The organism is Levilactobacillus spicheri DSM 15429, assembly GCF_001435095.1.
GTDB lineage: Bacteria > Bacillota > Bacilli > Lactobacillales > Lactobacillaceae > Levilactobacillus > Levilactobacillus spicheri.
The window spans coordinates 1-57,671 of sequence record NZ_AZFC01000013.1; the positions used below are offsets into that span (position 1 = coordinate 1).

The window sequence follows — 57,671 nt, forward strand, 5'->3', positions numbered from 1 at the left end:
AACATAGTAAAACCCCCTGAGTTTGGATTTACTCCAACTCAGGGGGTTCACTTTAAGATGATTCCCGGTTGCTGCTTTTTTTAGAACGTTGATGGCACCCGACAGGTCCTTGATGACCGATTCAATCTTGGCAAGCAGTGATTTGAGAGGGGGTTCGAGCAAGCAACTAAGCGTTATTTTCGGGTTACCGGGACCAACCAGGCTGTTCGGTAGGGATGGTGTCAGTTGCGTGCCCTCCGCCATTCCCACCGGGCAGGACGGGCGGCCCCAATCGTGAAAATCTGCTAAAATTTGACGTCAAAGGTTGGCAACCGGACAAAATTTCGGGTATGGTAAGGGCAACGAACTAAGATCAAGGGGGACAAGCAGATGGCAAAGAAGTGGCAGAAGTGGGCAGGTATCACGGCGGCCTTGGCCGCCACCAGTTTGGCAGGTGTGTTGGGAGGTACGGCAATCGTCTACCAGGTAGGCATGAAGTCGTTTGCCCGGGGGCGGCGTAAGTCGCGGCGGCGCTCCATCGCCGAGAACACGGCGGCGGATAACGCCTGGTACCTGATGCAGCAGCCCCGTGAATGGCGCATCACCAGCGAAGACGGCCTGGCGTTACGCGCATCCTTTTTGGCCCACGAAGCGCCTGGCAATAAGGTTGCCATCCTGGCCCACGGCTTGGGGCACTCGCGCGAGCAGATGATTCCCTACGCCCGGGTCTTTGAGAGCTGGGGCTACAGCGTCCTAATGCCGGACGCCCGGGCCCACGGCGAAAGTGAGGGCACCACCATCGGGTACGGCTGGCTGGACCGCCACGACTACCAACAGTGGATCCAGCGAGTGATCGATCTGCGGGGGGCCGACGTGCAGATCGTCCTGATGGGCATCTCGATGGGGGCCGCGACGGTCCTGGCCACGGCCGGCGAGGACCTGCCAGCCAATGTCAAGGCGGTCGTCGCGGACTCCGGCTACGCCTCCATCCTGGGCGAGGCGCAGTTCCGGCTGCACCATAAGTACCACGTACCGGCGCACCCGACCATGTCGCTGGCGAACCAGTACTCACGCTTTGACGCCGGCTACCGGTTGGCCGATGGCGACATCGCCGAGCAGTTGCGGCACACGCAGCTGCCGGTCTTTCTGATCCAGGGCGCTAACGACCAAACGGTGCCCGTCGAAAACCTGGACGTGCTCTACCAGGCGGCCGCGGGGCCGAAGCGCAAGTACCGCCACCCCAGCGCGGCCCACATCGCCACCCGGGCGGCCGACCCCGCCAAGTACGATCAGCTCGTGGCGGACTTCCTGCAACCTTACGTGCACTAAGGCTGCAGTGGTCCCGGCCCATTCGTCGTGATTGAATGCTGACTTGAAGACGATTCAAATAAGAAGGAAATTCGGCTGACTTTCGCGAAATTCCTTCTTATTTTTGGCCCTTTTTCGACAGCAACGGTGCCGGTTGAGGGGACCGGCCGACCCCCTCAGGAGCTAAGACGAAAAAAGATGATTGCCGAAAAAGGATTGACAGGCTTTCAAAAATCGGTAAACTGGTAAATGGTAATAGTTATCATTTACAAATTTGGATGAAAAGAGATGAATCTTGTGCGGCAAAAAAGTTGGTTGACGGGATGCCTGCTGGTGATCGGGGTCGTGGCCCTGATGCTGAGCGGGTGCACGGCAACGACCTCCTCCCAATCGAAAACCACGACCACCGCGCACATCCGGGTGGTGGCCAGCCTCGACTTTTACGGGGAAGCGGCGCAGAAGATTCTGGGGTCGGCGGGCACGGTCACCACGGTGATCAACAGTCCCAGTATCGATCCCGAAAGTTTCGAACCCGACATTGCGACGGCCAAACGGGTCGCCAAGGCCAACGTCGTGATTCAAAACGGTCTGGGCTACGATAGCTGGATGGACCGGCTGGTGGCGGCGAACGCCACGTCGCAGATTCACACGGTGACCCTCGGCCAGTTACTCGGCCGCAAGATGGGGGATAACCCCCACCTCTGGAGCGACCCGGACCTGATGATCACCATGACCCGGCAGCTGGTCAAGCAATTTAGCCAGCTCGACCCGACCCACGCGGCGGATTTTCAGCGGCGGGGGGCAGCCTATGAGCGGCAGCTGGCGATACTCCCCCGGCTGGTGCGGCAGATCAAGCAGCACGCGCACGGCCAGGCGGTGGCGGTCAGCGAGCCGGTCTTTAGCCTGGCCCTCCAGAAGATGGGATACCGCGTGAGTGATTCCCACTTCGCCCAGGCCATCGAGGAAGACAGCGACCCGACGCCGGCGGACATCACCCAGCTGCAGAATCAGATCAAACACCACAAGATTGCCTTTTTTGTCGAGAACACCCAAAATTCCAGTACGAACGTCGCGACCATGGTCAAGTTGGCGCACCAATACCACGTACCCGTGGTGCGGGTGACCGAGACCATGCCGGTCCACCAGACCTATCGCGATTGGATGGCGGGGCAGTATCGTCAAGTTTTACGGATTCAACAGGAAGCGAGGACCTCTGAATGACCACGACGCAACCGATTCTACAATTAGACCACTTGGGGATGACCTTTCCGGGCCACCCCGTTTTTAACGACCTGACACTGACGGTGCACCAGGGAGACTTCTGGAGCATCGTCGGGGAGAACGGGGTCGGCAAGACCACCCTGATGCGCACGATTCTCCACCAGCTTCGGCCAACGACCGGGACGGTGCGGTACCTGCCGGGGGTCAACGCCGTCAAAATCGGCTACGTGCCGCAATTTCGCAACATCGACCCGGAGTATCCCCTGACGATCCGGGACTTTATCGGCCTGAACCTGACCGGCTGGAAGCTCCCGTGGCTGAGTCGCCGCGAGCGGCAACGGGTCACCCAGATCCTGCACGAGACGGGACTGGACCGGCTGGCGACCCGGCCCATCGGTCAGGCGTCCGGGGGCGAGAAGCAAAAGGCGTACCTGGCGCAGGCGTTGGTGGAACAGCCCAACCTGTTGATCCTCGACGAATCGACGGCCAGCCTCGACCCGGTCACCAAGACCGAGTTGCTGGACCTGGTGACGACGCTGAACCGCGACCTTCAGTTGACGGTCCTGTTCGTCACCCACGACATCCCGTTAGCCAGAAAGTACAGTCAGCATTACCTGATGTTGACGCCCCACGGGACCGAGCAAGGGGCCATTGCGGAACTGACTGACCAGAAGGTTTGGAGGGGTGAACGTGTTTAGTTACGAATTTATGCGCAACGCGTTTGCGGCCGGAACGATCATCGCCATCATCTGTGGCATCATGGGGGTCTTCGTGATTGCCCGCAACATGTCGTTTCTGACGCATACGTTATCCGAAATCGGCTTTTCCGGGGCGGCCTTCGGCATCTTTGCCGGCTGGTCTCCGTTGAGTGGGATGCTGCTCTTCACCGTGGTCAGCTCGGTCATCGTGGGTCAACTGAGTGTCCGTGCTGAACGGCGGGAGGCCGCGACCAGCGCCATTTCCGCGCTGTTTATCGGTCTGGGGATCCTGTTCCTGTCGTTGGCCAATAAGAATGCCAGCTACGCCACCAACATCCTGTTCGGTAGCGTCATCGGGATCAGCACCCATGACGTGTACCAGATGCTGGTGCTGTCGATCCTGGTCCTGCTGGTGGTCCTGGTGATCTACCGGTTCCTGAAGTTCGACTCGTTCGACCATACCGGGGCCCAGGTCAAGGGACTGTGGACCAACGCGCTGTCGGTGACCTTCCTGGTCCTGCTGGCCTTGAGCGTGAGTGTGGCGGCCCAGATCGTGGGGTCGTTACTGATCTTTATCCTGCTGACCCTGCCGGCGGCCACGGCGAAGTACTTCGCCCATTCCGTGGGGGGCATGATGGGGCTGGCGATTCTGCTGGCCCTGGCCGGGGTCTGGAGCGGCCTGGTGCTGAGCTACGTGACCAACTATCCGGTCTCGTTCTTCATTGCGGCCATCGAAGCGGTCTTTTACTTCCTGGCCCTGGGCTGGCAACATTTTCAGACGGCGGCCAAGTAGGCACTTTCCAGGACAGTTATTTCAAAAATCAGCAAAGCGAGTCTGGGACAAACGTCTCAGGCTCGCTTTTTGACTAGCTGGTGTCAAAACGGGAATTAGTGGCGGCGGCAGATGATCCAGGCGTCACAGGTCACGTTGATGCCAATCAAGAACAGCGCCAGGCCCCGGTTGGGAACGAGCAGCCAGATGGCCACCGAAAAAACGATGACGGCGCCGACGTTGACCCAACTAGCGGTCATCGGTGGCCGGTGAAAGACGGGCTCCAGCCACTGTCCCAGCATCAGGGCGCCGATGAAGCCGAGTGGCAACAGCAGCGACCAAACGGATGTGGCTAACAATGAACGATTCCTCCCCCAGAAATGTGATAGGTGCGGGTCCCAGTCTACCGGTCAAGCGACAAATTGACAACTCTATGAACGATATAAAAATAATGATAGTGCGGTTGACCACCCGCCCCCAAGTGTGTGAACGGGGCATTTGCTAGCGGATGACGGAAAGGGGGCCAGCTGACGATGCATCCGGAACCTCGCAGCTAGCCCGTCAATACCGGCATGGCGGCGTTTTCAACATGTGAGAAAATATACTTACAAAAAATAAGTAAAATGACGTGCACTTTTGTTTCGAGAGGACTATGATGACTCATGTAAATTAAATCGGCACCAAAAGTTGGCGCCTAAAACGGTGAGGAGTGCGATTAACATGACAAAGATGATTGCAGGACAAGCATTGGTCAAAGTTTTAGAAGCATGGGGCGTGGATCACGTATACGGGATTCCCGGAGGTTCCATTAACCATACCGTTGAGGGGCTGTATCTGGAAAAGGACGCGATCAAGTACATTCAGGTGCGCCACGAAGAAGTGGGCGCCTTGGCCGCCGCGGCTGACGCCAAGTATACCGGTAAGATCGGGGTCTCCTTTGGTTCCGCTGGCCCCGGGGCCACTCACCTGTTCAACGGGCTGTACGATGCCAAGATGGACCACGTCCCCGTCTTAGCCATCGTGGGGCAGGTGCCCCAGAGTGCGATGAACACCAACTACTTCCAAGAAATGGACGAGACCCCGATGTTTAGCGACGTCGCCGTCTACAACCGCACGGCCACCACGGCGGAGCAGCTGCCCTACGTGGTTAACCAGGCGATCAAGGAAGCCTACCGGCAAAAGGGCCCGGCCATCGTGATCATCCCCGAAGACCTGTCCACGACCGAGATCGACTACGAACCCGTGAAGACGCCGAACCTGGTCTCCAATAGCTACCAGCAGGTCATTGACCCCGCCGCGATTCAGGCCACGTTGGCCCTCCTGAAGGCCGCCAAGCACCCGCTGGTCTACGCCGGCCGGGGACTCTTAGGGGCCCGCGCCGAACTGGTTAAATTCAGCGAACAGTTCAACCTGCCCGTGATGAACACGGTGCCGGCGACTGGCGTGATCCCGACCGACCATCCGAACGCCATCGGAACGTTCGGCCGGTTGGGGTCGAAGTCCGGTTTCGAGGCCTTACAGCATACCGACTTGATCCTGTTCCTGGGGTCCGAGTTCCCGTTTGCGAAGTTCTGGCCGAAGAACGTCAAGATCATCCAGGTCAACGACAACGCCTTCGATATCGGCAAGATGGTGCCCGTCGACTACGCGGTCTTGGGGGATGCCAAGGCGTACCTGCAGGCGATGATTGCGACCGGCGAGACCTTGCCGGAGACGGATTGGCTGCGGGCCAACCGGGAAAACAAGGCCAACTGGGACGCCTGGTTGGGACAAGTGGCCCAAGACGATCGTGACGGTCTCGCACCCGAAACGGTGATGCGCAAGGTCGCTTCTATGGTCGGCCCGCAGGATATCTACGGGGTCGACACCGGGAACGTGTCCGAGTGGGCCGTCCGGGGCTTGCCGATGAACCAGCAGCAACGCTTCGCCTTATCCGGGCTGTTCGCCACGATGGGCTACGGCCTGCCAGCTGGGCTGGCCGGGGCGTTGGACGCTGCTCAGGGGGCCCAAGCCTGGTCCTTCTCCGGTGACGGTGGGTTCGCGATGGTCGCACCAGACCTGATCACCGAGGCGCGGTACCAGTTGCCGGTCATTAACGTGGTCTTCACCAACAACCGGTTCGGCTTCATCTACAACGAACAGGTTACGTCCGGCCAACACCTCTACGGGGTCGACCTGACGGAGGCCAACTGGGCAAAGGTCGCCGAGGGCCTCGGCGGCATCGGCTTCACGGTCCGCAACAAGGTCGACGTGGAGAACGCCTTTAACCACATCCAGGACCTGCAGGCCAAGGGCAACACCAAGCCAATCGTGGTCAACGCCGTCATCAAGGACGACGACCCGATCGAAACGGCCTTCATGCCACTGGATCCCCAGCTCTACGGCCAAGACGCGGTCGACGCCTACGCCAAGAAGAACCACCTCGACACCCGGCAACAACCGTCCTTGGGCGAGCTGTTGCGGGCCAAGGGTGACAACCTGTAATTAAATGAATGTTTTAGGGAATCGTCAACGGTTAGTGGTTGACGATTCTTTTTTTGGTCCCACGAAGATGGCAACTTAGCAGGGGATTGGCGCACCGTTCTGGCGGCTAAATTTTCCCGAGGTGGGCACGATTCTGAAGCTTCACAAAAAGCATGAATCTCCAGAACTCGACCTGCGTGTAAGCCAGCTGAGAAACGCTGACTAACACGCATTTCACCACGGGAAAAACGCCAACGCCACGGTGCTGGATAGGGGGGAGCCATGACGCTTGGGACCACACGTCCTGCTCTTAAAGTTAACGGAAACTAGCAATTGCTTCCGCTCAGTTGGGGCGTGATAATGGCGGTCGTCCTGCCGGTTCGTCTTAACTGCCGCCGTAGTAGAAAGGTGTCGACACCTGTTCCTCGGGTTGAGTACGGAAACATAAGTTGACAGAGCATAGGTCACCGCCACCATCATTTTTTGGTCAACTCGCACGATGCGTAAGTCCCTATTTGATTCAAGGAAACAGGTCGATTAGCATCTTAATCACTCGGTTGAACCATCGATACTGGTCATCACGGTCGCCAGCTCAGACAATGTACGCCGAGAGGGAGGTCAGAAGCGGGCTCAGTAGCCTCTTTTCTGTTGGCCGGGGGGCTTCCCGGCCTACAGAAAGGCCGAGCTTCAAGACTTAGGGGGCCTTCCTAAGGCTTGAAGTCGTGCCGGCTACGTTCCAGCCCGCTTCTGACCGACCGGAAGGCACTGACCACGACCAGCTTGCTCGCCGGCGTGGAGCGACAATTATCACCTGTAGGTCTAAGAGGCGTTATCGTTTCCATTTCAGTTGATCCTTGCTAAAATGCAAGTGGCTGACCGGCGGGATGAGACGGGGTGGCGGCCGCGGAAGCAGCGAGCCAGCACTCGTAAATTGAGAGCGGTACCATGGCCAAACGTTCGGCTCAGAAACGCGACCCAGAAGCTTAATTTTCCGGGTTAATTTTTGAATTCTAACGGAAATCCCACGATAAACCCGAACATTTATGCTAAAATAAAGCAGACAATTAGTGCTAAAGAAAGTATATTGAGGTGAACAGGTTGAAAGTCAGAAGAAGTGACCGGTTGGTCGATATGACCCGCTACTTAATGGAACGCCCGCACCAGTTAGTGTCCCTGACATTTTTTGCTGCTCGTTATGAATCGGCGAAGTCTTCCATCAGTGAAGACTTGACGATTCTCAAGCGGACCTTCCAGGCCCGAGGAACCGGTTTACTGGAAACGGTCCCCGGTGCTGCCGGCGGGGCGCGGTTCATTCCCTACATTTTAAGGGAAGAGGCCGAACAATTTGTTGATGAAATGATTGGTGACCTGTCCGCAGCCGACCGGTATCTTCCCGGTGGCTACGTCTACATGTCCGATATCTTAGGCCGGCCCTCCGCATTGCGGCAGATTGGTCGGATCCTAGCCACGCAGTACCTGAACCAGACGGTCGACGTGGTGGTGACGATTGCGGCCAAGGGGATTCCGTTGGCGCAAAGCGTGGCCAACTACCTGAACGTGCCGTTCGTGATCGCCCGCCACGATTCCCAGATCACCGAAGGGTCCACGGTCAGCGTGAACTACATCTCCGGCTCGACCAAGCGGATCGAACGGATGGCGCTGTCTAAGCGCAGCGTCAAGCCCGGATCGCGGGTCCTGATCGTCGACGATTACATGAAGGGCGGCGGGACCGTGGGTGGTCTGCGCTCACTGGTCGACGAATTCGATTCTCAACTGGCCGGCGTGGCCGTGTTTGCGGAAGGCGATTTCGGCGGTCAACGGACCGTTAGCAAGTACACCTCCCTCTTAAAGGTGCACACGCAAGACGAACAGATTCACATCACGCCAGGGAACTACCTGACGCAAATTTTTGGGGAAGACAATAATTTAAAGTAGGAGACTGGTTGTTATGAGTACTAGAAATACCATCATCCTGGCTGCCGGCAAGGGAACCCGGATGAAGTCGAAGCTGTACAAGGTGTTGCATCGCGTCTGTGGGAAGGCCATGGTCGACCACGTGCTGACCCAGGTCGAAAAGACCCACATGGACAAGGTCGTGACGGTCGTGGGCTACGGTGCCGACGAGGTCAAGGCCACGCTGGGGACCCGGACGCAGTACGTCTTACAGGCCAAGCAGCTGGGGACCGGTCACGCCGTTTTGCAGACCGAACCGCTGTTGAAGGACGAACAGGGGACCACGTTGATTGTGAGTGGGGACACCCCGTTGTTCCGGGCCGAAACGTTCGAAGACCTCTTCGCCTATCACGAAGCGAAGCACGCGGCGGCGACGATTTTGACCTCGATGGCGCCCGACCCGACCGGCTACGGCCGCATCGTGCGGAACAACATCGGCATTGTCGAGAAGATCGTGGAACAAAAGGATGCCAGCTCCGAAGAACAGGAAATTCATGAAATCAACACCGGGGTCTACGTCTTCGATAACCAGAAGCTGTTCAAGGCGCTGCACGAGATCTCCAACGACAACGCACAGGGCGAATACTACCTGACCGACGTCATCGAAATCTTGAAGCACCAGGGCGACATCGTCGGGGCGTACCGGATGAAGGACTTCGACGAATCCATGGGCGTGAACGACCGGGTGGCCTTATCCGTGGCGACCCGCGTGATGCGCGACCGGATCAACAAGCAGCACATGCGTGATGGGGTGACCCTGATCGACCCAGAGACGACCTACATCGACGCCGACGTCCAAATCGGGGCCGACACCATCATCGAACCGGGCGTGCTCCTGAAGGGCCACACGGTCATCGGGGAGAACTGCTACATCGGGTCCCACTCCGAACTGCGCAACGCCACGTTGGCCGACCACGTGACCGTCACGTCCTCCTTATTGGAAGACTCCGACATGGCCAGTGGCAGCAACATCGGGCCGAACAGTCATTTACGGCCTGAATCCCACATCGGTCCCAAGGTCCACTTGGGGAACTTCGTGGAAGTGAAGAAAGCCACGATTGGTGAGGGCACCAAGGTGGGGCACCTGACTTACGTGGGGAACGCTAAGCTCGGCAAGCACATCAACGTGGGTTGCGGGGTCGTCTTCGTCAACTACGACGGCAAGAACAAGCACGAGACGGTGGTCGGCGACGACGCCTTCATCGGCTCGAACTCAAACCTGATCGCCCCGTTAGACGTGGCGGACCACAGCTTCATCGCGGCGGGCTCCACGATTACCGACGCGGTCAATCAGTACGACATGGCGATTGCCCGGCAGCGCCAGACCAACAAGCCGAACTACTATCAAAAGCTGCCGTACCGCGGAGAATAATGCCGTGCAGGCCTTGTGTTTCCTAATCGGATAACATAAACTTATGGTAGTAATTCTGGCTGCAACTTGCTATTGGAGGAAATTATGACTACGCAATATTTTGACCCTAAATTAAAGATTTTTGCGTTAAATTCGAACAAACCCCTGGCTCAAAAGATCGCCGACGAGGTGGGTGTCGAATTAGGGAAGACGTCGGTGGACCGGTTTAGCGACGGCGAAATTCGGATCAACATCGAACAAAGCGTCCGGGGCTGCCACGTGTACGTGATCCAGTCCACGTCGGCTCCGGTCAACGATAACTTGATGGAACTGCTGATCATGATCGATGCTTTACGACGCGCGAGTGCCGCCACCATCAACGTGGTCATTCCGTACTACGGGTATGCCCGCCAAGACCGGAAGGCGCGCTCCCGCGAACCGATTACGGCCAAATTAGTGGCCAACATGTTACAGACGGCCGGCGTGACGCGGGTCTTGGCCTTAGACCTGCACGCCGCTCAGATTCAAGGATTCTTCGACGTTCCGGTCGACCACTTGATGGGCGCCCCGCTGCTGGCGGACTACTTCTTGAGCAACGGCTTGGCCGAAGACGCCGTCGTGGTCTCACCCGACCACGGTGGGGTGACCCGGGCACGGGCCTTGGCCGAATTCCTGAAGGCGCCGATCGCGATTATCGACAAGCGGCGTCCGCGGGCGAACGTGGCCGAAATCATGAACATCATCGGGGACATCAAGGGCAAGCGGTGCATCATGATCGATGACATGATCGATACGGCCGGGACCATCACCCTGGGGTCCCAGGCCCTGATGGATGCGGGGGCGAAGGAAGTCTACGCCAGCTGTACCCATCCGGTGCTCTCCGGTCCCGCCATCGAACGGATCAAGAACTCGCCGATCAAGAAGCTGATTGTGACGGACTCGATTCAATTGACCGCCGACAAGCAGATCGACAAGATCGAACAGATTTCCGTGGGTCCGCTGATTGGCCAAGCCATCAAGCGCATCAACGAAAACCGGCCGGTCAGTCCCTTGTTCCACAACCGGTTCCACAGTCAAGAACAATAACCAAGACGGGGTTCACCCGAGACCGAGGCGGCGTTTGCGTCGCTTCGGTCTTTTTGGGTATAATGAGACCATTGAAAACGACGGTACACGAAGGGAGTCAATGATTCATGCAAAAGAACTGGCAACGCTGGGGGACCGGCGTGATCGCGGCCGGGGTTCTGGTGGCCTTGGTCCTGCACGTCCTGGGACAGCCCCTGATGGTGAGCGGTAACTTGCTGTTCATGATTGGGCTGGCTTTACTGGTAGTCGGCGCCATCCTGGTCTTGGCCCGTGGCCACTTGTTTACCGGGTGGCGGCACCGGCGGCGTAAGGGGATGGACCCCTTGCCCGGCGAGAAGGTCGGCGTGCGACACGTGGCGTCGGTCAAGAACTCACCGATTCGCGTCACGCCCGGCGCCCGGTTCAGCCTGCTGGCCGGCGGGGGCCTGATCGTCGTGGGCATCATTTTGACCCTGTTTTAGAGGACACTCAGTCTGGCTGCCAACCGGTGGTCAGGCTTTTTTTCACCGACGACCTTCACGATATCTTAAGAACTGCCGGAAGCGGTGCCCGGTCAACGGTTTAGCCGGTGTGGCGGGTCGCGAGTGGTCTTTGCGGGGAGCGGGAACCGTGGTAGACTCGGACGTATCAGGGGATTATCGGAGGAGGTTATACGGATGAGAATCGTCAGGTTGGGGATGGTCGTGGCGCTTCTGGTGACCGGTGTGGGGCTCACAGTCTCTACGGCCGCGGCCGACCAGTACTCGGCACGGCGGGCGACGTCGGTCAAGGTCCTGTGGCGCCGGCCGCTCAAGCAGCAGCACCCTTACCGCTTACGCCGGGACGACCGGTATTCGCGGCACTTACGGGTCCGGTATGCCCGCCAGCGGCACTGGCAGGACAGAGTCTGGCTCGCGGACGCCCACCAGAAGGTCTATGACCGTTATTCGCACAAGACGGCGATCTATGACCATCTGCGCGACCGGCAGGGTAAGTCCGGCGGCTGGGTCTGGCGCGGGTACTTGGTGCCAGCGCCGGCCAATCGGTAGGGCACCGTGGGGATAAATCGAAAAGTAAAAAAGTGGCTGACCGGAATCGATTGGGATTTCGGTCAGCCACTTTTTAAATGAGCTTTCGTTTAAGATGTTTGCGATTTGACGAGATGAGGCCGTCAATCATCTGGTTGATGGGGCCTCTTTACGTGTTACGTCGGCTGGTGATTTGATACATTGAAATGACAGCTGATGTCAGCGCAACAGAGGCGATTTGCTGATTTTGGTGGGTACGACTCTGAAATTACGAGAGTCTGCGAACCTTAATCTGATTGGCACAAGTTTCAAAATGCTGGCTAACCGTTGTGACGCCGCGGGGAAGAGGACGATGTATCTTTACTACAATGGTGGTTAAGCTTAAATAATGGGAGATTCACCACCGTCCAGATTGCTGGAGCTCAGATGGGCCAAGACCGTGAAATTGTGGTTGGTCAGCGTCTTTCAGCTGACTTACCACAAGGCCGAGCTTCAAGACACGCGCTCTTTGCGTGGCTTGAAGTCGTGCCCACGGTCGTCACGGCCCAGCTGAGCGGAAGTAATCGGCAGCTACCACTAGAAATCAATGAGCCGCTACTTTAATGCGTATTTGCGAATGGCGGCGGCGACCCCGTCCTCGGCGTTGGTCAGGGTCACGGCGTTGGCCGCTTCCTTGACCTCGTCGATGGCGTTGCCCATCGCAACGCCCATGCCGGCGTATTCGATCATGGTCAGGTCGTTACCTTGGTCCCCCAACGTCATGATCTCGTCGGCGGTCAAGCCCAGCTCGTCAGCTAAGCCGCGTAAGGCGTTGCCCTTGCTGGCGTCCTTGTTCATGACCTCGATGAAGACCGGCGTACTCTGGACCACGTAGTACTTGTCCTTGAAGCTCTGGGGAATTAGCGGCTTGATCCGGTCGATTTCCTGGGCGTGGTCGACGAACATGGCCTTGGAGATGGTCAGGTCCCGGGGCATCTGGTTGACGGGCCGGTACCGGATCAGCATCTGGACCAGGTTACTCTCGTAGATGGTGTAGGCGCTGATGTTCTGGTTGGCCGTGTAGATGAAGTCCGGCGTTTCCACTTGGAAGTGGACGTCCAGCTTCCGGGACAGGGCTTCTAGGTCGATGTAGTCGTCGTAGCTCAGTGAGTGGTTGATCAGGACCTTGCCGGACACGGTCTGGGCGACCGAGCCGTTGTAGGTGATGGCGTACTGGTCATCCCCGCTGATGCCCAACTTCTTGATGTAGGGCATAACGCCCGTGAGCGGCCGGCCGCTGCACAGTACGACCTTGATGCCCTGGGCTTCGGCGGCCTGGACCGCGTCGATCGTGGCGGGGGCCAACTCGTTTTTCTCGTTAAGTAACGTTCCGTCGATGTCAATTGCAATTAGTTTAATCGTCATGAAGTTAATTCTCCTTTGGCTGGATCAGTTGGTTATTCTGGATGTAGCGACCGAAGTCGTTGTAAATGGGCTGGAATAGGTCGGGCGCGTCGTCACCGGGGTTCAACATCTCTTTGGGGAAGAAGAACCGTTGGTCGCCGGTGAACTTGCCCCGCAAGGCGTTGACCAGGTCGGAGACCGTCGACAGTTCCGCCAAGGACCCATCGGGCTGTTGGAGCTCGATCTGGGTCAGCGGGTGTTCCATCTTCGGGTCGTACGAGTCGTCGTAGGGCAGGTCGTAGCTGTTGTCGGTGGCGGTGTAGTAGTCGACGTTAAAGCCGACCGACTTGATCATGTCCCGCAGCGGCGCAATCAGGGGCTGGGTCTCCGGGGTGAAAACGGCGCTCTTGAGCGGTTTGCGGTCTAAGAACCGGTGGGCCAGGTCGGCCAGGATGTCGTCCGGGGACTGGCGCCAGTGGGTGAAGTAGGTGGTCAGGACCCCATCGTCGAGGTACAGGTAGTCCTGCAGGTCGAACTCGTGGTTGAAGAACGGCAGGAGCAGGTGGGGGATGAAGCTCTCATCACTCTGGCCGGTCTGGTAGAGCTCGTTGGCCCGGGCCAGCAAGTGGTCCAAGATGACCTCCATGGCCCGGGAGACCGGGTGGAAGTAGACCTGCTGGTACATCTGGAAACGACTCATGATGTAGTCCTCGACCGCGTGCATCCCGTTCATGGCGAAGGCGATGCCGCCCTGATACGGCCGCATGACCCGTAGAATCCGGGTCAGGTCGTAGGCCCCGTACTGGGTGCCGGTATAGTAGGCGTCGCGTAACAGGTAGTCCATCCGATCGGCGTCGATCTGGCTGGAGATCATCTGGACGACCTGCGGATTCGGGTAGGTCTTCTGGATGACGCTGGCGACCTCCTGCGGGAAGGTCGGGCTGACCTTGCGCAGGACCTGGTTGACCTCGGTCTGTGGCGAGGTCAGAATCTCGACGGTGATGGCTTCGTGGTCGGTGTGAAAGATGTGCTCGAAGGTGTGCGAGTAGGGCCCGTGGCCGATGTCGTGCAGCAGCGCGGCACACAGCGCGGTCAGACGCTCGTGGTCATCCCAGCCGCCATCGCCCGGCGTGCGGGTCGGGTAGTTGCGCTGAAAGTTGTCACAGATGCGCCGGGTGATCTCGTAGACGCCCAGGCAGTGGGCGAAGCGGGTGTGTTCGGCGCCGTGAAAGACCAATGAGGCGGTCCCCAGCTGCTTGATGCGGCGCAGCCGTTGAAATTCCTTGGTGTTGATCAGGTCCAAGATGACCTGATGTTGAACATAGATGTAATTGTGCACGGGGTCGCGTAGGACTTTCTCGCGCGGTAATCGAGCGGTAGCATAAGACAAAACGCGATTCCTCCTTTTAGTCGCTCAACCGGGGTTGGCGACGAATCATTTGTGCGGTGGCGTGGTCGAGGCGCGTCGCGAAGTCCGGCGTGGCCATGGCGCTGGTCAGGTGGTCGCGGCCCACCGTGAGGCCGGCTTGTTCGGCGGCGGTGATGAAGCGTTGCCGCGCGTCGTCCAGGCTGATGGCCTGGTGTAGTAGGGCCGCCGTGGTGGTCATGGTCGCCGGGTCCACCGCGGGGAAGCCCCACTGGTTGGCCTGACCGGCCAGGCCGGCGCGGTAGAAGTCCTGAATCAGCCGGCCGCGCGCGGGCTGGTCACCGTTGATGCCCAGGTACAGCATCGTGACCAGGGCGTGGGGACTGCGGCGTTGCGAGATGCCGGCGATCTTCTGCCCGGCCACGCTCAGGTCGTAGTCACCGGGACAGTACGAGTGGGTGACCTCGAAGTGGCGAATGGTCAGCTCCGGCCACGCGGCGCGCACCAGGGCCATCATCTGTTCGTAGGCGGCGTCGACGCTGATGGGCGGCGTGGTCAGAGGACTGAATAGCGAGACGTTGAGAATCCCGGGATCGGCCACGACGGCCAGCCCGCCGGAGTTGCGGAGGACCCAGTCGAAGCCGTGACCCTGGACCTGCCGCACGGCGGCGGCCAGGTCGGGCAGACGTTTGTCCTTAAGGCCCAGGATCACGGTCGGCTGCATGTCCCAGAAGTGGAGAATGGGACGCTGGAGATCCGCGACCAGGTCGAGCAGCGCGTTGGTGTACCCGAAGGCCAGGTTCTTCTGGTCGGCGGGAATCGACGTGGTGACGGTTTGAATGGTGGTCGTGGGGAGGTTAAACGGTAACATGACACCAGCCTTCTTTCACAAGTTTTCCTTACCCATCATTATACTAGAAAACGCTTGCGGCGTCAGGTCGGGGGGAAAAGCGATGCGCGGACCTAGTCAAGCGGCGGTAACGGGCGGGCAACCAGCCCCCACCGAGGGTTGACTTTTCGGGAAGACCGCTTTATGATAGAGCCATAAATGAGTGAGCGCTCACTTACATATAGGTAAAGGACGTGAGATAGATGGCACAACCAATGATCGATGTCCGCGACGTGGCCAAGCGGTTTGGCGACAACGTGGTCTTAAAGCAGATCAATTTACACTTACCAGCCGGGCGCGTGTTGGGGCTGATCGGACCATCCGGGGCGGGGAAGACCACCCTGGTTAAATCAATTTTAGGGATGGAAAAGGTGGATGCCGGCACCACGACGGTTCTGGGGACCCAGATGCCGAACCGGCAGATCATGCAGAAGATCGGCTACATGGCGCAGAGTGACGCCCTGTACGAGACGCTGACGGCGCGCGAGAACTTGCGGTTCTTCGGTGAACTGATGGGCGTCAAGGGACCGGCCCTTGCCAAGAGCATCACGCACGTGGCCCAGGTGGTCAACCTGACCGCGATGCTGGATCGCCGGGTCAGCGCCTACTCCGGGGGGATGAAGCGGCGGCTCTCCTTGGCCATCGCGCTGATCGCCGACCCGGACCTGTTGATCTTGGACGAGCCCACGGTTGGCATCGACCCCGAGCTGCGGCAACAGATCTGGGCGGAGCTGCGGACGCTGAAGCAGCACGGCAAGGCCATCCTGGTGACCACCCACGTGATGGACGAGGCCGAACGGTGTGACGAGCTGATGCTGATCCGCGAGGGTATCGCGCTGGCGCAGGGGACGCCGACCCAGTTGAAGCAAGAATATGCAGTGGACACGATTGAACAAGTCTTTTTGAAAGCGGGGCGGCTCCAAGATGAGAACCATAGCGATCGTTAAACGCGTTTTACGCGAAATGTTACGGGACAAACGGACCTTAGCGTTGATGTTCATCGCACCCCTGTTTATCCTGTCGTTGATGTACTTTCTGTTTCAGAACAACTCGACCAGCGTGGCCAAGATTGGGGTTAGCAACGTCGACACCAGTCTGGTCAAGGCCTTAAAGAACCAGCACACGGATCTGGCATCTTACGGGACGCACGCCAATGCCAAGACCACGATTCGCCAGCACAACCTGGCGGCGTTTATCCACGAAGAAGACGGCAAGCTCACGGTGACCTATTCGAACAGCCAGCCCAGTGATACGGCGCTGGTCAAGCAGGCCTTGCAGGGCGGGGTCACCAAGCTGAAGGTCCAGGCACTGGTCGCGGCCACGAAGACCCAAAAGCGGGTGCTCCAGCAGCAAGCCAAGGTCTTAAAGACCGTGATGGCCCAACAGCAGAAGCTGCAGGCGGCCCAGGGCACGACGCGCGGCCAGACGGCGACGGTCGGCAACTCGACCAGCCCGAAGGCGGTGCCCGCTTACACGGTCACCAGTCATTACCTCTACGGAAATTCAGACTCGACGTTCTTCGACACCTTCCTGCCGGTCCTGTTAGGCTTCTTCGTGTTCTTCTTCGTCTTCCTGATCTCGGGGATTTCCCTGCTGAACGAACGGACTACGGGGACCCTGACCCGGCTACTGGCGACGCCGGTACGCCGGGGTGAGATCATCACCGGCTACCTGGTGGGTTACGGAATCTTTGCGGTGATTCAGACCATCATCACGGTGACCTTCGCGTTGACGGTCTTTAACGTCCACATGCTGGGCAGCGTCTGGATCATCTTGTTGATCAACTTCCTGCTGGCAATGGTGGCGTTATCGATGGGAATTTTCATCTCGACGTTTGCCAACTCGGAATTTCAGATGGTCCAGTTCATCCCGTTGCTGATCGTGCCCCAGGTCTTCTTCTCGGGCATCATCACGATTGCGACCATGCCCGACTGGTTACAGTGGCTCGCCCACATCTTCCCGTTGTATTATGGAGGAGACGCGTTGATGAACGTCGCGACCCGGGGCTTTGGCCTGGGCGACGTAAGTGGGGACCTCTGGATCCTGGTCCTCTTTGCGGTGGTCTTTACCGCCCTCAACGTGGTCGGGTTAAAACGGTATCGGAGGGTTTAAAATGGAAAAAAATACGGATATTCGCACGGCCTTCGAGCAGGTCATGGCCGCGGACCACGAAATCCCGGCCAAGCAAAAACAGGTGTTGGCGGCCAGTCTGGCGCTCTTTGCCGAGCAGGGCTTTGCCAACACCACCACCAAACAGATTGCGGATCGCGCGGGGGTGGCCGAGGGCACGGTGTACCGGCGTTACAAGACCAAGGATGAGCTGTTGGCGGCGTTGCTGAAGCCGATGGTCACGACCGTGTTGCCCCGCTTGATGCGGGAGTTCGCTCAGCAGGTGGCGACCATGCGGAACCTGACGCGGCACCAGTTGCTGACGGCATTGATCGAAAACCGTGCGGCCTTCCTGGCGGAAAACTGGCCGGTGGGGAAGGTTCTGCTCAATGAAATGATGATCCAACCGGTGCTGCGGCAAGCCGTCATCCAGAATGCGGCACCGATTATCCAAAAGACGTTGTACCCCATCCTGGATCGGCTCCGGGCCCAGCAGGAACTGGCGGCCGTTCCCAATGACATGGTGGTGCAGTTCATCGTCGGGACGGTCCTAACCAACGTGATGCGGGCGAACCTCCAGGACGACTTCGCGTTGTTTAACCAGCGGGTGCCGTTTCTGATCGATTTCTTGGACCGGGGCTTGGCCCCCAGCTGAGAGGGGGACAACAGGCGGTTAGCTGGCGAGCATGAACGTCGTCAGCTGCCTTTGGGCGCACGTTTTGGCACCAGACCTTCGGAGAACCAACGAGCCTGAGAGCTTCATCTCAGACTCGTTTTTTGTGGGGATGCGCGAGCGCGAACGGGCCACCGGAAATCGGGGAATCCCAAGCAAATCGGGTGGGTTTTTACTGCCGAATGGACTATAATTAACCATGATATGCACCGGTGCCGTGCGCGGGACTGGTGATAGGATGACTGATAGGAAAGGAAGGACCGAGATGGATCAACTTTCAGCGGGCGTTCCCGTCGCAATCCATTTGGAAACCCACATTAAACAAGACGATGACGTCTCCGACTACCGGCTCGACGCCGACGGTCAACTGGTCCAGATGGGCGAGAACCTCTACCTGCGTTACCTGGAACCGAACGAGGAGACCCAGGAGAAGACGCCGGTGACCATGAAGTTTACGCCGGACGGGGAGGTTCACCTGACCCGTAACGGCGAGGCCGAGTTGCGGCTGCACTTCATCAGCGGCAAGCGGGTCACCGCCCGTTACCGGACCCCGTACGGCATCATGCCGATTGAGACGGTCACCCCCTTACTCGAGACCAGTTTTCAGGAGCGGCCGTTTAGCGGTCACGTGAAGATCGATTATCTGTTGTACGCCGGGGAGCAATTGGTCGGAAACTACAAGATTCGATTGCAATTTACGGCGTAAACGCGTATTATATTTCGTAGACTGTGGAAAGGACGTGCACCAGTTTGGAATTAAAAGTCTTTGAGGGCCAGAAAAAGAATGAATTATCAATGATTGAGGTTGCCCACGCCATCTTGTCTCAACATGGCGACGTGATGGCTTTTGCCGACTTGGCAAACGCCGTTCAGACGTACTTGGGTGACAGTGACAAAGAAATTCGTGAGCGGCTGTCCCAATTTTATACGGATTTAAACGTCGACGGTAGTTTCATTTCTCTGGGTGATAACCTTTGGGGACTGCGAACTTGGTATCCGTTTGAATCCATCGATGAAGCGACGGTTCACGCCGAAGAGGACGAGGACCAACCGAAGCGCAAGAAGCGGAAGAAGGTCAACGCCTTCTTGGCCGACACCACGGATGACGACGACGTGATCGATTACGATGACGACGATCCGGAAGACGACTCGGACAGTAGCTACGCCAACGACGATGATGACGACGATGACACCACGGGTAACGGGTCAGCGCCTGATCTGGGCAAGCTGCAGACCGGTTTGGGCATCAACGACGATGACGAGGAAGACGATACCGAGGATATTCCTGACGGGATCGAAGACCAGTTATCGCAGATGGATGCGCCAGACGATGACGAAACCGACAATCTCGACTTCTCCGCCGATGATGACGAAGACGACGATGACGACGAAGAAAATGACGATCAAAAATAAATGACGTCGAATGCTTGACCTGTTCCCCAAAAACAGTTACTATGTTTTTTGGGCTCCTTACTACTTGTAGTGAGGACAACTGAACGGTGAAGTTAGCTCCCTATTCCAGCGAATAGGGAGCTTTTTATTTGTTGGGGCGGGTTTTACCAGGCCCCGACAACCGAACGACCCTAAATAATCTTACAAGGAGCTAGACAATGACCAAATATATTTTTGTGACTGGCGGCGTCGTATCATCATTAGGTAAGGGGATCGTCGCAGCATCCCTGGGCCGGTTGTTAAAGAACCGGGGCCTAAACGTAACCATTCAGAAATTCGATCCGTACATCAACGTGGATCCGGGCACGATGAGCCCCTACCAACACGGGGAAGTCTTCGTGACCGATGATGGGACCGAAACGGATCTGGACTTGGGTCATTACGAACGGTTCATTGACAACAACCTGAACAAGTATTCGAACGTAACGACTGGTAAGATTTATTCGGAAGTTTTGGAAAAAGAACGCCGCGGGGACTACTTGGGTGCCACGGTGCAGGTCATCCCGCACATTACCGGGATGATCAAGGAAAAAATCATGCGGGCCGGCAAGACGCTGGGCGCCGACTACGTGATCACGGAAATCGGCGGGACCGTGGGGGACATCGAATCCCAGCCCTTCCTGGAAGCCATTCGGCAGATGAAGAGTGAGGTCGGCGACGAAAACGTCTGCTACATCCACACCACGCTGGTGCCGTACCTGCACGCGGCCCACGAAATGAAGACTAAGCCAACGCAACACTCCGTGCGGGAGCTGCGGAGCATCGGGATTCAACCGAACATCTTGGTCGTGCGGACGGAACAACCCATCACCGACGCGATGCGCCAAAAGATCGCGTTGTTCTGTGATGTGAAGCCCGCGGCCGTGGTCGAATCCATGGACGTGCCAACCATCTACTCGATTCCGTTGCGGTTACAGGAACAGGGCTTTGACCAACTGGTCTTGGACCACTTCCAAGTCAAGGCACCACAAGCCGACATGGCTGCGTGGGCCAAGATGGTCGACCACATGCAACACTTGTCCCGGACCATCAAGATTGCGCTGGTCGGCAAGTACGTGGCGTTGCACGATGCCTACATCTCCGTGGCCGAATCCCTGCAACACGCGGGTTACCCGGTAGATGCCAACATTGACCTGCACATGATCGACGCCGAGAAGATCACTGACGACAACGTGGCCGATGTGCTCAAGGGCATGGACGGGATCATCGTTCCCGGTGGGTTCGGCGACCGGGGTATCGAAGGGATGATCACCGCCATTCGTTACGCCCGGGAACAGGACGTGCCATTCTTGGGAATCTGCCTGGGGATGCAAGTGGCCAGCATCGAATTTGCGCGGGACGTCTTGGGTTACAAGGACGCTAACTCGACGGAAATGGATCCGAAGACGACACACAAAATCATTGACCTGATGGCTGACCAAGCCGACGTCCACGAGATGGGTGGGACCCAACGGCTGGGCCTGTACCCTTGCAAGTTGAAGAAGGGCAGTGTCGCGGCCAAGGCCTACGACAACCAGGACATCATCCAGGAGCGGCACCGTCACCGTTACGAGTTCAACAACCAGTACCGGGCAGAAATGGCGGCCAAGGGCTTGGTCTTCTCCGGGACGTCACCGGATGACCACCTGGTCGAAGTCATCGAATTGCCTAAGAAGAAGTTCTTCGTGGCGGCCCAATACCACCCAGAATTCCTCTCCCGGCCAAACCGGCCAGAAGGCTTGTTCCGTGACTTCATCGCCGCGGCTAGCAAGGAAGTTAAAGACTAGTTGTTATCAGCGCTCCACGCCGGCGAGCAAGCTGGTCGAGGTGGGCACGATTCCGAAGCCCCGAAAGTCACGGGTCTCCGGAATTCGGCCTTGATGTAAGCCGGCAAAGAACGCCAGCTAACATCAATTTCACCACGACCAGCAAGTCGCCTCCGTTACGCTAAGGTTGATGACTGACATTGAGATAGCAAGTAGGGGGTCCGCAGCGGTTAGTTGCGGACCCCCTTTGTGGTCATGGCGACGGAAGCGGGGGGATAAAAATAACTCGTTTTATGCAATGAAAACGGTCGTTCGCTGGGTCCTCCAAAATATGGCTGGACTGGGGTGGGCCCGGATTTAGGCCCGCAACCCGGTCTTAAATACCGACCTTGGTCTAAGTCGGCTAAAAAACGCCGATTTAGACAACTTTCACCCCTGAGCCAATTTTTGGGGACCCTCCGAACTGGACGTGAGGGGATGGACGACCGAACGAGGCCGGTCATTTTCTCGTGGTGATTTGTCGGTGTGCCGTTAAATTAAAAGTAACTAGGAAGGGGTCCGCACGCAAATTATGTGCGGACCCCTTTTCACGTATCGGATTGATGAAAGTGGGATTGGAATGGCTGGTTTCTGGTCGGCTTTTCGCTTACTATTGAAGACAAAGATGAGCGGTCAGTTAGACGTTGGTATTCCTTTATGCTGAGAAAATCACCGTTATCTATAACTTTTATAACCAGCGTTTAGTCATGGAAAAGAGCCCCAGCGAGCGGCACAGAGGCGACTTGCTCGCCGGCGTGGAGCGGTGGGCACGGTCCAGCTGAGCCAGTCCCCACTAATTGAGGGATTACATATTTTGGTTTAAAAAGGAGTCGATCACATGACAACACCATTTCAAGCAATGCTTCAGGGAAAACGGCCCACGGTGCTTACGGAAGTGGACCAGCAACGGGGATTCTACTTGATTCCCGAACACGCGCCGCAGGGGGCGGCCGGGCAGGCGGCCCTGGCGGGGAAACCGCTGCGCAATCCGGCGGGGGACCAGTACCTCTTTCGGTTCGGCATGACCATCGTCCCCGTGACGCCGCCTAATCAGCGCGCCGTGCTGGTCCTAATGATGAATCCCGGGAGTGCTGGCAGGCAGGTCGGGGCGGCGACCATCAGCGCGGATAACACGGTCAAACGCCTCTACCGCCAGCTGGGACCGGAATTCGGGCGAATCATCACGGTGAACACCATGCCGTTCTACGACAGTGCCTCGCAGCACCTGCGGCAGACGATTCGCACGCTGGCTGACGAGGCGGGGATCACGCCCGCCAATTGGTCGCAGGCCAACGTCAGCAGTATCCAGGCGATTCTGGCCCAGCTGAACGCCCAGGGCGAGAACGTGGACATCCTGCTGGGAACCGGCAACCTGCAGAGCTATAACCGTGCCGAGTTCGGCAAAATCATGCGGGCGCTGACCCCCGACCAGCGAGCCAACCACCTCTACGCGGGCAAAATCTTGAAGTCGGGGGACAGCGCCCACCTGAATCCGCAGGGGCCGCTCTTTGACTTTGGCCAGGCGAACTGGCTGCCCGTGCGGCTGGTGCCGACGCGGGTGGGACGCTCGGCTTCCTTCCACGTGGCGCCGAAGGAGGGTTCCGCGCACGGCTAACCGGCGTGGCTTTGTGAAATGGGGGGCAACGACGGCTCGGGGGAAAGAAAGTTTCTACCGTAACCGAGGCGTGCGTAACCCGCAGACACCGCGGGTTACTTAAACTAGACTTAAGAAAGAGTTGGTTAAGAATCACCGTTTGACAGGTCACCGAACAAACCGAAAGGCTGGCCAGGAGGGAATTTCCACCAGAAGCGGGTCGTTCCGCGATTTCCCCCGTATATTACAATTTTAGTGAAAAGCCTAGAAACGGTTGTCTTTTTGCTCGGGATTATTTATCATTATAGCTGACTGTACTGGAGTCATCTATGAGAGATAAGTTTAAGTGAGGATCGCATCACGATGAAAAAAATGATAATACATGGCGGCCAACGTCTCACCGGAGAGGTGACGATTGGCGGCGCCAAAAATAGCACAGTGGCACTCATCCCGGCCGCGATTCTAGCGGATACGCCGGTTCGTTTTGATATGGTCCCGGATATCCTGGATGTACACAACCTGATGCTGATTTTAAAATCCATGAACGTCCACTCGACGTTCGAAGATGGGGTCCTGACCATTGACCCCACCGAAATCGTAGAGGCCCCACTACCAAGTAAAGCAATCAAGAGTTTACGGGCATCGTATTATTTTATGGGATCATTACTGGGGCGCTTTCAACGCGCCACGTTAAGTTTCCCCGGTGGCGATAACATTGGTCCCCGGCCCATCGATCAACACATTAAGGCTTTCAAGGCCCTCGGCGCTACGGTCACGGAACACGCGAACACGGTCCACATCACGACGGGTCCCGCCGGCTTGCACGGCGCCCGGATCTTTTTAGACGTGGTCTCCGTGGGCGCGACCATCAATTCCATCCTGGCGGCCGTGAAGGCGGTCGGCACGACAGTGATTGAAAACGCCGCGAAAGAACCCGAGATCATCGACATCGCCACGTTCCTGAACAACATGGGCGCGCACGTTCGGGGCGCCGGCACCGACGTGATTCGGATTGAAGGCGTTAGCACGTTGCGGGCGATGAACACGCACACGATTATCCCCGACCGGATTGAGGCCGGGACCTACCTGTCGATGGCTGCGGCGATCGGCGACGGGGTCGTGGTCAAGAACGTGATTCCGGAACATTTGGAATCCTTCACGGCCAAGATGATTGAAATGGGTGTCCAACTCGAAATCGACGAGGACAGCATTTACGTGCCGCGAGCCGACCACCTGAAGCCGATTCAGGTGAAGACCATGCCGTTCCCCGGCTTTGCGACGGACCTGCAGCAACCGCTGACGCCGTTGTTGATGCGCGCGGACGGGAGTAGTGTCGTCATCGACACCATTTACCCTAAGCGCATCAAGCACATCGCCGAATTGCGGAAGATGGGGGCCCAGATTCGTTCGGAAAATGGTACCATCATCGTGGACCCGACCGAGCACCTCGAGGGCAGCGTGGTCCAGGCCGGCGAGATCCGGGCCGGCGCGTCGCTGGTCATCGCGGGCCTGATGGCGGAGGGCACGACCGTGATTACCGAAGCGGATAACATCCTGCGGGGGTATGACCGCATCGTGGCCAAGCTGACGGCTTTGAACGCCGATGTCAGCATCGTCAGCAGTGAAAGCTTGGTCGAGGACGGCCGAGATTAGTATTGTCGTCACGATAGTTTCATGCTATAATGTGACGGTTGACGATTAAATCAATCTCTGAAGCAGTCAATGTTTCAGGGCAAAAGGAGCGTATTAATTATGAAACAAGGCATTCATCCAGATTACCGGGAAGTTGTCTTCCAAGACTCATCGACCGGCTACAAGTTCTTATCCGGTTCGACGGCAACTTCGAACGAAACGGTTGAATGGGAAGATGGCAACACCTACCCATTGATCCGTGTTGAAATCACGTCTGATTCCCACCCATTCTACACGGGTAAGCAAAAGTTTACTCAAGCCGATGGTGCGGTCGACAAGTTCAACAAGAAGTACGGCTTGTCCAACAACTAAAGTTAAATCAAAAGGGTCAACGGCTGCGGTCGTTGGCTTTTTTTGATGCCAATTTTGGCATGATCGCCGGGACCACGCTGCGTGGGGTCGAGGGTTCCGGTGGACTTTCAAGCGGAAAGTGGGGTAAAATCAAGGGGAGTTTTGGGGAAGGAGTCGTCAAACATGGCGAAAAAAAAGGCCAAACGCCGCTGGTGGGGCACCCTGGGATTTCTGCTATTGATCCTGGTCTCGCTGGCATTGATATTCAATGAACAGATCAAGACCTGGTTGGTCTCTTCCTATCAACCGGAAGTCACCACCAAGTCCGTGAAGCAAAACGAAAAGAAGCACGCCTCGTACGACTTTAAGAAGGTCAAGTCGCTGGACTTCTCGACGGTCGCCAAGGCGCGGCTGAACTCCAAGGAGATCCACGTGGTGGGGCAGATCTACATGCCCCAGTCGGACATTCACCTGCCCATCGCCAAGGGGGTCAGCAATCCCGTCTTGGCGTTGACCGCCGGGACCATGCGGGCGGACCAGAAGATGGGCCAGAACAACTACCCGTTGGCCGGGCACCACATGGTCTCGCACACGATCCTCTTTAGCCCACTGTACTTTAAGACGCAGGTCGGCCAGAAGATCTACCTGACCAACGCCACCAAGGTCTACGAGTACCGGGTGACCGTTCGCAAGTTCATCGCGGCGACCGACGTGCAGGTGGTCGCACCGACCAAGCAGAAGCTGGTCACGCTGATCACCTGTGATGCCACGGGGGCCAACCGTCTGATGATCCGGGGCAAGTACGTCAAGCAGATGCCGTACAAGCAGGCCCCGTTAGCGGTCCGCAAAGGCTTTGCCGGGAAATTCAATAACCGTTACTAAGCACGCTGACTGGCGCTGGGCTGATGGCCCGGCGCTTTTTTGGTGCACACCGGCGGGTTACCGGTGGCCGACTTCGGGAGAGGCTCTTGCTTAGTGATAGAACAAACCGTTCACTCTGTATTGATTAAACGTCGATTTTTGAGAAATTTTTTAATCGATGGTGACTTGGTTGCGGTAGATTCGACTAAGTAATCGCTTTAATTCAGATTACAAAGGGATTCTTGTTAAAAATGACCGGGCCCGATTGCCTGTTAAATCAACGTTTTTTCGACCTCAAAATCCATAATCCTAGAAAATGTTTTCACACACATTCAACAATGTGGACAAAAATCGTTTTGGCATGCTATCATATTTCATGAATCATCGATGAGTTCAACGAAAGAAAACAACAATTCAACCACGGAGCACGATTGGCTGGCTGAAGACAACAGCCGACCTCGGGACAGACAACGACAGCGCGCGTCGTTGTTTCCGGGGCGTCACTCGGGGCTGCTAGAAATGAGGAATCGTGATGCGATTGCGATGGATTCGCTTATTGGGGTTAGGCCTGCTGTGCTGGGGCATCGCCACGCCAGTCCACGCAGCCACCGACGTTCAATCGGCACAGTATGAGGTCCAGCTGACACCCGCCAAGGACTCGTCGAGTATCTCGACGGGCGGCGCTGGTGACCTGGGGTCCGGTGAGGCGGGCAACCAGGCGAGCAGCGGCACGACGGGAAGCAGCAATGGCCAGCAACCGACCACCCAAACGGGGAGTCAGGGTACCACGGCCGCGGCCAAGCCGACTTTAACCGGACGACTGCCACAGTTGTCCGAACAACAGTGGGTCGGCTTCGGGTCGTTGATCGGCATCATCACGCTGCTGCTGTTTTGGATTTGGAAATTACGACGCAGAGACCGCACAGACCAAGAATGAGGAGATGGAACAGATTATGACTAAGAAGACTTTACAATTACTCGCGACCGTTGCACTGGTAACCGGAATGGGCTTGGCATCGGCGACGACCGCTCATGCGGCTGATACAACGGGAACGGCCACCACGAGTGGGAACGTGGCCCTGACGGCTGAAGGCGACGAAGGTGGGGCCACCGGTGGTGTTAAATTAGCCGCAGCACCAAACGTGTCGCTTCCAGACACTCAAATGAATGGGGGCGACCAAACAATTGAAGGATTCGTTTCGGCGGCCGCATTAGGCAAAGCTAACGATGGGGTCGTGACGGCCATCAACGCCGGGCACAAGACCGACTGGCAAGTTCAGGTTGCCAGTTCACCGTTCGTGAGTGGTTCAGATACGATGAACGCCAGTACCCTGGTCATGACGGGGACTAACGCGACAACGACCGGGACGGGGGTCGCACCTTCTACTTTAAACAAAGCGATTACTTTCAATACCGGGAGCACCACGCCTAATCAAAACGTCATGACGGCCGATTACACGAACAAGGGTGAAGGGGTCGGAACCTGGAGCATGAATTACTCAGGAGCGACGTTATCTCTCAAGGCCGGGAACGTTGCTGGTAACTACGCGTCAACGCTGACGTGGACGTTGACTAACACGCCGGTCAGCTAAATCCTGACCACTAGCAAGGGGGCTACAGTGTGCAGAAATTCTGGTTCTTACTTGTGGCCCCGTTAGTGTTCGGAATCGGCGGATGGTGGGGAGCGGTGCCTGTCCAGGCGGCGAGCCAACAATCGACGGCCGATGTGCAGCTGGTCCCTGATCCGAATATTGAGCCGGTCGACCCGCAGGACCCCGACGGCTCCGGGAAACCATTCCCGGGTGATCCCGAGGATCCGGATAATCCGGGGACCGGCTCCCGCGGACACCTGACGCTGGATTATCTTTCGAACCTGAAATTTAAGCAGCAGCGTATCGCAAATGGGTTTATTGAAGCCACGGCGACCAATCAGCACGCGTTCGTGCAGATCAGCGACCGCCGGGGCACGGGTGGCGGCTGGAATCTGATGCTGAAACCCGAGGCGTTGGTGGGGCAATCCGACCACCAGTCGCTCAAGTCGGCGACCGTTACCCTGGGCGCGGCCAACTTCCGCTCGTCCGGCAGTAACGTGAGCCGGGCGCCGGACGTGACCGTGGGGGCGACGCAGGCCTTGCCGGTGGGAGAGTATTCCCTGGTCGGCCAGGCGCAAAACGTCCCAGGCAACCGGCAGGGAGTCGGCACCTGGCTACTGCGGTTGAACACCCAGCCGAGTGCGCCGACCCAACTGAACGTGTTGGCCGCGGCGGTCACGTCGACGCAGACCTACGAGGGGACCCTGTCCTGGATGCTAACGGATACGCCGCAATAAAATTCAAACGACGTAGCGGTGGCTAAGTGATTGGCCACCGCTATCTTTCGCTGGAAGCGGTTCAACGATTTAATTATTTAACGGAACGGACTATCAAACTAACAAGTGGTGATGGCGCAACCTAGTTAAGCGCTTTGCTATAATGAGGGCAAAATAAGGAAGGTGGAGGCCTTAATGATGAAAAAATTCGTAAAATGGTTGGTCGCAGTGGGCACGTTGCTCCTGGTGAGTGGCGGCTATCAGCAGGAGGCCCGGGCCGAGAGCGTGGGGTACACGGTGAACGCGGTGCTCCCGAAAAATCAAGATGATCACAACGCATCCTATTTTGCCCTCCGCGTCAAACCGAACCAGCAACAGAAGCTGGCCGTGGTGATCGGCAACCAGAGTGATCAGTCCCAGAAGTTTCAGGTCACGGTCAATCAGGCCGTCACCAACGCCAACGGGGTGATCGATTACAGCCAAACGGCGCCGAAGCGGGACAGCTCACTGAAGGTCGGCATCAAGGACATTTTTGCTGAGACCAAGCTGCCGACGGTGACGGTCCCGGCGAAGAGCACCAAGAAGGTCTACGTGACCTACAAGATGCCCGCTGAGAAGATCAAGGGGATGATTCTGGGCGGCATCAACGTCAAGAAGCTGGAGAGCAGTCAGCAGTCGGCCAAGAAGGGCGTGACCATCAACAACAACTTCGCCTACGTGATTGGGCTGCGGCTGCGAGAATCCGGCATCGACGTGGCGCCCGACATGCGGATGCCCGCGGTCAAGGTGACCCAGACGAACTCACTGAACCAGGTGGCCGCGACGCTGCAGAACCCCCAACCGGGGATGATGCGCGGCCTGAAGGTCAAGGCCAAGGTGACCAAGTCCGGCAGTGACAAGGTGATCCTACAGAACGAAAAGGCCAACATGGCGATGGCGCCGAACAGTCACTTCGCCTACGCCGTGCCGTGGGGCAGTACCCAGCTCAAGGCGGGGACCTACACGCTGACCATCGACGCCACGGCGAAGGGCGGGTACCACTGGCACTTCACCAAGGACTTCGAGGTCACCCAGAAGCAGCTGGGGGCCCTGGCCAACAAGTACAACCAGCCCCAGAAGAGCTATTTCTGGTGGTTCGTGGCGGGCGGCGTGATCATCGTCCTGCTGCTGGCCATCATCATCTACCTGTTGCTGAAGAACCGGCGCAAGTCCGATGACGACAGTGCCCAAAAGAAGTAAAGCGGCGATTTCTCGTCGTTAAGTTGCCTTAAAAAATCCCGGTCACGGCTTCGAGTGTCGAAGCGTGACCGGGATTTTTGGGGTGCTATCATAGTGGTAGTGTGGCGGTTAGCCCTTCAGCGCGGTCAACCACGCGGGGATGGCTTCGGCCAGTTCCTGGTAGGTCAACTCGAACTTGTGGGTGTACCAGGGGTCGTCGATGGCCTGCCCCTGGCGTCCGGGCAGGATGTCCAGGCACAACTTGATCTTGGCGGCGTCGGCGGCCGTTGGGGCCATCCGCTGCAGGTTCAAGACGTTCATGTGGTCCATCGTGATGATGGTGTCCGCCCAGGCAAAGTCGGCCGCGGTGATTGGCCGGGAGCGGTGGGCGCTGGCGTCCAAACCGTGGTGTTGCATGGCCTTGAGCGCGCCGGGGTGGGGGTGGTTACCCTCTTCTTCAGGACTGGTCGCGACGGAGCGCACGGCGAACTGGCGGGTCAACCCCTGGTCGTCGATGAGCTTTTGGGCAATGGCCTCGGCCATGGGGGAGCGGCAGATGTTGCCCAGACAAACGAATAAGATGTGGTGCATGGTGATACCTCCTAAGTGAAGTGGGGTGGGGAATCGTTTTACGAGGTGTTGGCGACGGAACGTGACGCCAGGAGGCCGGTTTCAGCGCCGGGACCTAATATTTGGTTAAGTCGCGGTGAACATGCTGGCTTGGCCATCTGGCGTTTGTTATGATTAGTCTAACAAATTTATCTGGAGGAGTGGTAACTTTATGGCATGGATCATTGCGTTAGTCATTGTGATTTTACTGGTCGTCTGGTACGTCAGCCTGTATAACGGCTTCGTCCAGGCCCGGACCCACGTCCAAGAGTCCTGGAGTCAGATCGACGTCCAGCTCAAACGACGGAACGATTTAATCCCGAACCTGGTTTCAACGGCGAAGGGGTACGCGAACTACGAACAGTCGACCCTGCAAAAGGTGGTCGAATTACGGAACCAATTAACGGCGGTGCCGAGCGGGGATCGGCAACAGACCATGGCCGTCTCCAACGAACTGTCTGGGACGTTGCGTTCCCTGTTCGCGGTGGCGGAAAACTACCCGGACCTGAAGGCCAACGAGCAGTTCAAGCAGCTGATGGAAGAGCTGACCAACACGGAAAACAAGATTGCCTACTCACGGCAACTGTATAACAGCACCGTGGCCAGCCTGAACATGAAGATTCAGTCCTTCCCAAGCAACCTGGTCGCCAACATCCATCATTTCAAGATGGAAGAGTACTTACAAGTTCCCGAAGAAGAAAAGACGGCCCCGAAGGTCTCTTTCGACGATCTTAACACGAAGTAGGCGAGACCATGTTATATGAACAAATTGCCATGAATAAACGCCGAACCGGCTACGTCATGGCGGGGTTCGGTGCGCTGGTCCTGGCCGTCGGAGCGGCACTGGGCGACCTCTTCTGGGGCAGCTGGCAGAGCGGGTGCCTGGGTGCGGCCATCGTGACGGTCGTTTATATGGCCATCATGATCGGCAACTCGACCAACGTGGTCATGAGCATGAACCACGCCCGCGAGATTCGTGATGAACAGCAGGCGCCCCAGCTCTGGCACCTGATCGAAGACATGGCGCTGGTCGGGCAAGTCCCGATGCCCCGGGTCTTCATCATCGACGATGCCAGTCCCAACGCCTTTGCGACCGGGAACAACCCGGAGCACTCGGCGGTGGCGGTGACGACCGGGCTCTTGGAGCGGTTGAACCGCGAGGAGCTGGAGGGCGTGATCGGGCACGAGGTGTCCCATATTCGCAACTACGACATCCGCCTGCAGACGATTGCGCTGGCCCTGTCGGCCGCTATCGGTTTTCTGGTCAACTTCGCCAGCAACTGGTTCTGGTGGGGTGGTGGCCGGCGCCGGGACGACGATGACGATTCCGCGGGAAACATTATCGGTATCGTCGTGTCCATCTTCTTAGTCCTGCTGGCGCCGTTAGCGGCCAGCATCGCGCAGATGGCCCTGTCGCGGAACCGCGAGTACCTGGCGGACGCGGCCAGTGTCGAGCTGACCCGGAATCCGCAGGGGCTGATCTCGGCCCTGGAGAAGATCGACGACAGTCAGCCGATGCAGGCGGCCGACCCGAACAGTGCGGCCCTGTACATCAGCGATCCGTTCAAGCAAAAGCGCAAGATGGCGGACCTCTTTGCGACCCATCCGCCGATTGCGGACCGGATCGCGCGGCTGCAAAAAATGTAAAAAAATAAGCGGTGTTCCGGCGGTGTTTCGGTGTACAATAAGAGAGGAATTTAGCAGAAAGAGTGTAAGAGTATGCGTGGAAATTTTGTCTATCTCAGTTTAGAGCCAGTTACCAACATGGTGTATTCGTTGGGAATCTCGCCCGCCGATTTTTTAAATGGGGTCCCCGAGGTGCCCAATCAATTGTTGTTGCTGAACGCTGAAGCTGGTAACGATGTGGAGATCAACCCGCATACCCGCTTTCAGACGGTCGCCGGTCAGGCCCAGGTGCGCCGCTACCTGTTAGGGAAGCATCCCACCCCGGTCAAATGGCTGGATTACGTCCACGCCGACGACCTCGATTTTTTATTGCCCAGCGAAATTGCCGAGCTGCTGTACCTGGGCCACATGGAGACCCACATCCGCACGCCGTTTTACGCGAAGCTGCAGAATGAGTACGCGTTTTTGAGCCTGCGTGACGGGTTCTACAAGATCTACTACCAGCACCTGAGCAACTTCGGGCACGTGCTGGACGTGAGTATTAAGCGGCACTTGCGCGCGATGCACAACAACCGCTGGGTCTTTGCGCGGCCACTGGCCATCACGGACGTGCCGCACGAGATCATCCTGCAGCTGACGGAAGGCCTGATGGACGGTGCGGTCATCGCGTTCGACCAGTTGGTGGAGCGCCACCGGGTCTATCTGATCCCGGTTCGGGCGGTCCAACACCCGGAACACCAGGCAGCCTGGCACACCCAAGAGGAGGTCTATGCCGACTCGAAGGAGGTTGCGAGCCTGCGCTACGACCTGACCACCCGCGAATGGTCCCTGACGATCCACGACAACCAGGAATTCAGTGAGGTTGCCGATTTAATCTAACGTTGACGAACTCCTACCGGCGATCTGCCGGTGGGAGTTTTGACGTTCTCCGGGGAGAACCGACAGGAATTTGGGGTTTTAAGTTAGCGGTGGTCGATTCATGGTATAATGAGAAACAGTAATTTTACAGCGACCCGAATGAGTCGTCGAAGTTTAATGACGGTGGCGCTAGCGCCATGCGAAATGGGAGTAGAGACAACATGAAGATGCAACTTGCGGAAATTGCCCATGCAGTCGGGGCAATCAACGATTACGAACAATGGGCGAACGTCGACGTCACCAGCGTAGCGTTTGACAGTCGTCACCTGCAACCGGGTGGGCTGTTCATTCCACTGACCGGTGAACAAGACGGCCATCAGTTTATTCAATCAGCGATTGATCATGGCGCAGCGGCCACGCTTTGGGCCCAGGACCTTGCGACGGCCCCAGCGAACTTTCCGGTGATTCAGGTCGCCAACTCACTGACCGCCTTGCAGACGCTGGCACGGTATTACCAGACCAAGATCAACCCCCGGGTGGTGGCCGTTACCGGAAGTAACGGGAAGACCACGACCAAGGACATGATCGCGGCCATCTTGGGCACGCAGTTCAACGTGACCAAGACCTACGCCAACTTTAACAACGAAATCGGGGTGCCGATGACGGTGCTGTCGATGGAACCCAACACGGAAATCCTGGTCGTGGAGATGGGGATGGACCGGCCGGGACAACTCGACTTCTTGAGCAAGCTGGTCACGCCGGACGTGGCCGTTATCACCATGATTGGGGAGGCCCACATCGAGTTCTTCGGGACCCGGGATAAGATTGCCGACGCCAAGTTCGAGATCACCCACGGTCTCAGCGACGACGGGGCCTTCGTCTACGACGGCGACGAACCGCTACTGCGGGAACGGGTCACCGACCTGCAACAACGCCAGTTCACCTTTGGCCGTCAGGACAGCGATGACCTCTACGCGACCAGCGTGAGCGACACGGCCACCAGCACCAGCTTCACCACTAACCAGTGGCCGGACCTGACCTTCACGCTGCCGATGATCGGCGAGTACAACGTCAAGAACGCCCTGGCGGCGTTGACGGTCGCCAACATCTACCGGATTCGTCCGGAGAGCGCACAACGGGCCCTGGCCACCGTGCCGCTGACCAAGAACCGCGCCGAATGGCTGACCAGCCAGAGCGGCGCGGCCATCCTGAGCGACGTGTACAACTCCAACCCAACGGCGGTGCGCGAGGTCCTCGGGGCCTTCGGGCAGACGCCGGTCAAGGGGCGGCGGTTGGTCGTCTTAGGAGACATGCTCGAGTTGGGGGACCAGGCCGATGTCTTGCACGCCGGGTTGGCCGACGCGCTGGACCCGCAGACCTTTGCCCACGTTTACCTGGTCGGCCCGCACATGCTGGCCCTGCAGCAGGCCCTGGCAGAAAAGGCGCCGGAGCTGCCGGTGACGCACTTTGCCACGGACCAGCTGGCGGACCTGACGGCGACGCTCCAAGCGACGTTGACCCCGGATGACCAGATCCTCTTGAAGGGGTCACACGGGATTCATCTGGAGAACGTCTTGGCGAAGTTAGTGGCGCCCACGACCGAAACGAAAAAATAATTCAAGGTGATGGGACTGACGGAACAATCGTTGGTCGCATCACTTTTTGTTCCCATTGAAGAAAAGTCGGTGATTGAATGTAAGCCATTTCGTGAATGCGTAAGAGTTGCTTATTTCAAGTGACCGTTGTATGATGGTTTGGTTGTAAAATTTAAGAAACGAACTTACTCCGCTCTAGCCAATCGTTTTTCGTCCCACGGGAAACGGATTTTTTCCAAGAATTGCGAGGCACTAGGGTGACGTACCCATACAGGAGGAAAAATATTTGAAGTTTAAAGAACTGGGTCTCTCCGAAGACCTACTAGAAGCAGTGACGGATGCAGGTTATGAGGAAGCGACCCCAATTCAAGCCGAGACCATCCCAATGGTGTTAGCTGGCCAAGACGTCATCGGCCAAGCGCAGACCGGGACCGGTAAGACGGCCGCCTTTGCCCTGCCAATTCTTGAGAAGATTGATAAAAGCAATCCTAACGTGCAGGCCTTAGTGGTTTCCCCAACGCGGGAACTGGCCATCCAAACTCAAGAAGAAATCTATAAGTTAGGCCGGCACGAACGGGCCAACGTTCAAGTCGTTTATGGTGGTGCCGATATTCGGCGTCAAATCAAGTCATTAAAGAACCACCCGCAAGTCGTTGTTGGAACGCCGGGTCGGTTATTAGACCACATTCGTCGGCACACGCTGAAGCTGGACCACGTGCAAATGCTGGTTCTGGACGAAGCCGATGAAATGTTAAACATGGGGTTCTTGGATGACATTGAAGACATCATCAAGCAATTGCCAGAGGAACGTCAAACGATGCTCTTCTCCGCAACCATGCCACCCGAAATCAAGCGGGTCGGTGTCCAATTCATGCAAGACCCTAAGCACGTTAAGATCAAGGCCAAGGAATTGACCACGGACCTGATCGACCAATTCTACGTGCGTTCACGGGACTTCGAGAAGTTCGACGTGATGACGCGGTTCTTCGACGTGCAAGACCCTGATCTGACCATCGTCTTCACGCGGACCAAGCGCCGGGTCGACGAAATCTCCAATGGGTTACAAGCCCGCGGCTACAACGCTGCCGGCATCCACGGGGACCTGACGCAGAAACGCCGGACCCAGATCATGAACGAATTCCGTCATGGGAAGTTGGATATCCTGGTCGCAACCGACGTGGCTGCCCGGGGGATCGACATCAACGATGTGACCCACGTGTACAACTACGATATTCCGCAAGACCCTGACAGTTACGTTCACCGGGTCGGCCGGACCGGTCGTGCCGGGAAGCACGGGGTCTCCATGACGTTCGTCACGCCGAACGAAATGGGGTACTTACGGGAAATCGAAAAGTTGACCAAGGTGCGCATGTTGCCTCTGAAGCCGCCTTCGGCTGAAGAAGCCTTTGTGGGTCAATTAGGCGTGGCGAAGGAAGCCGTTGCCGACTTGATCAACAAGACGGATACTGAAAAGTATGCGGATGCTGCGAAGAGCTTATTAGACGAATACGACGCTGAAGACCTGGCCGCTGCCTTATTGAACGCAGTGACTAAGGACGACAACAGCCAAGTACCCGTTAAGATTACGCCAGAACGGCCATTGCCTAAGCGCGGTGGCAAGCGACACGGCGGTGGCGGCTACCATCATGGTGGCGGCAACAACCGGCGCGGTGGGGGTTACCACCGTTCCGACCGTGGTGGCGATCGTCGCGGCGGCGACCGGCGGGATAACCGCGGTCACGGCTCCCGGAACCACGAGGGTGGCAACCGGAGTCACCGCAGCAACAACGGTGGTCGGCGTTCCGAGGGTGGTAGCAAGCGTGGCTTCACCATCCGGAAGAAAGACTAGTTTCATCTAAAAAGAGAGATTGATTGGGAAGGGCTCGTTCGACCGGAAACGGTGGGACGGGCTTTTTTATTGGGGAAACGTCGGTGATGGATGCCGGCCACGCTCCGTGGTGCTTAACGCAGGAGACAAAAACAGGAAGGGACGCCTCGCTGGGGGAGTCCCTTCCTGTTTGCGGTGATGCGAATGATGGTGGGTGCCGCCACTAATTGATGACGATCATGCGCGGCACCCGGTCACATTGGGTCTACTCGGCTACAGCCGGTCGGTGAAGGCCTGGAAGAGGTCCAGCTCCTCCGGGTGGTGTTGCCACAGGTTTTCGGGGTGCCACTGAACGGCCTGGACGCTGGCGTCGGCATTCTCGAGACCCTCGATCACGCCGTCGTCGGCCCGGGCCACCACGGAAAGCCCCGCGGCGGGCAGGTTGACGGCCTGATGGTGGCGGGAGTTTACGAAGGGGTGCCGCCCCACGGCCACCTGGAGCGCCGAGGCGGTCACGGTCACGTGATGGGTCGGTTGATCGCCCGGTGCGGCCTGCTGGTGCTTGAGCTGCTTGGCCGGGTACTGGGTGACCAGGTCCTGGTAGAGGGTCCCGCCCAGGGCGACGTTGATGATGTGCGCGCCACGGCAGATCCCCAGCAGAGGAATGTGGCGGGCCACGGCCTGTTGGACCAGGGCAATCTCGAAGAGGTCGCGGTCACGGTTGGTGACGCCCAGGGCCGGCAGCGGTTCCTGATCCATGAAGGTTGGGTCGACGTCGGGGCCCCCGGTCAGGATGATCCCATCGAGGGGGTTGAGCAGGGAACTGACCTGGTCGCTGGGCAGGTGGGGCAGGGCGACGGGCAGGGCCCCGGTGGTGACCACGGCGTCGACGGCCGGCCGGGGAACGAAGTCGGCGTGCTGCTGGTTGATGCGGGGCATCGGGTCCAATAACACGTCGGCGGTGATACCAATGACTTTACTCATAATGTGAAGACTCCCTTATGCACAGTGATAACTGCCATTCTAGCGTTATTCGCCAGTTTGTAAAGGCGGGCCCATCACCGGGACGGTCTTGATTCATTGAATCATCTTATTATGTTCATAATATATTAATTGATTATCTAAACTAACGATGTTAATATTACATTATCGAAAGCATACCTTTTACCTTATTGATAGTGTTGCCCGGCCCGTCCACACTGGGGACCCGTAACCGATTACAGGCCCGGGGTGACCCGATTGTTAGTGATTTGGTAATATTTGGGGTGAACCGGTGAATGGTCACACCTAATCGTTCGCGGCTGTGCTAGAATATAGCTTAGACGTTTAGGGGGTGGCTTGATGATTTACGGAACTGGCATTGATATTACCGATTTGGCCCGGGTCAAGGAAATTGCGGAACGCTATCCGGCGTTTCTGACCCGGGTCATGACGCCTGGGGAGCTCGCCGATTATCGGCAGTTGAGCGGGCAACGGGCCGTGGAATACGCTGCGGGTCGTTGGTCGGTGAAGGAGTCGTACGGTAAAGCGCTGGGAACCGGCATTGGCGAGCACTTTGGGTTTCAAGACCTGGAAGTGCGGGACAATGCGGTCGGCCGCCCCGAAGTACGTCGTCAACCGTTTGGGGGCATCGCTCACGTCTCGATATCGCATACCGCGACGATGGTGATGACGCAGGTAATCTTAGAAAGAGGGTAACAGCAATGGTAGTTGGGGTACATCGGCCGACACAACTGGTGATTGATCGCCAGGCGCTGCGGCACAACATTCAGTCGGAGGTCAGTCGCTTAAAGGCCGGCTGTGAGTTATTCATGGTGGTCAAGGCGAACGGATACGGTCACGGGGCGGCCCAGGTCGCACGGGTAGCCAAGGAGGCCGGCGCCAGCGGGTTCTGCGTCGCCATTTTAGACGAGGCCCTGGAATTACGGGCGGCCGGGTTCAACGAGCCCATCTTAGTCTTGGGGGTCACGAATCCCGCCGACGCGCCTTTGATGGCCGCGCAGCACATCTCGGCCACCGTGGCCGCCACGGACTGGCTCGAAGAAGCCGAACACTACCTGGCGTTGCGGTCGGCCGGTGAGCCGTTACGGGTCCACCTGGGGTTAGACACCGGGATGGGCCGGATCGGGTTCCGGACGCCCGCTGAGTTGAAGACGGCGACGGACTTCATCGGTGATCACGCGGCCGCCCTGACCTTTGAGGGGATCTTCACCCACTTTTCGACGGCCGATGATCCGGATGACACCTACTTTAAGGGGCAGGTCGCTAAGTGGCACGAACTGGTGGATACCTTGGCACAACGGCCCCGGTACGTGCACGTGTCCAACTCGGCGACGAGTCTCTGGCACGACGAGTGTAACGACAACCTGGTCCGCTTTGGGGCGGCCGGCTACGGCCTGAACCCCTCCGGTTGGGCCATCCCGCAAACGCCGTATCAGCTGGAACCGGCGATGAGTCTGACCAGTGAGCTGGTGTACACCAAGCGGCTGCAGGCCGGTCAATCGGTCAGCTACGGGGCGACCTACACGGCGCAACAGGACGAATGGGTCGGCACCGTGCCGATTGGGTACGCGGACGGCTACGAACGGCGCTTACAGGGGTTCCACGTCTTAGTCGACGGGCACGTCTGTGAGATCATCGGCCGGGTCTGCATGGATCAAATGATGGTCCGCTTGCCGCACGACTACCCCCGGGGGACGCGCGTGACCCTGGTCGGGCAAGACGGCGACCAGCAGATTACCCTGCAGGACGTGGCCGACTACTGCGACACCATCCATTACGAGGTGGCTTGTGGCTTCACCAGCCGGGTGCCGCGGCACTATATCAATTAATTTATAAGGTTTCCCGTATCATGGGTAAAGCTTTCGTGGTAAACTGTACTCTAGAAGTGTTTATTGACCGACTAGGAGGGTTACCATGTTACGATCACGGCAAGCAGTTCACACTCGGCTTCGCGTCAAAGTTTCGCGGGCCGTCCGGCACCAGGCGTTAGTACCCGTTCCCGCAGAGGAATCGCGGCAACTCGCTTTGATTCGGGGCTACCAAGCCATGGCACTGATTAATCGGGAAATCGTTCGGGTGTTTACCCCCTGCGAGGAGGAAGCCGAGCAGCGGTTAACACAATTCAGACAGCGTTAAAGAGCTCTTCAAAAATATGTAGATAGGGGATGGCGGCCCATGGCCCGTGTGGAAATCAAGCGCGGGGACGTTTTCTTCGCCGATCTATCACCGGTCGTTGGTTCGGAACAGGGTGGCATGCGCCCCGTGTTGATTATTCAAAACAACGTGGGGAACCACTATAGTCCAACAGTCATTGTGGCGGCAATCACCGCCCGGATCGAAAAGCCCAAAATGCCGACGCACGTCGGCATTTCGGCTGCTCGTACCGGAATTGAGCGGGATTCCGTCATTTTGCTTGAACAGATTCGAACCATTGATAAGCAACGGCTTAAAGATCAGGTGACACATCTAGATGTCCAGACGATGGCAGCAGTGGACGCCGCTTTGGCGACGAGCATCGGATTGGGTGATCGATCGCGAAAGAAAAGACCCAGCAGAAAAGTACATAGCACCTCAAAGCAAGCACACTCCTAATTGGGTGTGCTTTTTGAGTGGGGTCGATGAGGCCTGGCACATGGTGGTAGCTGGCGCAACGTTCGGTCGGCTTCATTCCCCCGAAGTGGGCACGATTCTGAAACCTCGCCAGGACCCGGCGAGTTTCCAGAACTCGGCCTGATTGTAAGCCAGCCAAGGACGCTGACTAACAATCATTTCACCACGGGGGAAAACGCCGACGTCACGTTGCGGGGTGGATGATGGCCTGATCAACGACGACAATGCGGCAACGCAGTCGTTACGCTGATAGCAAACAGCCCGTTGTGCTCTGCTCATCGTGAATAACAATCACGACACCACGGAAAGGAACACAAACGTCACTCTGCTACAGGAATGGCTAAAACGAACTGGTGGGACACCCCACCACCGTCAAGATTGTTAGAGCGAAGCTGGGCCGGTGCCATGAAATGGTGGTTAGTCAGCGTCCTTCAGCTGGCTTACCATAAGACCGACCTTCAAAGCGCAGGGGACTTTCCTGGCTCGAAGTCTGGCCCACGGTCATCACGGCCCAGCTGAGCGGAAGCAATCGCTAGCGCTCACTAGGTTGCCAGCTTAGACTGGTTCGATTGCTCGCTGGCGTAATTGGATGATTAGCGACCGGCCCAAAAGATTGAGAAGAACCCGATAATAAAGAGTAGCAGGGCAACCGCCCACCAGTAACCAGCTAGAAAGTCCCAAAAGTTCATTTTACCGAATCGCCGAACGTAGCGATTGGTTTTAGGATTGAAAACGAATTCAGTTGAGTCGATGCGACTATCTTGATCAGTGCCGAAAATCAAGGCATCTAAGCTCACGTTAAAAATGGCCGCCAGCTTGATGAGGGTGGCGAGGTCCGGTGTTGAATCACCAGCCTCCCATTTGGAAATCGACTGACGCGTCACGAATAGCTTGGTTGCCAACTCATCCTGGGTAGTATTTGTCTCTTTTCTGAGTTTTTTTAGTTGCTCAGGAAACTTATTCATGCTGATTCCTCCTGATTAAAAACGTTTTTTTCTAAAAATAAGATAGCCAATGATGACGAAGGCCAATGTGTAACCAATGGTCCCCATTAGCAGTTGAGAATTAATTAGATGGCTGGTTTCGTAGTAAGTGGTGTAGTTATAGTATTGACGAGTGAGGTTAGTCATGTTAAAGGGGTTCCATCGTAGGATAGTGACTAGCTGATTAGTGTTGAGTAAGCCAGCTGAGACGAATTGACCCATGAAGACAACGAGAAGACTGACGCTAATGACGATGGCGTTACTGTTGATTAAACAGGATAGTCCCAAAATCAGGCTAATAATAAACGTGGTGGTTAGCACGTCAATGGCCGAAGTGGTGAACATATTAAGCCACAGCGGCTGATGGTACTGGCCGATGGCTGACCAAGCTACGGGACGATTGATGGGAGTTAACCGGAGTAAACAAGTAATGAGCATCGCCCATAAATGCAAACAGACGTTATAGCAGAGAAGGACGATGTATTTTGATAGGTAGACCTCAAATTTATTGGGGGCCTTGTATAATAACGTTAAAATGGCTCTATTTTGGAATTCCATCGAGAAGGTCGTGGATCCAACGATGACTAAAATCAGTATGATCCAATCGGGAGCGTCGTAGCAAGTGATGGTTAATAATTTACTTTCATTATAGCCCATTGCATAACTGGTTATGAGCATCAGAACAAATAAAATGATGGGGGATAACCAGGTCATTTTTTGATGAGCTAGTTTATAAAATTCCTGATGAAGACTTGTCCGCATGGATGATCAACTCCTCTCTGAGATTAGACTCGTCGCCGTTTAAACAGCAGATAACCGATAAGCGTAAAAAGTAAGGCGTAGATGAGGGTCCCACTTATGATTTGGGGATTACTGAGATGGGAAGCTTGAGAATAGAGGGGATTAACCAATTGCGAGGTCACGAAGATCATGTTGAGGGGGTTCCAACGAATAACATGACTGAGGGATGGCAAAGCTGTCATCAGGGCAACCGAAAATCCAGCACCGAGGAACCCGAGCGCTAATCCAATGCCGATGACTGCAGCGTTCAGGTGGAGCAACATGATCAACATGAAGCCGAGCGTCACGATGAACAGGGCATAAATGAGCGTTCCGCCAATATTTGCCAGCATCGAGCTGAGCAATGTCTGTTGGCCCAGCTGGGTCAGTAAATGATAGCGGTGTCCCGCCAGAAGCCACTTTAACAAGACGGTGAAGCTGGTAGCGACCAGTGACAAGATGAGGCTGTGCAGAATGATAATGAGTAGTTTTGCACAGTAGATTTGCCACTTGTTTGGATTCTTATATAGCAATAACGATATGGTGTGATGACGGTACTCCATCGCAAAGAAGTCGGAACTCATGGCAATCAGGATGATGGGAATCCATTGAACAGCTCCGAATTCAAAGATGATTTGGGTTGTCGTCAACTTGGCGGTCAGTGCTGAGTAGACCATCAGAAGCAGAAGGACCAGTAAGCTGACAGGAAAGGCCTTTTGGTGAATGAATTTATAATATTCGGTACGAAGACTGGTTTTCATTAGGCTGACCTCCGCTGTTCGTCTAAGATTCGGACGATGATTTGTTCGAAGTTCGTTTCAACCGGTGCGAGTTCCTGAAGATACAGATGGTGTTCGGCGAAGAGATCCTGAATGGTAAAAATGGTGTGACGGTCGACCACAAACTGATGGTCGTTCCGTTTAAAGGGAATATGGTGGCTGGTTAGGAGCTGAGCCGTGACGGTTGGGTCTTCGACCGTCAGGTGGTAATCTTGATGATTCAGACGATTAAAGTCGGCGATGGGCTGATTAACAATGACGCGTCCCTGATTGATCAAGATGACTTGAGTCATGACCTTTTGTAATTCGCTCAAAATGTGACTCGAGATCAGGAATGCAGTGCCTTGGTCCGCGTAGTGTTGAATTAGTTGACGAACGCAAATAGTGGCCTCAACGTCCAGCCCGTTCATGGGTTCGTCAAGAATGACGAGTCGAGGATGATTAAGAAGGGCAATGGCAATGCCTAATTTTTGCTTCATGCCGAGCGAATACCCTTTGGAAGGATGATCAATGTAGTTGGTCATCTGCAAGATTCGAACAAGGTTTTCTAAATCATGTGGGTCGTGGGCATAGAGGACTAGGTTTTGCCGACCGGTTAAAAATGGGTAAATGGCGGGGTGTTCGATGAGCGCCCCCACGCTGGCAAGGGCGTGATGGTCATTTTCTGTAATGGGTTGTTGATCGATGCTAATTTGACCAGTAAATTTAGTAAGGCCCAGGATCGTTTTCATAATGGTCGTTTTACCGGCACCGTTAGGACCAATGAGTCCTACGATACTTCCGGGTTCGATTGAAAAACTCACGTGATCAATGATTCGGTGATGATGGATAAATGTGTCAACATGGTGTAACTCGAGCATATGAATCTCCTCCCATCCAGTGTTAGTGGTTACCTCTAACTTCGGCCATGTGGGGGAAATACACAAGCAATGATTGGTGGAAACCCGTCAATAGCAAGTAGAATTCGCGCAACTGCTCGTAACATTTAAGTCCAGTAACGCTGATATGACGGGGCTTGTCTCAGTTGCACGCAGGGTTACCCTGTGAAAAGAGAGTGAAGTAATCCACGATTGAGTTTTCGATTAGTTTTTGGCAGGTCGTAATGCAATGCCCCAAGCGTTTAGCTTAGTAGTTGGCATTGAGACTGGTCTTGGCGAAAAAAGCCAAAACAAAAACCCAATTAGACTAAGAGTCCAACTGGGCGTACTTGATAGATTAGTTTTCGTGACGCAGGTCTTCGATTTCGGGAACGTGGAATTCCTTGCGTTCCAGCGCGTGGACGATCCGGTCGAGCTTTTCTTGGTCGACTTCGGCGGGCAGGGTGAACATGGTCCGGTGAACCAGTTCGCCTTCCTGCGCGTCCAAGCTGATAACGCTGGCAATCGAGGTGTACTTGGTGATGACCTTCGCCATCCCGGCCAGGTCCCCCCGTTCACCGGCGGAGACGACCGTTAAGACGTAACTGCCGATGTTGACGTTCCAGGATTGGGACAGCATGTCCATCAACCGGGTATGCGTCAAGATTCCGTAAAAGGCGTTCTTATCGTCGAGAACCGCGATGTACGGCAGGTCCTTGATGGAGAAGAACACGTTGAAGAAGGCGGCGTTGACCGAGATGAACTTCGTGGCGTTCTTTAACAGGGAAGTGACCGGGAGCTGCATGTCGCCGCCCCGGGACTTATGACGATAGATGTGCATTTTGTAAATGTTTCCTCGGAAAATCTGACCCGTCTCATCCAAGATGGGCACACAACGGTAACCCGAGTCCTCGAGAACCTTCAGGGCCTGTTCCAAGGTGACATCCTCGCGAACCGTCACAAGGCGTTCCTTCGGTTTCACTAGGGATTTAAGCAACATAGCAGATGACCTCCTAAAATTAGAAACTTCTCATAATCTCTTTTCATCATACCATACTCACTGCATATTCGGTAGCCTCTTTTCAACAATTTAATGGTAAAATGAGACTAGCGATTGGGTAAAGGAGGCCGACGAGATGAAGAAGGATCCGGACGAAGAAGACGACCGTATCATTACCAAAAAGTGGCTTTATTGGACGTTGGCGGCATTCATTGCCATCATCGTTTTGCTGATTATTGGGATGGCGCTCAAATAAACGGACGCTTAAAAACCCGCAAGTCCTCGTGAATAAAGGACTTGCGGGTCATTTTTTTATTCATTTAAAAATTCATTAGAAAACCAGGACGGGTGTCCCGACCTTGACGTTGGCGTAAACCGCCGCAATCTTGGAAGGTGGCGTGTTAACACACCCGTGAGACCCGTGCTTCTTGTACCAGGTGCCCCCGTATTGGGGTTGCCAGGACGAGTCGTGGATACCCACGCCGGTGTCGTCGATCGGCATCCAGTACTTGACCTTCGAGGCGTAACTGGAGCCGTTATCGTTCTTGCCCCGTAACGTGGTGTTCCGTTGCTTGCTCCAGATGACCCAGACACCGGATGGGGTGTGGTGGGCAGTCGTTGGCAGGCCGGTGACCACGTCGGTCGAGACGACCAGCTTACCGTTCTTGTAGACCCACATGTGCTGGTTGACCTTGTCGACCTCGACGTAGGAGTTACCGATGTCGGTGCCGTCCTTGTGGTAGCCGCTCCCTTGGATCACGGGGGTCCGGGTCATGCCCTTGCCGGCCGCGACCAGCTTGTCGAGCTTCGGCGCTTCGGACTTGACCTTGATGCTCCAGCCGTACAGGCCAGCCGGTACCTTGACCGTGCCGCGCTTCGTCGACTTGAAGGAGCGGGTCTTGTAGATGGTACCGTACTGGTGACTCAGCTTGGTCAGGTATTGGGTGACCAGCGTCTGGTTCGTCGCCAACTTGCCGTTCTTGAACGTCATCCAGCTGGCCAGCGTCTTCGCCGGAATGGTGATCGTATGGCCACTGAGCTTATAAACGTACTTTTGGTTGGTGATGTTCTTGGCCTTCGCCAGCGCGGTCTTAAAGGTGGCACTGGTGGTCGTCACCTTGGGTTGGACGTAGTCGCCCGCGACGTTGACGGTCGTTTTCCCTTGATCGAGGGCCTTCGTGATCGAGGCCGCGACCTTGGTGCTGTCGAGCTGGTTCCCGGTCTGTTCCTTGGTCGTCACGTACTGCCCGTTCTGGTAGCTAAAGCTGGCGTCTTTGGAGGCGGTCCGGGTCTTGTTCGCCTTGGTGGTGATACTCTTGGCGAGCGCCTGAACGGTCTGCTGATTCTTGGCACTGGTGTCCAACTTCAGGGTGTCCGCCGTGGCCGTGGTCACGTGGACGGGCCAGCTCCAGGCGTTTTGCTTGCTGATCAGTTGCTGTAAGGACTTGACCGACGTGAGCTTCAGGTTGGCCTCCTGGGGCTTAAAGGTGCTGACCGTCTGATTGCCATCCTTGAGTGTGAGTTCGTGCATCGCGGATTTTAGCTTGGTCGCCGCTTCTTGGGCGGTGTTGCCCCCAACGTTGACCCCCGCGATTTGGGTGTCGTTGAAGAAGACCTTGGCGGATGAGTAGTGCATCGCTTGGCCAACGTAAAGGGCCCCGACCGCCACACAGGCGGTTACGAGTCCGATTACCAGTGTCTTTCGTTTTTTCATGGTGTAGCCTCCCTAAAGAATAGCCAGTGGCCGAAAAATCGTCGTCACCGATCACCAACAATCATACCCTCAGATTACTTCAAATAGCCTTAAAAGACAATTTAAACGCAACTCTTGGGAAGGCTTCCATCGTTAAACGACCGCCGCTTGAAACGGGTCGTGAGCCTTCCGGGGAATGCCCCGTGTCGGTGAGGTGGTGCCTGGTGGTTCTGGTTCGGCGGGCCGCGGCCCGTGGCGAGACGACGCTGAATCGACTGACCGGCCAGCACGCAGCGCATAATCTGCATGCTAACAAATTCTACTTATTAATGATAACAGGGCGGCTTACAAATACAAGGGGGGATTTGACCGCACTTGCTGCGCAATGGCGACGAAAGCGCGGTAGGACACCCCGAACAGGTGTTTTTATTTATTCTATTGTGAAAGCACCCAAAAACGCCCCGGCCTTGAAGAACACTTCAGAGCCGGGGCGTTTTTTCAGGACAACGTGGCACTCGCCAGTCGTCGGATTTTCATTAAAGATTTAAAGCAGCTAAGCCGTCCTTGGTAACCTTCTTCAGGGTTTCGGCGGACTTGGCCATGGCGTCCTTTTCCTTGGCGGAAAGCGGCACTTCGATCACGCTGGCTAAACCGTTGGCGTTGATTACGGCTGGCGTCCCGATGAAGATGTCGTCCAGGCCGTATTGGCCGTCTAAGGCCGCCCCAACGGGTAACACAGCGTTTTCGTCACGCAGGATAGCCTTCGTGATGCGCATCAAGCAGGTCGCGATGCCGTAGTAGGTCGCGCCCTTGCGGTTGATGATCTCGTAAGCCTTGTTCCGCGTCTGGTCTTCGATCTGAGCCAAGTCGTCGTCTGACAGACCGTGTTCCTTGGCAACGGTCTTCAGTGGCTTGCCCCCAACGGTGGCTTCGTCGTAAGCGGCGAATTCGGAGTCCCCGTGTTCGCCCATGATGTAGGCGTCCACGTTCCGTGGGTCCACGCCGATCTTCTTAGCCAATGCGACCCGTAACCGGGACGTGTCCAGGGAAGTTCCGGAACCGATGACCTTTTCCTTAGGGAATCCAGAGAACTTCCAGGTTGCGTAGGTCAAGATGTCCACAGGGTTAGCAGCAATCACGAAGATCCCGTCGAAACCGGAGTCAACGATTGGCTTAATGATCGTGGAGAAGATCTTTAAGTTCTTGTTGACCAGGTCTAAACGTGTCTCGCCGGGCTTCTGTGCAGCACCAGCCGTAATCACGACCACGTCGGCATCTTTACAGTCAGCGTAATCGGCGGAGTAGATGTTCTTTGGTGCTGTGAAGACTTGTGCGTCTTCCAAGTCCAGAGCGTCCCCTTCGGTCCGTTCCTTGACAACATCAATAATCCCGAATTCTTCAGCTAAACCTTGGTTAACCATTGAGTAGGCAAATGCGGACCCAACGGCACCGTCACCAACGAGAATAACTTTTTGATGATTCTTAGTAGTCAAATTCTTCATCTCCTAGATAGATTTGAGACATCCTGGGTACGCCGTAACAAATATACCCACCAGCCAGTATACCATGTAACTTACCCAACGGTCACCTAGCAAACTCGGATTTTGTGAAAATCCTCATCACAGCTTTTTCAGCGGTCCTGAATCCGTCCGATAGTTGTCAATTCGGCGATGAGAGCGCTTATCTTTTGGCGGTGGTGGGCCGGCGGTGAGCAAGCCACCTGTGAAACGCCCCACAGAACGGGGACCGGTCACCGGTTAGGCCGCTGACCGGGCAAACTGACCATCTGCGGCGAGGTGTGTCGTTGGCTTCGGCGGGGGATGACGACCGGACGATGCGGACCCCCAGCGACGGGAAGGGGCCGCTCGTGAAGTTCCGGGGGGACTATGCTATACTATTCGCAGTTGACTAGCGCACGAAATGAAGCAGTTATCAGCCAGCTGAACGGGAAGGTTTCCGTCCAGCTATTTTGTATCTAGGCGAAAATTAAATTGATATTAAGGGAGTCCGTTACAAACATGAAAATGATCGTTGGTTTGGGAAACATTGGTCCACAGTACGATGGCACACGGCACAACACCGGGTTTATGGTGGTCGACGCATTTGCGCAGGCCCACCAGCTGACCCTAGACACCCGCAAGTTCGACGCCCGGTTCGGCACCGGAATGGTCAACGGGGAAAAGGTCCTGGTCGTGAAGCCGACCACGTTCATGAACGAGTCCGGCTGCGCCGTGCACCCGTTGATGGACTACTTCAAGATTGACCTGGACGACGTGATCGTGGTCCACGACGACATGGACCTGCCACTGGGCCGGATCCGGTTACGGGATCACGGGTCCGCCGGTGGGCACAACGGCATCAAGAGCATCATCGCCCACGTGGGGAGCCAGGACTTCGACCGGATTCGGGTCGGCATCGCCCATCCCCAGCAGCACAGCGTCGTGGATTACGTGCTAGGCAAGTTTACGACCGACCAGCAGCCCCTGTTCAACCAGGCTAGCGACCATGCGGTGGCGGCCCTGGACGACTGGGTGGCGGGACTGGATTTCGCGCAACTCATGAACCGTTATAACTAAGATAGGAAGTTATCGTTTGAATTTAGAAGGATTTTTAACCCAAACACCGCAATACACGACGATTCGCCAGTCGATTGCACCGGGGCAGCGGCAATTAGTCACCGGGCTTAACGGTTCGGCCGAGACACTCCTGATTGCCAGTCTCTTGCACGACCGGCAACACTCGCTGGTCTACGTGACGGACACGCTCTATCACGCGGGCCAACTGGTCGATGACTTGGCGAACCTTTTAACTGAAGACGAATTGTACGAGTTTCCCGTGGAGGAACTTCTGGCGGCCGAGGTGGCTACCAGCTCACCGGAGTACCGTTCGGACCGGATCGACGCCCTGCGCGCGCTGCAAAGTGACCGGCCGGTCGTCGTCGTGACCTCATTATCGGGGCTGCGGCGCTTCTTGCCGAACCCGGAAAACTTCGCCACGGCCCGCTTCACGGTCACCATCGGGGACGACTTCGACCTCGAGGACCTGCAGAAGCGGTTATTTGCCATGGGCTACAGTCACCAGAAGCTGGTGGCGGGCCCCGGTGACTTCGCCGTGCGGGGGTCCATCGTGGACATCTACCCGCTGGCGGCGGATTATCCCGTGCGGATTGACTTCTTCGACACCGAGGTCGACTCGCTGCGGTACTTCGACCCGGCCACCCAACGGAGCCTGGAGAACACCAAGTCGGTCGAGGTCCTGCCCGCGACCGACTTCATCCTGAACGCCCACGAGCGGCAGGCCGGGGCGGACGCCCTGACGGCCGAGTTGACCCAGCAGACGGGGAAACTCGCGGAGAAGGACGCCACGACGCTGACCAACCAGGTCCAGCCGTTGATCGACGGCTTACGGAAGGGGTCCGTGGATCCGCAACTGATGGAGTTCGCGGACTACGTGTTCCCCGAGCATCATCAGCTGTTGGACTACCTGCCCGCTGACGGGGTCGCCGTTTTCGGAGACTACGCGCGGTTGCAGGACGGCGAGCGGCAACTGTTAGAGGACGAGGCGAACTGGGCGACCGATAAGTTGGCCCATCACCAGATCTTCACCGACCAGACCTTTGGCGGCGAATTACGGCCCATCGTTCGGGACGACCCCCACGCGCAGATCATGCTGTCCCTGTTCCAGAAGGGGATGGGTAGTCTGCGGTTCGCGGGCATCACCAACGTGACCACCCGGGCCATGCAGCAGTTCTTTAGTCAATTACCGGTCATGAAGACCGAGATCGACCGGTGGCACAAGAACCAGCAGACCGTGGTGTTGCTGGTCCAGGACGAGGACCGGTTGGCAAAAATCGAGAAGACGCTGGACGATTTCGAGATTCAGGCGGTCCTGACCAAGCGGGACAACCTGCAGACGGGTCTGACCCAGTTGGTGCCCGAACGGCTCCAGACCGGGTTTGAATTACCCGAGGCGAACCTGGTGGTCATCACCGAGGCCGAGATGTTCCAGAAGGTCACCAAGAAGCGGCCGCGGCGGCAAAGCATGGCCAACGCCGAGCGCCTGAAGAGCTACACCGACCTGAAGCCCGGCGATTACGTGGTCCACGTCAATCACGGGATCGGGAAGTTCGTGGGGATGCAGACCCTGACGGTCGACGGCGTCCACCAGGACTACATGACCATCGATTACCAGGACAACGCGCAGTTGTTCATCCCGGTCACCCAGCTGAACCTGATCCAAAAGTACGTGTCCTCCGAGGACAAGAAGCCGCGGGTCAACAAGCTGGGCGGCTCCGAGTGGGCCAAGACCAAGAGCAAGGTCGCGGCCAAGATCGAAGACATCGCCGACGAACTGGTCGACCTGTACGCCAAACGCGCGGCCGAAAAGGGGTACGCCTTTCCGCCGGACGACAGTCTGCAGACCGACTTCGACAACAGCTTTCCGTACGCCGAGACGCCGGACCAGTTGCGCTCCATTAACGAAGTGAAGCACGACATGGAAAAGCCGCGGCCGATGGACCGACTGCTGGTCGGCGACGTGGGCTACGGGAAGACCGAAGTGGCCCTGCGTGCGGCCTTTAAGGCGGTTGAGGCGGGCAAACAGGTCGCCTTTCTGGTGCCCACCACGATTCTGGCGCAACAACACTACGACACCATGGTCAGCCGGTTCGAGGGCTACCCAATCAACGTCGAGATGTTCTCCCGTTTCCGGACGACCAAGCAGATTCACCAGTCGATTAAGGACCTGGAGAGCGGTAAGTTGGACATCGTGGTCGGGGCCCACCGACTGCTGTCCAAGGACGTGAAGTTCAAGAACCTGGGCCTGGTCTTGGTGGACGAAGAGCAACGGTTCGGGGTCAAGCATAAGGAACGTTTGAAGCAACTGAAGGCCAACGTCGACGTCTTGACGCTGACCGCGACGCCGATTCCGCGGACCCTGCACATGTCGATGCTGGGCGTCCGGGACCTGTCGGTGATCGAGACGCCCCCGGCGAACCGGTTTCCGATTCAGACCTACGTCATGGAGCAAAACGCCGGCGCGATTCAAGACGGGATTCGCCGGGAGATGCAGCGGGGCGGGCAGGTCTTCTACCTGCACAACCGGGTGGACGATATCGAAAAGACCGTCAGCCAGCTGCAGGCCCTGGTACCGGAAGCCCAGATTGGCTACATCCACGGGCAGATGACCGAGGCGCAGCTGGAAGGGGTCCTCTTCGACTTCCTGCGGGGCGAGTACGACGTGCTGGTCACCACGACCATCATCGAGACCGGGATCGACATCCCGAACGCCAACACCCTGTTCGTGGAAAACGCCGACCGAATGGGCCTGTCGCAACTGTACCAGCTGCGGGGGCGGATTGGCCGGAGCAACCGGGTGGCGTACGCCTACTTCACCTACCAGCCGAACAAGGTCCTGACCGAGGTCAGCGAGAAGCGGCTGGAGGCCATCAAGGACTTTACCGAACTGGGCTCGGGCTTTAAGATCGCCATGCGCGACCTCTCGATTCGGGGGGCCGGGAATCTGCTGGGGAAGCAACAACACGGGTTTATCAACTCCGTGGGGTACGACCTCTATACGCAGATGCTCAGTGACGCGGTCGCGAAGAAGCGGGGCAAGCAGACGCAGGCGAAGACCGATACCACGGTCGAGCTGGGCGTCGAGGCCTACCTGCCAAGCGACTACATCGAAGACGAGCAACAGAAGATTGAAATGTACAAACGGATTCGGCAGCTGGAGAGCGACGATGAGGTCAGTGAGATTCAGGCCGACCTGATTGACCGGTTCGGCGAATACCCGACCGCCGTGGGGCAACTCCTGACGATTGGGCAGTTGAAGCTGGCGGCGGACCTGGCGCTGATCGACAAGATCCGGCGGGTCAACGGCGACGTCTTCGTGACGGTCTCCAAGCAGGGGACCAACATCTTAGGCGGCGAGGACGTCTTCAAGGCGTTATCGGTCACCAAGCTGAAGGCGACGGTCACGGTCAACGACGACCGGCTGCACATCAAGCTGGTCATCCAGCCGCAGATGACGGTCGACGACTGGCTGCCACAGGTCCACCAATTCATCGCCGCCTTACGCGACATCGTGGTCAAGACCACGGCACCTAAAGCGCAGGCGGACGATTAAACCGGATAAGGCGATGACAGGTGCGGAATAGCTGGTTGGGATTAGTCGTTGACAGCCGCTCCACGCCGGCGAGCAAGATGGCCGAGGTTAGTCGTTGACAGGCGCTTCGCTCCGCCGAGCAAGATTCCTGAGGTGGGCACGACTTCGAAGCCCTGAAACCCACAGGTCTCCGAAGCTCGGCCTTGATGTAGGCCGGGAAAGAACCCCGACCAACATCAATTTCACCACAGGAATCAAGTCGGCTCCGTTACGCTAAGGTTGACAGCTGGTGGCAACTTAACGAGGTTAACGTGGCAGCTTAACCGATTAAACCGTTACGCATCATGAGGGTGTGTGGCTAATTGATGGTCGGTGTCATGATATTCAGGAGCGTCGGGCGAGCCAACCAGTACGAATGCCTCTACCACTGACCGCGTGATGGCAGTGATTGGCTACAGGGTGGCCATCATAGCCGCGAAGATGGCTGATGGTCAGTTGTGTCAGTGACATTAGACGAGCTAGCTAGCGTGGATGGATTTAGCAATCGTTATCGGCTGAGACTACCTTCGCCGAGAGGGAGGTCAGAAGCGGGCTCAGTAGCCTTGTTTCTGTTGATCGGGTGATTTTCCCGGTCTACAGAAAGGCCGAGCTTTGAGATCATCGCGATCCTTGCGAGGAGCTCAAAGTCGTGCCGGCTACGTTCCAGCCCGATTCTGACCGACCGGTAGGCCTGGCCACCACCAGTTTGCGGTTCATGACCCGGACCTTAACCATTCTTTAACTGGTATTTTGGTGGGGAGTGGCGTAAGGTGCTGCTTATGAATGATGTTTGCGATGAAGGAGGGGAGCCCATGGGCCACCAAAACGTCAACGCCACCCTGCGAGGCGCGTTGATTCTGTCAGTAGCGGCGTTTATCGCTAAGCTGCTCAGTGCGGTCTACCGGGTACCGTTCCAGAACCTAGTGGGAAACACCGGCTTTTACGTGTATCAGCAAGTCTATCCCCTGTACGGCATCGGGATGACCTTCGCCCTCAGCGGCCTGCCCGTGTTTATCTCGAAACTGATCGCCGACGCGCCGGACCTGCCGACCCAGCAACAGGTGGCGCGGCAGGTCTATCACTGGACCTGGGGCCTGGCTCTCAGCATCTTTACCGTCCTCATGGTCGGGGCTCCCTGGCTGGCTCGGGGGATGGGTGATCCCCAGCTGACCCCGCTGATTCGGATGGTGGCCTGGATGTTTCTCCTGATGCCCGACCTGTCGGTGAACCGGGGCTACCACCAGGGCCGCTTTCAGATGCTGCCGACCGCGCGTTCACAGGTCATCGAGCAGACGGTCCGGGTCGTCGTGATCCTGGTCGTGGCCGTGGTGGCGACGCGCCAGGACTGGTCCGTGTACCGGATGGGCACCTGGGCGTTGAGTAGCGGCACGCTGGCCGCCATCGCCGCGTGGGCCGTTTTGCCGCGTTGGCGGACGGCGGCCCAGCCCGCCGTGGCACCGGTGCCCCACGTGGGCCGGCGCTTACTGGTCGAGGGGGGCACCCTGTGCCTGCTGACGGCTATGATGGTGCTGCTGCAACTGGTGGATTCGTTCACCGTGAAAAACGGGCTGGTCGCCGGGGGCCTGTCCGACCTGGCCGCCAAGAACCTCAAGGGGGTCTATGACCGGGCCCAGCCTTTGGTACAACTGGGCCTGGTGGTGGCGGTGGCCTTTGCCACGTCGCTTCTACCGGCCCTGACCGCCGCGCAACAGCGCCGGCGGCCCCGGGAGTTCAAACGCCTGACGACCACCATGATGCGCATCGCCCTGGTGATCGCCACGGCGGCGACCGCCGGACTGATCTGCCTGATGCCCTGGATCAACCGCCTGCTCTTTGGCAGCACCCAGGGGTCGGGGATGTTAGCGGTGTATATGCTGAGCATTATCCTGGCGACGCTGATTCAGACCTATAACAGTGTGCTGCAGAGCCGAGACCAGTACCGCTTGACGGTCTTGGCCCTGGTGACGGGACTGCTGGTCAAGGCGGCGGTCAACCACTGGGCGGTGGCTCGCTTCGGCGGGCTCGGTGCCAGTTGGGTCACCGTTGCCAGCCTCGGGGTGATATTTGCCGTCATCTGGTGGGGCTCGGACGCAACGTTACGGGCGGGCATCTGGACGCCGACCTTTGGCGGGAAGCTCCTGGCGTGCGTCGTGGTGCTGATCGGCGGCCTCGGGGTGCTGACCAACCTGATCGCCCGGCTGTGGCCGGCGGTCTTGACGGGCCGACTGGCGGCCGGGGCGTTGCTGTGCCTGGCGATTCCCGTGGGTGCCGGTCTCTTTTTGGGGGTTGCCCTGGGCTGGCGGCTCCTGACGGTCCGGGAGTGGCTCACGCTGCCCCACGCCGATAAATTATTACGATTTTGGCAGAAATTGCGTCAACACGGAGGAAATTAATATGCGATTAGATAAATTCTTAAAAGTCTCACGAATCATCAAGCGGCGGTCCGTTGCCAAGGAAATTGCGGACAAGGGCCGTATCCTGATCAACGGCAAGGTCGCCAAGTCATCCAGTAACGTGGCGACCAATGACGAACTGGTGATTAAGTTCGGGAATAAAACGTTGACCGTTCAAGTGAACGAACTGCTGGAAACCACCAAGAAGGATGACGCCGAACGGATGTACACCATCGTCAAAGAGGAATACGCTCAGGACTTTCGGCAATCGGCTGACAAATAATGTGACGAATCTTTTACATTATGCTTAACGCGCTAGACGTTCACTAACGAACTTGCTATACTCAAGTTAAACGTTTTGGTCAAGTTTAGTGGGGTGAACGACATGGCGGATACGAAGCCGCGAATGGCAAAGGTTGAACGGTTAGAAAACGACTATACCCGGCAGTTGGACCGGCAACAGGCGGCGGCCCACCATCACCGGTGGTTGGGGCGCCGGCGGTTTCGGCGAGCGGCGCGGATTATCGCCATTTTTGCCGTCTTCACCCTGATTTTAGGGGTGCAGCTGGTGCGGACGAACGCCAGTCTGCACAAGGTCGATCAACAGGTCGTGACCAGCAAGCAACAGTTGGCCAAGACCAAGAAGACCAACGCCGACCTGAAGCTACAAGTGAAGCAACTGAACGATCAGGATTACCTGGCCCAGTTGATTCGCTCAAAGTACTATTATTCGAAATCAAATGAGACGATTTATAGTCTCCCGGGGGACCACGCGAACGACGTGACAGCGAAGTGACGGTCCCGACCCACTCAACGGCTACGCGGCCTTGGGTGGGTTTTTGTTTGGCGCCGGGGCGTCGTGAGCGCGTTGGGGTCTGTGACCGGCTGGGGTTGCACCGGCTTCCCGCCCGTTAGCCGTCGCTGGTTAAATTTGTCACCGGCCTTTTCAAGTTTTGCCGTATGGCATTGACGGAAATTGTGTTATACTGAAACCACTTATTTTAAGGAGGAACTTCTTGTTTATGGCAATCGAGGTTGGAGCTAAAGTTTCCGGAAAGGTCTCTGGAATCACGAACTTTGGCGCATTTGTTGATTTAGGTGACCACAAGACCGGGTTGGTCCACATTAGTGAAATTTCTGACGGGTACGTGAAGGACATTCACGACGTGTTATCCGTGGGGGATGAAGTGACGGTCAAGGTATTGACCGTTGGTGATGACGGTAAGATTGGGTTGTCGATTCGTAAGGCACAGGATCATCCGGCTGGCGATAACGCCCATCGGCCGCATCATTCCGATCACCGCGAGCACAACGATCACCGCGGCAACAACGACCATCGTGGGGGCAACTTCCACGGTGGCGACCGCGGCGGTGAGCACGGCCATGGTGGCCGGCGGTTCGACAATAACGGGCCCCGGGCCCACCATGGTTCGGCGAACGGGCGCTTCTCGAGTCATCACTCGAACCATAAAGAGAATTTTGACGACATGATGTCCGGCTTCCTGAAGCAAAGCGAAGAACGTTTAACGACGATCAAGCGCAATACGGAAGGTAAGCGTGGCGGCCGTGGCGGTCGTCGGAGCTAAGACCGGATACTGAAAAGCAACACAGGACCGCACATCGTTGCGGCCCTTTTTGTTATCACGGCAACGAAAGGCGGGCAAACAACATGGACTTGGAACGGGCGTTTCGGCAGAATTGGCGGCAGCACGGCTGGGCCACGACCGGGCAACCGGGGCTGGTGGCCGTTTCCACGGGCGTCGACTCGATGGTCCTGTTGGCCCTGCTGCTGGCCTTGCCGGCAACGGAGCGGCCAGACCTGACCGTGGTCCACGTGAACCACCACCTGCGCGCGCAGAGTCAGACCGAAGCGGCCTTTTTAAAGCGGTGGTGTGCGGCCCGGCACGTGCCGCTGGTCGTGCGCGACTGGCCGGTCGCCCAACACCCGACCACGGGCGTGGAGGCGGCGGCTCGGGACTTTCGCTACCGGTTCTTTGAAGAGCAGCTGCAGCAACGCGGGGCGGCCTGGGTCGCGACCGCGCATCAGGCCGATGAGCAGGCGGAGACGATTTTGTTGAAGCTCTTGCGGGGCGGTGACCTGGGACAGCTCCGGGGGATGGCTGCCAGCCGGCCCCTGGGTCCCGGGGAGGTCCGCCACCCGTTGCTGCCGTTTACCAAGGCGCAATTACGGGCGTACGCCCGGCAGCACGCGCTGCCCTGGTACGAGGACGCCACGAATCAGGACCTGGTCGCCCGGCGGAACCGCATCCGTCACCAGATCTTGCCTCAGCTCCAAGCGGAGAACCCGCAGGTGGTGGCCCACCTGCAGGCGTACGCGGCGCAGCTGACCGCGACCCTGGCCGTGGCCGACCGGACGTTGGACCGGGAATTGACGGCCATCGTCAGTCATGAGCAGCCGCTGACCGGACGAGTCGCGCCGCTACTGGCCTATCCGTTGGCTGAGCAGCGGCTCTTATTGGCGCGGCTGATCAAGCGGGTGGCTCCCGAGCGCTCGACGGCGCAGGCGACCCTGGATCAGTGCCTGACCCTGTTGACGAACCCCCAACGACCGACGGGGCAAGTCGTTTTTGGAAGGGGTTGGGTGTTCGAAAAGCGTTACCGGACATTTCTGGTCTGGCAACCAGAAAAATTCGGGGAAAATCCGCCGGCCCGTTTTAATTTTATGGTAGTATTAAACCAATGGCAGCCGGTTGGTAACGGCCGGTTGCTCGGTGTCTTTGAAGCTCAGACGTCACCGACCCTGCCGGCCGCGCAGACGGTCACCCTCAGTGCAGCCCAGCTGCCCTTGACGGTGCGACCGTGGCGGCCAACGGATCGGTTACGTCTGGCGGATGGCCACCATCAGACGGTGCGCCGAGCGTTGATCAACGCCAAGGTGCCGCAGTCCTCCCGTTCCCAGGTGCCGGTATTGGTCACGGCGCAGGGGACGGTGCTCGCGGCCCTGGGTGTGAAGTGGGCGGTCTGGCCGCACCGGGAAAATGCCACAACATATCATATTGGATACCAACCTGAATCGGTGAAAGGGGAACAGCATGAATAACGATATTGAAAAGGTCCTATACAGTGAGGAAGACATTGCCGCAGCCTGCAAACGACTGGGGACGCAACTCGCAGAGGATTACCACGACAAAACGCCGCTGATCATCTGCGTCTTGAAGGGGGCCATCCTGTTCATGACCGACGTGATCCGCGACATGGACATCTACGCGGAGATCGACTTTATCGACGTCTCCAGTTATCACGGTGGCACGGCTTCGACGGGCACGATTACCTTATTGAAGGATTTGGACACGGACGTGGCGGGTCGCGACATTTTGTTAGTTGAAGACATTATCGACACCGGCCGGACGTTGAAGTACCTGGAAGACCTGTTACGCGACCGGAAAGCCAACTCCATCAAGGTCTGCACGTTGATGGATAAGCCTAGTGGCC

At 57.1% G+C, this 57,671-nt stretch carries 53 protein-coding genes (1 of these 53 running past the window's edge); 40 read left to right on the forward strand and 13 right to left on the reverse strand.

Annotated elements, in window-relative coordinates:
- Nucleotides 1-369: 369 nt before the first annotated feature.
- The 4 genes from FD37_RS03570 (at nt 370) to FD37_RS03585 (ending at nt 3,999) form a co-directional block, all read left to right on the forward strand.
- Nucleotides 370-1,308 (forward strand): alpha/beta hydrolase, encoded by a 939-nt coding sequence (locus FD37_RS03570; RefSeq protein ID WP_056963523.1) that lies wholly within the window; start codon nt 370-372, stop codon nt 1,306-1,308.
- A 267-nt stretch (nt 1,309-1,575) separates the two neighbouring features.
- Complete coding sequence (locus tag FD37_RS03575) at nt 1,576-2,508, forward strand: metal ABC transporter solute-binding protein, Zn/Mn family (protein ID WP_056963525.1); 933 nt, start codon at nt 1,576-1,578, stop codon at nt 2,506-2,508.
- Nucleotides 2,505-3,206, forward strand: coding sequence for a metal ABC transporter ATP-binding protein (locus tag FD37_RS03580; RefSeq protein ID WP_056963527.1), 702 nt, complete (start codon nt 2,505-2,507; stop codon nt 3,204-3,206). The genes FD37_RS03575 and FD37_RS03580 overlap by 4 nt, the downstream gene beginning before the upstream one ends.
- On the forward strand, nt 3,199-3,999 hold the full coding sequence (locus tag FD37_RS03585) for a metal ABC transporter permease (protein ID WP_045807223.1): 801 nt from the start codon (nt 3,199-3,201) through the stop codon (nt 3,997-3,999). Before FD37_RS03580 ends, FD37_RS03585 begins: the two co-directional genes overlap by 8 nt.
- A gap of 95 nt (nt 4,000-4,094) precedes the next feature.
- On the opposite strand, the gene FD37_RS03590 is transcribed toward FD37_RS03585, so the two are convergent.
- Nucleotides 4,095-4,337: a hypothetical protein gene (locus FD37_RS03590; protein ID WP_056963529.1), complete on the reverse strand. Its 243-nt coding sequence runs from the start codon at nt 4,335-4,337 to the stop codon at nt 4,095-4,097.
- A 361-nt stretch (nt 4,338-4,698) separates the two neighbouring features.
- Here FD37_RS03590 and FD37_RS03595 point away from each other — a divergent pair, with 361 nt between their 5' ends.
- From FD37_RS03595 to FD37_RS03620, 6 genes are all read left to right on the forward strand, one after another.
- Nucleotides 4,699-6,462, forward strand: a complete 1,764-nt coding sequence (locus FD37_RS03595; protein WP_056963531.1) for a thiamine pyrophosphate-binding protein — start codon at nt 4,699-4,701, stop codon at nt 6,460-6,462.
- A 1,077-nt stretch (nt 6,463-7,539) separates the two neighbouring features.
- Nucleotides 7,540-8,376, forward strand: coding sequence for a pur operon repressor (gene purR / locus FD37_RS03600; protein ID WP_082605111.1), 837 nt, complete (start codon nt 7,540-7,542; stop codon nt 8,374-8,376).
- Nucleotides 8,377-8,389: 13 nt separating this feature from the next.
- Nucleotides 8,390-9,766, forward strand: a complete 1,377-nt coding sequence (gene glmU / locus FD37_RS03605; protein WP_056963533.1) for a bifunctional UDP-N-acetylglucosamine diphosphorylase/glucosamine-1-phosphate N-acetyltransferase GlmU — start codon at nt 8,390-8,392, stop codon at nt 9,764-9,766.
- A gap of 84 nt (nt 9,767-9,850) precedes the next feature.
- A complete protein-coding gene (locus FD37_RS03610) occupies nt 9,851-10,831 on the forward strand; it encodes a ribose-phosphate diphosphokinase (RefSeq protein ID WP_045807172.1) in 981 nt (326 codons plus the stop codon).
- A gap of 107 nt (nt 10,832-10,938) precedes the next feature.
- Entirely contained in the window at nt 10,939-11,292 is a 354-nt protein-coding gene (locus tag FD37_RS03615; protein WP_045807171.1) for a DUF3899 domain-containing protein, read from the forward strand.
- 195 nt (nt 11,293-11,487) lie between these two features.
- Nucleotides 11,488-11,859 carry a hypothetical protein gene (locus FD37_RS03620; protein WP_147007761.1) on the forward strand — a complete coding sequence of 124 codons (372 nt, stop codon included), beginning with the start codon at nt 11,488-11,490 and terminating at the stop codon, nt 11,857-11,859.
- A 573-nt stretch (nt 11,860-12,432) separates the two neighbouring features.
- On the opposite strand, the gene yidA is transcribed toward FD37_RS03620, so the two are convergent.
- From yidA to FD37_RS03635, 3 genes are read right to left on the reverse strand one after another with little or no spacing between them, the layout of a single operon-like run.
- Nucleotides 12,433-13,242 (reverse strand): sugar-phosphatase, encoded by an 810-nt coding sequence (yidA, locus tag FD37_RS03625; protein WP_045807169.1) that lies wholly within the window; start codon nt 13,240-13,242, stop codon nt 12,433-12,435.
- Between the two features lie 4 nt (nt 13,243-13,246).
- Nucleotides 13,247-14,611, reverse strand: coding sequence for an HD domain-containing protein (locus FD37_RS03630; RefSeq protein ID WP_056963537.1), 1,365 nt, complete (start codon nt 14,609-14,611; stop codon nt 13,247-13,249).
- 16 nt (nt 14,612-14,627) lie between these two features.
- On the reverse strand, nt 14,628-15,458 hold the full coding sequence (locus tag FD37_RS03635; RefSeq protein WP_056963539.1) for a lipoate--protein ligase family protein: 831 nt from the start codon (nt 15,456-15,458) through the stop codon (nt 14,628-14,630).
- A 221-nt stretch (nt 15,459-15,679) separates the two neighbouring features.
- On the opposite strand from FD37_RS03635, the gene FD37_RS03640 reads away from it, so the two are divergent.
- The 14 genes from FD37_RS03640 to FD37_RS03705 all read left to right on the forward strand — a co-directional run bounded on the left by FD37_RS03640 (nt 15,680) and on the right by FD37_RS03705 (nt 29,479).
- Nucleotides 15,680-16,423 (forward strand): ABC transporter ATP-binding protein, encoded by a 744-nt coding sequence (locus FD37_RS03640; RefSeq protein ID WP_045807166.1) that lies wholly within the window; start codon nt 15,680-15,682, stop codon nt 16,421-16,423.
- The gene (locus tag FD37_RS03645; protein ID WP_056963541.1) at nt 16,401-17,588 is read left to right on the forward strand and encodes an ABC transporter permease; all 1,188 of its coding nucleotides are present in this window, start codon (nt 16,401-16,403) and stop codon (nt 17,586-17,588) included. The genes FD37_RS03640 and FD37_RS03645 overlap by 23 nt, the downstream gene beginning before the upstream one ends.
- Before the next feature lies 1 nt (nt 17,589).
- A complete protein-coding gene (locus FD37_RS03650; protein WP_056963543.1) occupies nt 17,590-18,240 on the forward strand; it encodes a TetR/AcrR family transcriptional regulator in 651 nt (216 codons plus the stop codon).
- A 283-nt stretch (nt 18,241-18,523) separates the two neighbouring features.
- Nucleotides 18,524-18,964 (forward strand): YwiB family protein, encoded by a 441-nt coding sequence (locus FD37_RS03655; RefSeq protein WP_045807163.1) that lies wholly within the window; start codon nt 18,524-18,526, stop codon nt 18,962-18,964.
- Nucleotides 18,965-19,008: 44 nt separating this feature from the next.
- Nucleotides 19,009-19,671, forward strand: coding sequence for a DNA-directed RNA polymerase subunit delta (gene rpoE / locus FD37_RS03660; RefSeq protein WP_056963545.1), 663 nt, complete (start codon nt 19,009-19,011; stop codon nt 19,669-19,671).
- 197 nt (nt 19,672-19,868) lie between these two features.
- Nucleotides 19,869-21,476 carry a CTP synthase gene (locus FD37_RS03665; RefSeq protein ID WP_045807161.1) on the forward strand — a complete coding sequence of 536 codons (1,608 nt, stop codon included), beginning with the start codon at nt 19,869-19,871 and terminating at the stop codon, nt 21,474-21,476.
- Nucleotides 21,477-22,332: 856 nt separating this feature from the next.
- Nucleotides 22,333-23,109: a DUF1643 domain-containing protein gene (locus tag FD37_RS03670; protein ID WP_082605112.1), complete on the forward strand. Its 777-nt coding sequence runs from the start codon at nt 22,333-22,335 to the stop codon at nt 23,107-23,109.
- A gap of 342 nt (nt 23,110-23,451) precedes the next feature.
- Nucleotides 23,452-24,741 (forward strand): UDP-N-acetylglucosamine 1-carboxyvinyltransferase, encoded by a 1,290-nt coding sequence (locus tag FD37_RS03675; RefSeq protein ID WP_045807159.1) that lies wholly within the window; start codon nt 23,452-23,454, stop codon nt 24,739-24,741.
- A gap of 99 nt (nt 24,742-24,840) precedes the next feature.
- Nucleotides 24,841-25,092, forward strand: coding sequence for a type B 50S ribosomal protein L31 (locus FD37_RS03680; RefSeq protein ID WP_045807158.1), 252 nt, complete (start codon nt 24,841-24,843; stop codon nt 25,090-25,092).
- 162 nt (nt 25,093-25,254) lie between these two features.
- Nucleotides 25,255-25,953 carry a class A sortase gene (locus FD37_RS03685; RefSeq protein WP_045807157.1) on the forward strand — a complete coding sequence of 233 codons (699 nt, stop codon included), beginning with the start codon at nt 25,255-25,257 and terminating at the stop codon, nt 25,951-25,953.
- 511 nt (nt 25,954-26,464) lie between these two features.
- Complete coding sequence (locus FD37_RS03690; RefSeq protein ID WP_056963550.1) at nt 26,465-26,869, forward strand: hypothetical protein; 405 nt, start codon at nt 26,465-26,467, stop codon at nt 26,867-26,869.
- Between the two features lie 16 nt (nt 26,870-26,885).
- On the forward strand, nt 26,886-27,524 hold the full coding sequence (locus FD37_RS03695; RefSeq protein ID WP_056963552.1) for a WxL domain-containing protein: 639 nt from the start codon (nt 26,886-26,888) through the stop codon (nt 27,522-27,524).
- 29 nt (nt 27,525-27,553) lie between these two features.
- Complete coding sequence (locus tag FD37_RS03700; protein ID WP_052957174.1) at nt 27,554-28,261, forward strand: WxL domain-containing protein; 708 nt, start codon at nt 27,554-27,556, stop codon at nt 28,259-28,261.
- Nucleotides 28,262-28,438: 177 nt separating this feature from the next.
- Complete coding sequence (locus FD37_RS03705) at nt 28,439-29,479, forward strand: WxLIP family cell surface protein (RefSeq protein ID WP_225436328.1); 1,041 nt, start codon at nt 28,439-28,441, stop codon at nt 29,477-29,479.
- A 108-nt stretch (nt 29,480-29,587) separates the two neighbouring features.
- Here the strand turns inward: FD37_RS03705 and FD37_RS03710 are convergent, their stop codons facing one another.
- The gene (locus FD37_RS03710; RefSeq protein WP_045807153.1) at nt 29,588-30,049 is read right to left on the reverse strand and encodes a low molecular weight protein-tyrosine-phosphatase; all 462 of its coding nucleotides are present in this window, start codon (nt 30,047-30,049) and stop codon (nt 29,588-29,590) included.
- A gap of 190 nt (nt 30,050-30,239) precedes the next feature.
- On the opposite strand from FD37_RS03710, the gene FD37_RS03715 reads away from it, so the two are divergent.
- The 5 genes from FD37_RS03715 (at nt 30,240) to cshA (ending at nt 35,995) form a co-directional block, all read left to right on the forward strand.
- Nucleotides 30,240-30,812 carry a LemA family protein gene (locus FD37_RS03715; protein ID WP_045807152.1) on the forward strand — a complete coding sequence of 191 codons (573 nt, stop codon included), beginning with the start codon at nt 30,240-30,242 and terminating at the stop codon, nt 30,810-30,812.
- A gap of 8 nt (nt 30,813-30,820) precedes the next feature.
- The gene (gene htpX, locus FD37_RS03720; RefSeq protein ID WP_045807151.1) at nt 30,821-31,714 is read left to right on the forward strand and encodes a zinc metalloprotease HtpX; all 894 of its coding nucleotides are present in this window, start codon (nt 30,821-30,823) and stop codon (nt 31,712-31,714) included.
- A gap of 72 nt (nt 31,715-31,786) precedes the next feature.
- A complete protein-coding gene (locus FD37_RS03725) occupies nt 31,787-32,572 on the forward strand; it encodes a hypothetical protein (protein ID WP_045807150.1) in 786 nt (261 codons plus the stop codon).
- 200 nt (nt 32,573-32,772) lie between these two features.
- On the forward strand, nt 32,773-34,167 hold the full coding sequence (locus tag FD37_RS03730; protein WP_056963557.1) for a UDP-N-acetylmuramoyl-tripeptide--D-alanyl-D-alanine ligase: 1,395 nt from the start codon (nt 32,773-32,775) through the stop codon (nt 34,165-34,167).
- Nucleotides 34,168-34,432: 265 nt separating this feature from the next.
- Entirely contained in the window at nt 34,433-35,995 is a 1,563-nt protein-coding gene (gene cshA / locus FD37_RS03735) for a degradosome RNA helicase CshA (protein ID WP_056963559.1), read from the forward strand.
- 252 nt (nt 35,996-36,247) lie between these two features.
- On the opposite strand, the gene FD37_RS03740 is transcribed toward cshA, so the two are convergent.
- Nucleotides 36,248-36,958, reverse strand: a complete 711-nt coding sequence (locus FD37_RS03740) for a gamma-glutamyl-gamma-aminobutyrate hydrolase family protein (protein ID WP_045807147.1) — start codon at nt 36,956-36,958, stop codon at nt 36,248-36,250.
- A 357-nt stretch (nt 36,959-37,315) separates the two neighbouring features.
- Between FD37_RS03740 and acpS the strand changes: the two genes are divergently transcribed.
- The 3 genes from acpS to FD37_RS03760 all read left to right on the forward strand — a co-directional run bounded on the left by acpS (nt 37,316) and on the right by FD37_RS03760 (nt 39,568).
- The gene (gene acpS, locus FD37_RS03745) at nt 37,316-37,672 is read left to right on the forward strand and encodes a holo-ACP synthase (RefSeq protein WP_045807146.1); all 357 of its coding nucleotides are present in this window, start codon (nt 37,316-37,318) and stop codon (nt 37,670-37,672) included.
- 5 nt (nt 37,673-37,677) lie between these two features.
- Entirely contained in the window at nt 37,678-38,805 is a 1,128-nt protein-coding gene (gene alr / locus FD37_RS03750) for an alanine racemase (protein WP_056963561.1), read from the forward strand.
- A gap of 346 nt (nt 38,806-39,151) precedes the next feature.
- A complete protein-coding gene (locus FD37_RS03760; protein WP_045807143.1) occupies nt 39,152-39,568 on the forward strand; it encodes a type II toxin-antitoxin system PemK/MazF family toxin in 417 nt (138 codons plus the stop codon).
- 611 nt (nt 39,569-40,179) lie between these two features.
- Here the strand turns inward: FD37_RS03760 and FD37_RS03765 are convergent.
- From FD37_RS03765 to FD37_RS03795, 7 genes are all read right to left on the reverse strand, one after another.
- Nucleotides 40,180-40,551, reverse strand: coding sequence for a helix-turn-helix domain-containing protein (locus tag FD37_RS03765; protein WP_056963563.1), 372 nt, complete (start codon nt 40,549-40,551; stop codon nt 40,180-40,182).
- 15 nt (nt 40,552-40,566) lie between these two features.
- Nucleotides 40,567-41,331, reverse strand: coding sequence for an ABC transporter permease (locus tag FD37_RS03770; protein WP_056963565.1), 765 nt, complete (start codon nt 41,329-41,331; stop codon nt 40,567-40,569).
- Nucleotides 41,332-41,354: 23 nt separating this feature from the next.
- Nucleotides 41,355-42,110 (reverse strand): ABC transporter permease, encoded by a 756-nt coding sequence (locus tag FD37_RS03775; RefSeq protein ID WP_056963567.1) that lies wholly within the window; start codon nt 42,108-42,110, stop codon nt 41,355-41,357.
- Nucleotides 42,110-42,988: an ABC transporter ATP-binding protein gene (locus FD37_RS03780; protein ID WP_056963569.1), complete on the reverse strand. Its 879-nt coding sequence runs from the start codon at nt 42,986-42,988 to the stop codon at nt 42,110-42,112. Before FD37_RS03780 ends, FD37_RS03775 begins: the two co-directional genes overlap by 1 nt.
- A gap of 355 nt (nt 42,989-43,343) precedes the next feature.
- Nucleotides 43,344-43,985 carry a cyclic di-AMP binding protein CbpA gene (cbpA, locus tag FD37_RS03785; RefSeq protein WP_045807142.1) on the reverse strand — a complete coding sequence of 214 codons (642 nt, stop codon included), beginning with the start codon at nt 43,983-43,985 and terminating at the stop codon, nt 43,344-43,346.
- A gap of 331 nt (nt 43,986-44,316) precedes the next feature.
- Entirely contained in the window at nt 44,317-45,699 is a 1,383-nt protein-coding gene (locus FD37_RS03790) for a L,D-transpeptidase family protein (RefSeq protein ID WP_045807141.1), read from the reverse strand.
- A gap of 515 nt (nt 45,700-46,214) precedes the next feature.
- Nucleotides 46,215-47,180: an L-lactate dehydrogenase gene (locus FD37_RS03795; protein WP_045807140.1), complete on the reverse strand. Its 966-nt coding sequence runs from the start codon at nt 47,178-47,180 to the stop codon at nt 46,215-46,217.
- Between the two features lie 516 nt (nt 47,181-47,696).
- On the opposite strand from FD37_RS03795, the gene pth reads away from it, so the two are divergent.
- The 8 genes from pth to hpt all read left to right on the forward strand — a co-directional run.
- Entirely contained in the window at nt 47,697-48,254 is a 558-nt protein-coding gene (gene pth / locus FD37_RS03800) for an aminoacyl-tRNA hydrolase (protein WP_056963571.1), read from the forward strand.
- A 16-nt stretch (nt 48,255-48,270) separates the two neighbouring features.
- On the forward strand, nt 48,271-51,807 hold the full coding sequence (gene mfd / locus FD37_RS03805; protein WP_056963573.1) for a transcription-repair coupling factor: 3,537 nt from the start codon (nt 48,271-48,273) through the stop codon (nt 51,805-51,807).
- An 830-nt stretch (nt 51,808-52,637) separates the two neighbouring features.
- On the forward strand, nt 52,638-54,218 hold the full coding sequence (locus FD37_RS03810) for a polysaccharide biosynthesis protein (RefSeq protein ID WP_056963575.1): 1,581 nt from the start codon (nt 52,638-52,640) through the stop codon (nt 54,216-54,218).
- Between the two features lies 1 nt (nt 54,219).
- Nucleotides 54,220-54,501 carry an RNA-binding S4 domain-containing protein gene (locus FD37_RS03815; RefSeq protein ID WP_045807136.1) on the forward strand — a complete coding sequence of 94 codons (282 nt, stop codon included), beginning with the start codon at nt 54,220-54,222 and terminating at the stop codon, nt 54,499-54,501.
- A gap of 102 nt (nt 54,502-54,603) precedes the next feature.
- Nucleotides 54,604-55,014, forward strand: coding sequence for a septum formation initiator family protein (locus tag FD37_RS03820; protein ID WP_052957172.1), 411 nt, complete (start codon nt 54,604-54,606; stop codon nt 55,012-55,014).
- A 226-nt stretch (nt 55,015-55,240) separates the two neighbouring features.
- Entirely contained in the window at nt 55,241-55,804 is a 564-nt protein-coding gene (locus FD37_RS03825) for a S1 domain-containing RNA-binding protein (RefSeq protein ID WP_045807135.1), read from the forward strand.
- Nucleotides 55,805-55,887: 83 nt separating this feature from the next.
- Nucleotides 55,888-57,279, forward strand: coding sequence for a tRNA lysidine(34) synthetase TilS (tilS, locus tag FD37_RS03830; protein ID WP_056963577.1), 1,392 nt, complete (start codon nt 55,888-55,890; stop codon nt 57,277-57,279).
- A protein-coding gene (gene hpt, locus FD37_RS03835; RefSeq protein ID WP_045807133.1) for a hypoxanthine phosphoribosyltransferase crosses the window boundary here: on the forward strand, nt 57,272-57,671 show its 5' portion. Its footprint extends 143 nt past the window's final position; the window shows 400 of its 543 coding nt (coding positions 1-400); it begins with the start codon at nt 57,272-57,274; its stop codon lies off the right edge, out of view. The genes tilS and hpt overlap by 8 nt, the downstream gene beginning before the upstream one ends.

Excerpts from the sequence above, each read along its gene's own strand:
- htpX (WP_045807151.1), top strand. The coding sequence starts at position 30,821 with ATGTTATATGAACAAATTGCCATGAATAAACGCCGAACCGGCTACGTC.
- glmU (WP_056963533.1), top strand. The coding sequence starts at position 8,390 with ATGAGTACTAGAAATACCATCATCCTGGCTGCCGGCAAGGGAACCCGG.
- FD37_RS03690 (WP_056963550.1), top strand. The coding sequence starts at position 26,465 with ATGCGATTGCGATGGATTCGCTTATTGGGGTTAGGCCTGCTGTGCTGG.
- FD37_RS03665 (WP_045807161.1), top strand. The coding sequence starts at position 19,869 with ATGACCAAATATATTTTTGTGACTGGCGGCGTCGTATCATCATTAGGT.
- FD37_RS03695 (WP_056963552.1), top strand. The coding sequence starts at position 26,886 with ATGACTAAGAAGACTTTACAATTACTCGCGACCGTTGCACTGGTAACC.
- FD37_RS03685 (WP_045807157.1), top strand. The coding sequence starts at position 25,255 with ATGGCGAAAAAAAAGGCCAAACGCCGCTGGTGGGGCACCCTGGGATTT.
- yidA (WP_045807169.1), bottom strand. The coding sequence starts at position 13,242 with ATGACGATTAAACTAATTGCAATTGACATCGACGGAACGTTACTTAAC.
- FD37_RS03610 (WP_045807172.1), top strand. The coding sequence starts at position 9,851 with ATGACTACGCAATATTTTGACCCTAAATTAAAGATTTTTGCGTTAAAT.
- FD37_RS03620 (WP_147007761.1), top strand. The coding sequence starts at position 11,488 with ATGAGAATCGTCAGGTTGGGGATGGTCGTGGCGCTTCTGGTGACCGGT.
- FD37_RS03725 (WP_045807150.1), top strand. The coding sequence starts at position 31,787 with ATGCGTGGAAATTTTGTCTATCTCAGTTTAGAGCCAGTTACCAACATG.
- alr (WP_056963561.1), top strand. The coding sequence starts at position 37,678 with ATGGTAGTTGGGGTACATCGGCCGACACAACTGGTGATTGATCGCCAG.
- FD37_RS03650 (WP_056963543.1), top strand. The coding sequence starts at position 17,590 with ATGGAAAAAAATACGGATATTCGCACGGCCTTCGAGCAGGTCATGGCC.
- FD37_RS03765 (WP_056963563.1), bottom strand. The coding sequence starts at position 40,551 with ATGAATAAGTTTCCTGAGCAACTAAAAAAACTCAGAAAAGAGACAAAT.
- FD37_RS03680 (WP_045807158.1), top strand. The coding sequence starts at position 24,841 with ATGAAACAAGGCATTCATCCAGATTACCGGGAAGTTGTCTTCCAAGAC.
- pth (WP_056963571.1), top strand. The coding sequence starts at position 47,697 with ATGAAAATGATCGTTGGTTTGGGAAACATTGGTCCACAGTACGATGGC.
- FD37_RS03780 (WP_056963569.1), bottom strand. The coding sequence starts at position 42,988 with ATGCTCGAGTTACACCATGTTGACACATTTATCCATCATCACCGAATC.
- FD37_RS03570 (WP_056963523.1), top strand. The coding sequence starts at position 370 with ATGGCAAAGAAGTGGCAGAAGTGGGCAGGTATCACGGCGGCCTTGGCC.
- FD37_RS03575 (WP_056963525.1), top strand. The coding sequence starts at position 1,576 with ATGAATCTTGTGCGGCAAAAAAGTTGGTTGACGGGATGCCTGCTGGTG.
- FD37_RS03635 (WP_056963539.1), bottom strand. The coding sequence starts at position 15,458 with ATGTTACCGTTTAACCTCCCCACGACCACCATTCAAACCGTCACCACG.
- FD37_RS03645 (WP_056963541.1), top strand. The coding sequence starts at position 16,401 with ATGAGAACCATAGCGATCGTTAAACGCGTTTTACGCGAAATGTTACGG.
- FD37_RS03705 (WP_225436328.1), top strand. The coding sequence starts at position 28,439 with ATGAAAAAATTCGTAAAATGGTTGGTCGCAGTGGGCACGTTGCTCCTG.
- FD37_RS03670 (WP_082605112.1), top strand. The coding sequence starts at position 22,333 with ATGACAACACCATTTCAAGCAATGCTTCAGGGAAAACGGCCCACGGTG.
- FD37_RS03640 (WP_045807166.1), top strand. The coding sequence starts at position 15,680 with ATGGCACAACCAATGATCGATGTCCGCGACGTGGCCAAGCGGTTTGGC.
- acpS (WP_045807146.1), top strand. The coding sequence starts at position 37,316 with ATGATTTACGGAACTGGCATTGATATTACCGATTTGGCCCGGGTCAAG.
- tilS (WP_056963577.1), top strand. The coding sequence starts at position 55,888 with ATGGACTTGGAACGGGCGTTTCGGCAGAATTGGCGGCAGCACGGCTGG.
- FD37_RS03815 (WP_045807136.1), top strand. The coding sequence starts at position 54,220 with ATGCGATTAGATAAATTCTTAAAAGTCTCACGAATCATCAAGCGGCGG.
- FD37_RS03730 (WP_056963557.1), top strand. The coding sequence starts at position 32,773 with ATGAAGATGCAACTTGCGGAAATTGCCCATGCAGTCGGGGCAATCAAC.
- FD37_RS03760 (WP_045807143.1), top strand. The coding sequence starts at position 39,152 with ATGGCCCGTGTGGAAATCAAGCGCGGGGACGTTTTCTTCGCCGATCTA.
- FD37_RS03595 (WP_056963531.1), top strand. The coding sequence starts at position 4,699 with ATGACAAAGATGATTGCAGGACAAGCATTGGTCAAAGTTTTAGAAGCA.
- FD37_RS03820 (WP_052957172.1), top strand. The coding sequence starts at position 54,604 with ATGGCGGATACGAAGCCGCGAATGGCAAAGGTTGAACGGTTAGAAAAC.
- FD37_RS03775 (WP_056963567.1), bottom strand. The coding sequence starts at position 42,110 with ATGAAAACCAGTCTTCGTACCGAATATTATAAATTCATTCACCAAAAG.
- FD37_RS03715 (WP_045807152.1), top strand. The coding sequence starts at position 30,240 with ATGGCATGGATCATTGCGTTAGTCATTGTGATTTTACTGGTCGTCTGG.
- FD37_RS03580 (WP_056963527.1), top strand. The coding sequence starts at position 2,505 with ATGACCACGACGCAACCGATTCTACAATTAGACCACTTGGGGATGACC.
- FD37_RS03810 (WP_056963575.1), top strand. The coding sequence starts at position 52,638 with ATGGGCCACCAAAACGTCAACGCCACCCTGCGAGGCGCGTTGATTCTG.
- FD37_RS03825 (WP_045807135.1), top strand. The coding sequence starts at position 55,241 with ATGGCAATCGAGGTTGGAGCTAAAGTTTCCGGAAAGGTCTCTGGAATC.
- FD37_RS03740 (WP_045807147.1), bottom strand. The coding sequence starts at position 36,958 with ATGAGTAAAGTCATTGGTATCACCGCCGACGTGTTATTGGACCCGATG.
- FD37_RS03675 (WP_045807159.1), top strand. The coding sequence starts at position 23,452 with ATGAAAAAAATGATAATACATGGCGGCCAACGTCTCACCGGAGAGGTG.
- FD37_RS03615 (WP_045807171.1), top strand. The coding sequence starts at position 10,939 with ATGCAAAAGAACTGGCAACGCTGGGGGACCGGCGTGATCGCGGCCGGG.
- FD37_RS03790 (WP_045807141.1), bottom strand. The coding sequence starts at position 45,699 with ATGAAAAAACGAAAGACACTGGTAATCGGACTCGTAACCGCCTGTGTG.
- FD37_RS03795 (WP_045807140.1), bottom strand. The coding sequence starts at position 47,180 with ATGAAGAATTTGACTACTAAGAATCATCAAAAAGTTATTCTCGTTGGT.
- FD37_RS03710 (WP_045807153.1), bottom strand. The coding sequence starts at position 30,049 with ATGCACCACATCTTATTCGTTTGTCTGGGCAACATCTGCCGCTCCCCC.
- FD37_RS03655 (WP_045807163.1), top strand. The coding sequence starts at position 18,524 with ATGGATCAACTTTCAGCGGGCGTTCCCGTCGCAATCCATTTGGAAACC.
- FD37_RS03770 (WP_056963565.1), bottom strand. The coding sequence starts at position 41,331 with ATGCGGACAAGTCTTCATCAGGAATTTTATAAACTAGCTCATCAAAAA.
- cbpA (WP_045807142.1), bottom strand. The coding sequence starts at position 43,985 with ATGTTGCTTAAATCCCTAGTGAAACCGAAGGAACGCCTTGTGACGGTT.